68 protein-coding genes and 1 pseudogene (2 of these 69 running past the window's edge) are annotated in these 52,947 nt (G+C 67.4%); 14 read left to right on the plus strand and 55 right to left on the minus strand.

What is annotated here, in order from left to right:
* On the minus strand, positions 1-673 hold the start of the coding sequence (locus O3139_RS11805) for a pre-peptidase C-terminal domain-containing protein (RefSeq protein ID WP_269514267.1). It extends 1,694 nt beyond the left edge of the window; only the first 673 of its 2,367 coding nucleotides appear in the window; its start codon is at positions 671-673; its stop codon lies beyond the left edge, outside the window.
* Between the two features lie 193 nt (positions 674-866).
* On the opposite strand from O3139_RS11805, the gene O3139_RS11810 reads away from it, so the two are divergent.
* A complete protein-coding gene (locus O3139_RS11810; RefSeq protein ID WP_269514268.1) occupies positions 867-2,984 on the plus strand; it encodes a DEAD/DEAH box helicase in 2,118 nt (705 codons plus the stop codon).
* A 37-nt stretch (positions 2,985-3,021) separates the two neighbouring features.
* Here O3139_RS11810 and O3139_RS11815 read toward each other — a convergent pair whose 3' ends face one another.
* The 4 genes from O3139_RS11815 to crcB form a co-directional block, all read right to left on the minus strand.
* Complete coding sequence (locus O3139_RS11815) at positions 3,022-3,780, minus strand: ATP12 family chaperone protein (RefSeq protein ID WP_269514269.1); 759 nt, start codon at positions 3,778-3,780, stop codon at positions 3,022-3,024.
* Complete coding sequence (locus O3139_RS11820; RefSeq protein ID WP_269514270.1) at positions 3,777-4,454, minus strand: HAD-IA family hydrolase; 678 nt, start codon at positions 4,452-4,454, stop codon at positions 3,777-3,779. Before O3139_RS11820 ends, O3139_RS11815 begins: the two co-directional genes overlap by 4 nt.
* A gap of 136 nt (positions 4,455-4,590) precedes the next feature.
* Positions 4,591-5,643: an RluA family pseudouridine synthase gene (locus O3139_RS11825; protein ID WP_269514271.1), complete on the minus strand. Its 1,053-nt coding sequence runs from the start codon at positions 5,641-5,643 to the stop codon at positions 4,591-4,593.
* Positions 5,640-6,050 carry a fluoride efflux transporter CrcB gene (gene crcB, locus O3139_RS11830; protein WP_269514272.1) on the minus strand — a complete coding sequence of 137 codons (411 nt, stop codon included), beginning with the start codon at positions 6,048-6,050 and terminating at the stop codon, positions 5,640-5,642. The genes O3139_RS11825 and crcB overlap by 4 nt, the downstream gene beginning before the upstream one ends.
* Before the next feature lie 48 nt (positions 6,051-6,098).
* Between crcB and O3139_RS11835 the strand changes: the two genes are divergently transcribed.
* Both O3139_RS11835 and O3139_RS11840 read left to right on the plus strand, forming a co-directional pair.
* Positions 6,099-6,533, plus strand: coding sequence for a DUF2214 family protein (locus tag O3139_RS11835; RefSeq protein ID WP_269514273.1), 435 nt, complete (start codon positions 6,099-6,101; stop codon positions 6,531-6,533).
* Between the two features lie 162 nt (positions 6,534-6,695).
* Positions 6,696-7,874: a hypothetical protein gene (locus O3139_RS11840; RefSeq protein ID WP_269514274.1), complete on the plus strand. Its 1,179-nt coding sequence runs from the start codon at positions 6,696-6,698 to the stop codon at positions 7,872-7,874.
* On the opposite strand, the gene O3139_RS11845 is transcribed toward O3139_RS11840, so the two are convergent.
* The 4 genes from O3139_RS11845 to O3139_RS11860 all read right to left on the minus strand — a co-directional run bounded on the left by O3139_RS11845 (position 7,858) and on the right by O3139_RS11860 (position 11,001).
* Complete coding sequence (locus tag O3139_RS11845) at positions 7,858-8,358, minus strand: CC0125/CC1285 family lipoprotein (RefSeq protein WP_269514275.1); 501 nt, start codon at positions 8,356-8,358, stop codon at positions 7,858-7,860. The two genes, O3139_RS11840 and O3139_RS11845, sit on opposite strands and share 17 nt — an antisense overlap.
* A gap of 55 nt (positions 8,359-8,413) precedes the next feature.
* The gene (locus O3139_RS11850; protein ID WP_269514276.1) at positions 8,414-9,163 is read right to left on the minus strand and encodes an RluA family pseudouridine synthase; all 750 of its coding nucleotides are present in this window, start codon (positions 9,161-9,163) and stop codon (positions 8,414-8,416) included.
* 9 nt (positions 9,164-9,172) lie between these two features.
* Positions 9,173-9,616 (minus strand): hypothetical protein, encoded by a 444-nt coding sequence (locus O3139_RS11855; protein WP_269514277.1) that lies wholly within the window; start codon positions 9,614-9,616, stop codon positions 9,173-9,175.
* A gap of 80 nt (positions 9,617-9,696) precedes the next feature.
* Complete coding sequence (locus O3139_RS11860; RefSeq protein ID WP_269514278.1) at positions 9,697-11,001, minus strand: replication-associated recombination protein A; 1,305 nt, start codon at positions 10,999-11,001, stop codon at positions 9,697-9,699.
* 67 nt (positions 11,002-11,068) lie between these two features.
* On the opposite strand from O3139_RS11860, the gene O3139_RS11865 reads away from it, so the two are divergent.
* Together O3139_RS11865 and O3139_RS11870 are read left to right on the plus strand one after the other, a co-directional pair.
* Positions 11,069-11,488, plus strand: a complete 420-nt coding sequence (locus O3139_RS11865) for a VOC family protein (protein WP_269514279.1) — start codon at positions 11,069-11,071, stop codon at positions 11,486-11,488.
* A gap of 1 nt (position 11,489) precedes the next feature.
* Positions 11,490-11,912 (plus strand): VOC family protein, encoded by a 423-nt coding sequence (locus tag O3139_RS11870; RefSeq protein WP_269514280.1) that lies wholly within the window; start codon positions 11,490-11,492, stop codon positions 11,910-11,912.
* Here the strand turns inward: O3139_RS11870 and O3139_RS11875 are convergent.
* Together O3139_RS11875 and O3139_RS11880 are read right to left on the minus strand one after the other, a co-directional pair.
* Positions 11,909-13,306 carry a Do family serine endopeptidase gene (locus tag O3139_RS11875; protein WP_269514281.1) on the minus strand — a complete coding sequence of 466 codons (1,398 nt, stop codon included), beginning with the start codon at positions 13,304-13,306 and terminating at the stop codon, positions 11,909-11,911. The two genes, O3139_RS11870 and O3139_RS11875, sit on opposite strands and share 4 nt — an antisense overlap.
* Positions 13,307-13,447: 141 nt before the next feature.
* Positions 13,448-13,870, minus strand: a complete 423-nt coding sequence (locus O3139_RS11880) for a DUF805 domain-containing protein (RefSeq protein WP_269514282.1) — start codon at positions 13,868-13,870, stop codon at positions 13,448-13,450.
* A 134-nt stretch (positions 13,871-14,004) separates the two neighbouring features.
* Here O3139_RS11880 and O3139_RS11885 point away from each other — a divergent pair, with 134 nt between their 5' ends.
* From O3139_RS11885 to O3139_RS11895, 3 genes are all read left to right on the plus strand, one after another.
* A complete protein-coding gene (locus O3139_RS11885) occupies positions 14,005-14,628 on the plus strand; it encodes a hypothetical protein (protein ID WP_269514283.1) in 624 nt (207 codons plus the stop codon).
* Between the two features lie 75 nt (positions 14,629-14,703).
* On the plus strand, positions 14,704-15,612 hold the full coding sequence (locus O3139_RS11890) for an ABC transporter ATP-binding protein (RefSeq protein WP_269514284.1): 909 nt from the start codon (positions 14,704-14,706) through the stop codon (positions 15,610-15,612).
* Positions 15,609-16,478: an ABC transporter permease subunit gene (locus O3139_RS11895; RefSeq protein WP_269514285.1), complete on the plus strand. Its 870-nt coding sequence runs from the start codon at positions 15,609-15,611 to the stop codon at positions 16,476-16,478. Before O3139_RS11890 ends, O3139_RS11895 begins: the two co-directional genes overlap by 4 nt.
* A 4-nt stretch (positions 16,479-16,482) precedes the next feature.
* Here the strand turns inward: O3139_RS11895 and O3139_RS11900 are convergent, their stop codons facing one another.
* Entirely contained in the window at positions 16,483-17,136 is a 654-nt protein-coding gene (locus tag O3139_RS11900) for a glutathione S-transferase family protein (RefSeq protein WP_269514286.1), read from the minus strand.
* Between the two features lie 168 nt (positions 17,137-17,304).
* Between O3139_RS11900 and O3139_RS11905 the strand changes: the two genes are divergently transcribed.
* On the plus strand, positions 17,305-18,318 hold the full coding sequence (locus tag O3139_RS11905) for a hypothetical protein (RefSeq protein WP_269514287.1): 1,014 nt from the start codon (positions 17,305-17,307) through the stop codon (positions 18,316-18,318).
* 51 nt (positions 18,319-18,369) lie between these two features.
* Here O3139_RS11905 and O3139_RS11910 read toward each other — a convergent pair whose 3' ends face one another.
* The 32 genes and pseudogenes from O3139_RS11910 to O3139_RS12065 all read right to left on the minus strand — a co-directional run bounded on the left by O3139_RS11910 (position 18,370) and on the right by O3139_RS12065 (position 35,974).
* Complete coding sequence (locus O3139_RS11910) at positions 18,370-18,855, minus strand: GNAT family N-acetyltransferase (protein WP_269514288.1); 486 nt, start codon at positions 18,853-18,855, stop codon at positions 18,370-18,372.
* Between the two features lie 87 nt (positions 18,856-18,942).
* Positions 18,943-19,359 (minus strand): 50S ribosomal protein L17, encoded by a 417-nt coding sequence (gene rplQ / locus O3139_RS11915; protein WP_269514289.1) that lies wholly within the window; start codon positions 19,357-19,359, stop codon positions 18,943-18,945.
* Positions 19,360-19,451: 92 nt separating this feature from the next.
* The gene (locus tag O3139_RS11920) at positions 19,452-20,471 is read right to left on the minus strand and encodes a DNA-directed RNA polymerase subunit alpha (protein WP_269514290.1); all 1,020 of its coding nucleotides are present in this window, start codon (positions 20,469-20,471) and stop codon (positions 19,452-19,454) included.
* An 86-nt stretch (positions 20,472-20,557) separates the two neighbouring features.
* Positions 20,558-20,947 (minus strand): 30S ribosomal protein S11, encoded by a 390-nt coding sequence (gene rpsK / locus O3139_RS11925; protein WP_013268944.1) that lies wholly within the window; start codon positions 20,945-20,947, stop codon positions 20,558-20,560.
* A 9-nt stretch (positions 20,948-20,956) separates the two neighbouring features.
* Positions 20,957-21,325: a 30S ribosomal protein S13 gene (rpsM, locus tag O3139_RS11930; RefSeq protein ID WP_077357905.1), complete on the minus strand. Its 369-nt coding sequence runs from the start codon at positions 21,323-21,325 to the stop codon at positions 20,957-20,959.
* Positions 21,326-21,435: 110 nt separating this feature from the next.
* A complete protein-coding gene (locus tag O3139_RS11935; protein ID WP_269514291.1) occupies positions 21,436-21,786 on the minus strand; it encodes a type II toxin-antitoxin system PemK/MazF family toxin in 351 nt (116 codons plus the stop codon).
* Complete coding sequence (locus tag O3139_RS11940) at positions 21,779-22,003, minus strand: hypothetical protein (protein WP_269514292.1); 225 nt, start codon at positions 22,001-22,003, stop codon at positions 21,779-21,781. The genes O3139_RS11935 and O3139_RS11940 overlap by 8 nt, the downstream gene beginning before the upstream one ends.
* A 35-nt stretch (positions 22,004-22,038) precedes the next feature.
* A complete protein-coding gene (locus O3139_RS11945; protein ID WP_269514293.1) occupies positions 22,039-22,707 on the minus strand; it encodes an energy transducer TonB in 669 nt (222 codons plus the stop codon).
* Positions 22,708-22,889: 182 nt separating this feature from the next.
* Positions 22,890-23,456 (minus strand): adenylate kinase, encoded by a 567-nt coding sequence (locus O3139_RS11950; RefSeq protein WP_269514294.1) that lies wholly within the window; start codon positions 23,454-23,456, stop codon positions 22,890-22,892.
* A gap of 31 nt (positions 23,457-23,487) precedes the next feature.
* Complete coding sequence (gene secY, locus O3139_RS11955) at positions 23,488-24,867, minus strand: preprotein translocase subunit SecY (protein WP_269514295.1); 1,380 nt, start codon at positions 24,865-24,867, stop codon at positions 23,488-23,490.
* A 248-nt stretch (positions 24,868-25,115) separates the two neighbouring features.
* A pseudogene (gene rplO / locus O3139_RS11960) lies at positions 25,116-25,571 on the minus strand (50S ribosomal protein L15); the annotation flags it as partial.
* Between the two features lie 162 nt (positions 25,572-25,733).
* On the minus strand, positions 25,734-25,928 hold the full coding sequence (gene rpmD / locus O3139_RS11965) for a 50S ribosomal protein L30 (protein ID WP_209322812.1): 195 nt from the start codon (positions 25,926-25,928) through the stop codon (positions 25,734-25,736).
* A gap of 2 nt (positions 25,929-25,930) precedes the next feature.
* Positions 25,931-26,557, minus strand: coding sequence for a 30S ribosomal protein S5 (rpsE, locus tag O3139_RS11970; protein ID WP_269514297.1), 627 nt, complete (start codon positions 26,555-26,557; stop codon positions 25,931-25,933).
* Positions 26,558-26,567: 10 nt separating this feature from the next.
* Positions 26,568-26,930, minus strand: a complete 363-nt coding sequence (gene rplR / locus O3139_RS11975) for a 50S ribosomal protein L18 (protein ID WP_209322810.1) — start codon at positions 26,928-26,930, stop codon at positions 26,568-26,570.
* 3 nt (positions 26,931-26,933) lie between these two features.
* Positions 26,934-27,467, minus strand: a complete 534-nt coding sequence (rplF, locus tag O3139_RS11980) for a 50S ribosomal protein L6 (protein WP_209322809.1) — start codon at positions 27,465-27,467, stop codon at positions 26,934-26,936.
* Between the two features lies 1 nt (position 27,468).
* Complete coding sequence (gene rpsH, locus O3139_RS11985; RefSeq protein WP_013268934.1) at positions 27,469-27,867, minus strand: 30S ribosomal protein S8; 399 nt, start codon at positions 27,865-27,867, stop codon at positions 27,469-27,471.
* Positions 27,868-27,881: 14 nt separating this feature from the next.
* Entirely contained in the window at positions 27,882-28,187 is a 306-nt protein-coding gene (gene rpsN, locus O3139_RS11990; RefSeq protein WP_209322808.1) for a 30S ribosomal protein S14, read from the minus strand.
* 19 nt (positions 28,188-28,206) lie between these two features.
* Positions 28,207-28,767, minus strand: a complete 561-nt coding sequence (gene rplE, locus O3139_RS11995) for a 50S ribosomal protein L5 (RefSeq protein WP_209322807.1) — start codon at positions 28,765-28,767, stop codon at positions 28,207-28,209.
* Positions 28,767-29,075, minus strand: coding sequence for a 50S ribosomal protein L24 (gene rplX / locus O3139_RS12000; RefSeq protein ID WP_013268931.1), 309 nt, complete (start codon positions 29,073-29,075; stop codon positions 28,767-28,769). The genes rplE and rplX overlap by 1 nt, the downstream gene beginning before the upstream one ends.
* Positions 29,076-29,077: 2 nt before the next feature.
* On the minus strand, positions 29,078-29,446 hold the full coding sequence (rplN, locus tag O3139_RS12005) for a 50S ribosomal protein L14 (RefSeq protein ID WP_077354965.1): 369 nt from the start codon (positions 29,444-29,446) through the stop codon (positions 29,078-29,080).
* Between the two features lie 19 nt (positions 29,447-29,465).
* Positions 29,466-29,717: a 30S ribosomal protein S17 gene (gene rpsQ / locus O3139_RS12010; protein ID WP_013268929.1), complete on the minus strand. Its 252-nt coding sequence runs from the start codon at positions 29,715-29,717 to the stop codon at positions 29,466-29,468.
* Positions 29,718-29,726: 9 nt separating this feature from the next.
* Entirely contained in the window at positions 29,727-29,924 is a 198-nt protein-coding gene (gene rpmC / locus O3139_RS12015) for a 50S ribosomal protein L29 (RefSeq protein WP_209322806.1), read from the minus strand.
* Positions 29,924-30,364 (minus strand): 50S ribosomal protein L16, encoded by a 441-nt coding sequence (gene rplP / locus O3139_RS12020; RefSeq protein WP_013268927.1) that lies wholly within the window; start codon positions 30,362-30,364, stop codon positions 29,924-29,926. Before rplP ends, rpmC begins: the two co-directional genes overlap by 1 nt.
* A gap of 3 nt (positions 30,365-30,367) precedes the next feature.
* The gene (gene rpsC, locus O3139_RS12025) at positions 30,368-31,117 is read right to left on the minus strand and encodes a 30S ribosomal protein S3 (RefSeq protein ID WP_209322805.1); all 750 of its coding nucleotides are present in this window, start codon (positions 31,115-31,117) and stop codon (positions 30,368-30,370) included.
* Positions 31,117-31,497, minus strand: coding sequence for a 50S ribosomal protein L22 (gene rplV, locus O3139_RS12030; protein WP_013268925.1), 381 nt, complete (start codon positions 31,495-31,497; stop codon positions 31,117-31,119). The genes rpsC and rplV overlap by 1 nt, the downstream gene beginning before the upstream one ends.
* Position 31,498: 1 nt before the next feature.
* On the minus strand, positions 31,499-31,777 hold the full coding sequence (gene rpsS / locus O3139_RS12035; protein ID WP_013268924.1) for a 30S ribosomal protein S19: 279 nt from the start codon (positions 31,775-31,777) through the stop codon (positions 31,499-31,501).
* Positions 31,778-31,779: 2 nt separating this feature from the next.
* The gene (gene rplB, locus O3139_RS12040) at positions 31,780-32,613 is read right to left on the minus strand and encodes a 50S ribosomal protein L2 (protein WP_013268923.1); all 834 of its coding nucleotides are present in this window, start codon (positions 32,611-32,613) and stop codon (positions 31,780-31,782) included.
* 4 nt (positions 32,614-32,617) lie between these two features.
* Positions 32,618-32,920 carry a 50S ribosomal protein L23 gene (locus O3139_RS12045; protein WP_013268922.1) on the minus strand — a complete coding sequence of 101 codons (303 nt, stop codon included), beginning with the start codon at positions 32,918-32,920 and terminating at the stop codon, positions 32,618-32,620.
* Positions 32,920-33,588, minus strand: coding sequence for a 50S ribosomal protein L4 (gene rplD / locus O3139_RS12050; protein ID WP_269514298.1), 669 nt, complete (start codon positions 33,586-33,588; stop codon positions 32,920-32,922). Before rplD ends, O3139_RS12045 begins: the two co-directional genes overlap by 1 nt.
* Positions 33,588-34,340, minus strand: coding sequence for a 50S ribosomal protein L3 (gene rplC, locus O3139_RS12055; RefSeq protein WP_269514299.1), 753 nt, complete (start codon positions 34,338-34,340; stop codon positions 33,588-33,590). The genes rplD and rplC overlap by 1 nt, the downstream gene beginning before the upstream one ends.
* 22 nt (positions 34,341-34,362) lie before the next feature.
* On the minus strand, positions 34,363-34,668 hold the full coding sequence (rpsJ, locus tag O3139_RS12060) for a 30S ribosomal protein S10 (RefSeq protein WP_003164367.1): 306 nt from the start codon (positions 34,666-34,668) through the stop codon (positions 34,363-34,365).
* A gap of 361 nt (positions 34,669-35,029) precedes the next feature.
* Positions 35,030-35,974: a GIN domain-containing protein gene (locus O3139_RS12065; RefSeq protein ID WP_269514300.1), complete on the minus strand. Its 945-nt coding sequence runs from the start codon at positions 35,972-35,974 to the stop codon at positions 35,030-35,032.
* 185 nt (positions 35,975-36,159) lie between these two features.
* On the opposite strand from O3139_RS12065, the gene O3139_RS12070 reads away from it, so the two are divergent.
* The 4 genes from O3139_RS12070 to O3139_RS12085 all read left to right on the plus strand — a co-directional run bounded on the left by O3139_RS12070 (position 36,160) and on the right by O3139_RS12085 (position 40,358).
* Entirely contained in the window at positions 36,160-36,525 is a 366-nt protein-coding gene (locus O3139_RS12070; protein ID WP_269514301.1) for a YciI family protein, read from the plus strand.
* Positions 36,526-36,534: 9 nt separating this feature from the next.
* Positions 36,535-37,767, plus strand: a complete 1,233-nt coding sequence (locus O3139_RS12075) for an RNA polymerase sigma factor (protein ID WP_269514302.1) — start codon at positions 36,535-36,537, stop codon at positions 37,765-37,767.
* Between the two features lie 33 nt (positions 37,768-37,800).
* Entirely contained in the window at positions 37,801-38,322 is a 522-nt protein-coding gene (locus tag O3139_RS12080; RefSeq protein WP_269514303.1) for an FKBP-type peptidyl-prolyl cis-trans isomerase, read from the plus strand.
* A gap of 98 nt (positions 38,323-38,420) precedes the next feature.
* Positions 38,421-40,358, plus strand: coding sequence for a M61 family metallopeptidase (locus O3139_RS12085; RefSeq protein ID WP_269514304.1), 1,938 nt, complete (start codon positions 38,421-38,423; stop codon positions 40,356-40,358).
* Between the two features lie 25 nt (positions 40,359-40,383).
* On the opposite strand, the gene O3139_RS12090 is transcribed toward O3139_RS12085, so the two are convergent.
* Positions 40,384-41,178 carry an aminotransferase class IV gene (locus O3139_RS12090; RefSeq protein ID WP_269514305.1) on the minus strand — a complete coding sequence of 265 codons (795 nt, stop codon included), beginning with the start codon at positions 41,176-41,178 and terminating at the stop codon, positions 40,384-40,386.
* 177 nt (positions 41,179-41,355) lie between these two features.
* Positions 41,356-44,133, minus strand: coding sequence for a DNA gyrase subunit A (gene gyrA / locus O3139_RS12095; RefSeq protein ID WP_420022319.1), 2,778 nt, complete (start codon positions 44,131-44,133; stop codon positions 41,356-41,358).
* A gap of 132 nt (positions 44,134-44,265) precedes the next feature.
* Between gyrA and O3139_RS12100 the strand changes: the two genes are divergently transcribed.
* On the plus strand, positions 44,266-44,835 hold the full coding sequence (locus O3139_RS12100; protein WP_269514306.1) for a superoxide dismutase family protein: 570 nt from the start codon (positions 44,266-44,268) through the stop codon (positions 44,833-44,835).
* Positions 44,836-44,844: 9 nt separating this feature from the next.
* On the opposite strand, the gene O3139_RS12105 is transcribed toward O3139_RS12100, so the two are convergent.
* The 9 genes from O3139_RS12105 to O3139_RS12145 all read right to left on the minus strand — a co-directional run.
* Complete coding sequence (locus O3139_RS12105) at positions 44,845-45,753, minus strand: DMT family transporter (RefSeq protein ID WP_269514307.1); 909 nt, start codon at positions 45,751-45,753, stop codon at positions 44,845-44,847.
* Positions 45,754-45,815: 62 nt separating this feature from the next.
* Entirely contained in the window at positions 45,816-46,286 is a 471-nt protein-coding gene (locus O3139_RS12110; protein ID WP_269514308.1) for a DUF2269 family protein, read from the minus strand.
* A 7-nt stretch (positions 46,287-46,293) separates the two neighbouring features.
* The gene (locus O3139_RS12115) at positions 46,294-47,592 is read right to left on the minus strand and encodes an SDR family oxidoreductase (RefSeq protein ID WP_269514309.1); all 1,299 of its coding nucleotides are present in this window, start codon (positions 47,590-47,592) and stop codon (positions 46,294-46,296) included.
* Complete coding sequence (locus tag O3139_RS12120; protein ID WP_269514310.1) at positions 47,589-48,041, minus strand: thiol-disulfide oxidoreductase DCC family protein; 453 nt, start codon at positions 48,039-48,041, stop codon at positions 47,589-47,591. The genes O3139_RS12115 and O3139_RS12120 overlap by 4 nt, the downstream gene beginning before the upstream one ends.
* Positions 48,042-48,049: 8 nt before the next feature.
* On the minus strand, positions 48,050-48,538 hold the full coding sequence (ssb, locus tag O3139_RS12125) for a single-stranded DNA-binding protein (RefSeq protein WP_269514311.1): 489 nt from the start codon (positions 48,536-48,538) through the stop codon (positions 48,050-48,052).
* A 77-nt stretch (positions 48,539-48,615) separates the two neighbouring features.
* Positions 48,616-49,047 (minus strand): hypothetical protein, encoded by a 432-nt coding sequence (locus O3139_RS12130; protein WP_269514313.1) that lies wholly within the window; start codon positions 49,045-49,047, stop codon positions 48,616-48,618.
* A complete protein-coding gene (locus tag O3139_RS12135) occupies positions 49,047-49,748 on the minus strand; it encodes a hypothetical protein (protein WP_269514314.1) in 702 nt (233 codons plus the stop codon). The genes O3139_RS12130 and O3139_RS12135 overlap by 1 nt, the downstream gene beginning before the upstream one ends.
* Positions 49,749-49,834: 86 nt before the next feature.
* Entirely contained in the window at positions 49,835-52,654 is a 2,820-nt protein-coding gene (locus tag O3139_RS12140; RefSeq protein ID WP_269514315.1) for a transcriptional regulator, read from the minus strand.
* A gap of 241 nt (positions 52,655-52,895) precedes the next feature.
* A protein-coding gene (locus tag O3139_RS12145) for a flagellin (protein WP_269514316.1) crosses the window boundary here: on the minus strand, positions 52,896-52,947 show its final stretch. 779 nt of this gene lie beyond the right edge of the window; 52 of the gene's 831 nt are visible here — the last part of the coding sequence; the start codon falls outside the window, past its right edge; it ends in the stop codon at positions 52,896-52,898.

The following is a 52,947-nucleotide window of genomic DNA, read 5'->3' on the forward strand; positions in this document are numbered from 1 at the left end:
TGCGGGTGCCGCGCTGGCCGGTGTCGTCGTCATTGTCCTCGGACAGGCCGCCCGGTCCGCGCAGGATCAGATAGGGATCGAAGTCGCTGGCGTTCAGGCTGACGGAATAGGTCTGGCCCCGCCGCACCGGGAAGCTCCAGATATCGGCGAACTCTCCGGTCGACAGGGTCCGGTCGCCGGACGCCAGGACACCGCTGGCCGGGCGATCGGGCGACAGGGTGCCCCCGCCCGCGTCTCCGCCCATGTTGCCGCCACGCGGACCATTGCCGCCTGCGCCCAGGCTGAGCGAATACCGTCCGCTCTCGCCCGGCTCATAGCTGGTCGCCGTGATCCGGTAGGTCCCGTCGACCGGCAGCCGCACGTCCAGCATGGAGTTGGTGCCGTCGTCGCCGCCGTCGTCGTTGTCTTCCTCGAAGTCGCCCGGCCCCCGCACCATCAGATAGGTGTCGAAGTCGTCCGAACGCATCGTCACCGACAGCGGCTGACCCGCCCGGCCCTGCACCTCATAGATGTCGATGAACTCGCCGGAATCCAGCTGGTCGTCCCCGCGCCCCAGTTCGCCCTGGGTCTGCCCGCCCGGCCGCAGCTGTGTCTGGGCCCAGACCGGACCGGTCAGCAATGACCCGCCCGCCAGGGTGACCGAAAGGACCGTCGAAAACAGCAGCTTGCGCATAGAGATTCCCCCGAACAACGGCGGCACACTGCCCGTCACAGGCTGCGCTGTCATCCCGTCGCGTACCCGGGGTCAGATTTCGACATCATTTGGCCACCACCACCATTCGGCCTTGATCGGGGAGCATAGGCCCCGCCCTCCCAAAACGACCTGCAGCCTCGCCAATCCGGGCGAAGCGCCCTACGGAAACCCCATGCCCTTTCCCGCCAGTCATCCCGCGCTCGACCGCGCTCTCTCCGAACGCGGCTATGCCGAGCCGACGCCGGTCCAGGCCGCCGTGCTGGAAGCCGCCCTGTCGGACGACGGCGGCGTCGAGGCCGGGGCTGGCCGCGACCTGCTCGTCTCGGCCCAGACGGGATCGGGCAAGACCGTCGCCTTCGGCCTGGCGCTGGCCCCCACCCTGCTGGGCGAGGCCGAGCGGTTCACCGACTTCGGTGCCCCCCTGGCCCTGGTCATCGCCCCCACCCGCGAACTGGCGCAGCAGGTCGCCAGCGAACTGACCTGGCTGTACGCCCAGACCGGGGCCCGGATCGTCGCCTGCGTCGGCGGCATGGACCCCAAGGTCGAGCGTCGCGCGCTGGAGCGGGGGGCCCACATCGTCGTCGGCACGCCCGGCCGCCTGCGCGACCATCTGGAACGCGGCGCGCTGGACCTGTCCGAAGCCCGCGCCGTCGTGCTGGACGAGGCCGACGAGATGCTCGACATGGGCTTCCAGGAAGACCTGACCTTCATCCTCGAGGCCGCCCCGCCGACCCGCCGCACCTTGATGTTCAGCGCCACCCTGGCCCGCGACATCGTCCAGCTGGCCCGGACCTATCAGCGCGACGCCGTCCGCATCGACACCGTGTCGGGCACCAAGTCCCACGCCGACATCGAGTACAAGGCCATCCGCTGCGCGCCCAACGAGATCGAACTCGCGGTCGTCAATGTGCTGCGCTATTTCGAGGCCCCCGGCGCCCTGGTGTTCGCCAACACGCGCGAGCGGGTGAAGCACCTGACCGCCAGCCTTCGCGAACGCGGCTTCTCCGTCGTCGGCCTGTCCGGCGAACTGACCCAGAGCGCGCGGTCCGAGGCCTTGCAGGCCCTGCGTGACGGCCATGCCCGGGTCTGCGTCGCCACCGACGTCGCCGCGCGCGGTCTCGACCTGCCCGACCTGGGTCTGGTCATCCATGCCGAGATCCCGGTCAACAAGGCCGGCCTGCTGCACCGCTCAGGCCGGACGGGTCGCGCCGGCAAGAAGGGCGTCTCCGTCCTGCTGGTCAGCTATACCCGCCGGCGCAAGGTCGAGCTGATGCTGCAGTCGGCGGCCATCGTCGCCGAATGGTCGGGTCCGCCGTCGGCCGGGATGATCCTGGAGAAGGACCGCGAACGCCTGCTCGCCGACCCCGCCCTGACCGCCCCGGTCGAGGATGCCGAGGCGCTGGAGCTGGGCCGCCTGCTGCTGGAGCGCACCACACCCGAACAGGTCGCAGCCTCCCTGATCCGCCTGTACCGCCAGAAGCTGCCCGCGCCCGAGGACGTCTATGACGACGACCGCATGAAGCGTCAGCAGGAGACCGGCCGGAACGAGCGCGGCCAGACCGACGCGCCGTTCCAGGACTTCGCCCGGGGCGGCGACATGGCCTGGTTCCGCATCAACATCGGCCGCGACAAGAACGCCGATCCGAAATGGCTGTTACCGACCATCTGCCGCATCGGCCATGTCACCAAGCGCGACATCGGCTCGATCAAGATCTTCGACCGCGAGACCAAGTTCGAGATCACCAGGGAGGCCGAGGCCCGGTTCAAGGCCGCCGTCGCGGCCTCGACCGAGGACGGCGTGACCGTTCAGGACGCCGTCGCGCCCGGACCGAAGGAACGCCCCGCCAGCCGCTGGGACAAGACGCCGGTCGGCGGCGACCGCCCCGAACGTCCCGAGCGCAAGCCCTGGGCCAACAAGACCGAAGGCGACCGCGCGCCCCGAGACAGCGCGCCTCGTGGCGACAAGCCGCCCTTCGAGAAGAAACCCTGGGTCAAGCGCGACAAGCCCGAGGCCGTCGAACGCACCCCCTGGGCCGGCAAGGTCGAGACCGGCGACGCACCGGCGAAGAAGCCCTGGGTGAAACGCACGGCCGACGCCCCGACGCCCGAAGGCAAGAAACCCTGGGTCAACCGCGACGCCGCGCCTTCAGCGCCGGGCGAAAAGCCCTGGAAGGGCAAACCCAAGGGCGGCGACCGCCCCTGGGCCACCCGGGACGCCCGCGGCAAGCCCGCCGCAAAGCCCGCTGGCGACAAGAAACCGTTCAAGAACAAGAAGAAGCCGAACGGCTAAAGTAGTCCCTTCTCCCCTTGCGGGAGAAGGATGCAGGTCACAAAGCCTGAAACCATTTTTCCAGCAACGCCGCCTCCGCGCGGCGGGCCTCGGTGCGTTCGGCGTTGTCGGCGTCGACGCCCCACTGGCGTTCCTGAAACGCCTCGTCCAGGCGGCTCAGTTCGAACGCTGCCGCGCCGTCCAGCGCGCCGCGCTGCACCGCCAGCCCCAGGATCGCACTGCCGAACAGCGGCACGGCCGTGGCCAGCCCGGTCAGGGCGAAGTCATCCAGCGCCAGCGCCAGCGCGCGCACGCGGTCGAGGCTCTCCGGCGGCTGCGGCCGATGGATGATGCCTTGCGTCGCCTCGACATGGACGCCCAGGTCTGCCGCCGCCCAGACGCGCCACGGGGCCCACCGTTGCGTCTGCTCGACGACCAGAGGGGTCGGGTGTTCGGCCAGGTAGCACAGCAGGTCCGACCCGACATAGGACGCGATCTCGTCGGCCACCGGCTCGCGCGTCCGGCTGACCCGGTCGATGGCGGTGGCCGCCAGTCGGGTCGCGGGCATGGTGCCCGGTTCGATGAACTCGCCCTGGGCGGCCCATTCATCGGCGACCAGCCGCGCCGCCGCCTCGGTCGGCAGAACGAAGCGGGCGTGCGCGGGCGTCTTTGGGGCGCGCCCGTCCAGCAGCACGACATGGCCGCCCTCGTCCGGCTCGACCGAGGCGTTCGTCCAGAACCGCTTCAGCCGTTCCTCGGATTCGCGAAACCCCTTCCTGGCGGCGACGCGGGGGTCCAGCGGCGGGATGTGGCTCATGCGAAGGCTCTCGAGGCGAAACGGTCCAGCGCGACCTCCAGGTCGGCGAAGTCGGTGGCGACATGCGGCGCACCCGCCGCGATCTGTTCCTCCGGCGTGTGAAAGCCCCAGCCCACGCCCTGCGGCCGGACCCCGGCATTCAGCGCCATGGCGATATCGTGGGCCGTGTCGCCGATCATGATCGTCGCGGCCGCATCCGCCCCCGCCGCCGCCATCGCCGCCCGCAGCATCGCCGGGTCCGGCTTGCCCGGCCCGTCCTCGGCACAGTGCGACGACACGAACAGCTCGCCCCAGCCTTCCCGCGCCAGGTTTCGCGCCACACCCCTCCGGCTCTGCCCCGTCGCCAGCGACAATCGCCAGCCGTCGCGGTGCAGACCGCGCAACAGGTCCATCGCGCCGTCGTAGAGCGGCTCGTGGAAGTCCGGGTCGCTGTTCATGCGCAGGAAGACGCTCTTGAAGGCCTCAACGAAGCGCATGAGGTCGCGGTCATTCAAACCCGGCTCCAGGACCCTCAGTCCCTCTACCAGACTGAGGCCCACGATCTGGCGTACGCGATCGTATTCGGGTTCAGGCAAGCCGAGCGCATGAGACGCTTCAACAGCCGCCTGCAGGATCGACGCCCGGCTGTCGACCAGCGTCCCGTCGATGTCGAAGACGGCAAGGGGTCGCTTCATCGAAATCCTCCCCCGTCGGGGGAGGTGGCGCGGCGCGCCTTCGCGCCGCGACGGAGGGGGCCTGATCCGAAGCCGGTGTCCGAGGCTGGCCCCCTCCACCGCTCCGCGGTCCCCCCCCTACGGGTGAGGATCACGCTCATCGCTGCCGCCTCACACCTGCGAACGGATCGTGGTCCGCCTCGCCCTCGTCGAAGCCGAAATGCTGGAAACCGGCCCGCAGCTCGGCGCTGATCGGGGCTTCGACCACCAGGGTGCCGCCCGAGGGATGATCCAGCTCGATCCGCCGCGCATGCAGCTGCAGCTTCAGCGGCCCGCTCAGCTGGCCCGAGGCCTCGTCCCCATATTTCGGATCACCCAGAATGGGATGGCCGATCGCCTTCATGTGAGCTCTCAACTGATGCGTCCGCCCGGTAAAGGGCCGCAGCGCCATCCACGAGGCCCGCTGCGCCGCATGGCTGATGACGGCATAGGCGGTCTCGGCCGGCTCGGCCCCGTTTTCCTTCGGATCGGCGGGCCGCATGATCTCATAGTCGTTGATGCCCGACTTCTTCAGATGCACGCTGATCTGGCCGTCGGCGGGCTTGGGCAGCCCCATGACGATGGCCCAGTAGGTCTTCTTGGCCTGACGCCGCGCGAAGGCCCCTGCGAGCCGCTTGGCCGCCTCCGGGCCCTTGCCCAGCAGCAGGACGCCCGAGGTGTCCCGGTCCAGCCGGTGCACCAGCCGGGGCCGCTCCATCCCCTCGCCCCAGGCCGACAGCAGCCGGTCGACGTGGCGGGTCGTCTTGGTCCCGCCCTGCACGGCCAGGCCCCACGGCTTGTTCAGGGCGATGACCAGATCGTCCTCATAGATGACCATGGATTTGGCAAAGGCGATGTCGGCCGGCGTCAGGGCCATATGCTCGCCCGGTGCGCGCACGATCGGCTCGGGGATCGGTGGCACCCGAACGGCCGCCCCGGCCGTCAGCCGCCCCTCGGGCTTGATCCGGGCCCCGTCGACCCGGATCTGGCCGCCGCGCGCCATCTTCTGCACCTGGATGTTCGACAGATGCGGCCAGCGCCTGCGGAACCAGCGGTCCAGCCGGATGCCGTCCTCGGCCTCGGCGACATACAGGATCTGCGGCTCGCGCGCCCCGACCGGCCCCCTGGGTTGCGGCGCTTCGGGCGCGGTCTCCTTCGGGTCGTAGCTCACGCCGCCACCCCGAAGGCCCGACGCGCCACCATCAGCCCGGCGAACACCGCCGCGATCGCCAGCACCACCGACAGGCCGACATAGGCCGCCGCCAGTCCGTAATCCCGGCGCTCGATCATCGACACCGTCTCCAGCGAAAAGGCGCTGAAGGTCGTGAACCCGCCGAGGAGGCCGACAGCGGCGAAGACCCGGAGGTTCTCGAAGGGAGCTTGATCGAAATGGCCGGCGCTCCTGGCCCGTATCCACCCGACCAGCAGACCCATGGCCAGACCGCCCACGACATTGACCGTCAGCGTCCCCCACGGCCAGGCGCCGGCCGGAAACAACCGCCCGGCCAGAAGCCCCACGCCATAGCGCGCCATGGAGCCCAGGGCCCCGCCGATGGCGACCAGCAGAAATCGTGTCATGATCCGGGGCTTATAACGCGCAATCGCCGAAAGCACAGGGAGGCGTGCATGCTCGATCTGGTCCTGGCCATCGTCCACCATCTGCTGGTGTTCGGACTGGCGATCATGCTGGCGATGGAGCTGGCATATCTGCGCGCCGATCCGGTCCCGATCGCCCGCCTGTCGCGGCTGGACGCCGGCTATGGCGCGGTGGCCGCCCTGATCGTCGTCATCGGCGTCTGCCGTGTGATCTGGGGGGCCAAGGGCTGGGTGGCGTATCAGGCCAATCCCTTCTTCTGGGCCAAGATCGCCACCTTCGTCGTCATCGGCCTGCTGTCCATCGCCCCCACGATCCAGTTCGTCAGATGGAGCCGCGCGCTCCGGGCCGACCCCGGCTTCCGCCCGCCCCCGACCGAGGTCTCCCGCGCCGCCCTGTGGGTCCGGATCGAGGTGCTGCTCCTGCTCCCGCTCGTCGCCTTCGCAGCAGCCATGGCACGCTACTGATCCTGACTCTTCGGGGCAGGGGAACCTGACCAAAACGTCACTTGCCGCCCGGTGCGGTTAACGGCGATACCCAAGCTTCGCGTTGCGAGAGAACGCCGTCGGTTACGGGCCAGGGTCTGTCATACTGGCCGAAAGTACGTCTGAAGGTTCGAAACGTCCGCCATGTCGCACGACGATCACGCGCATCCGGCTCCGTCGGTGGAGCCCATCCCGCACAGCCCGGCAACGCCGGTGCCCGTGGCCCCGCCCCCCGGCGCTGCCGATGCGCCCAGCCGCGTCGAGCCGCCTGCACGCCCGCCCGAGCGTCCGACACCGGCCGTGTCCGACGACGGCATCCTGCGCCCGATCCAGGAGAGCGACTATTTCACCCTGGATCCCGCGGCCATCGCGGCGATCTCGGCCAATATCGATCAGTATTTCAACCAGGCGCTGGATATCTTTCCGTTCTGGGAGACCGAGAACAAGCCGGACCGTTTCCATGTCCTGTTCAGCCGCCAGATCGAGGAGCGTTTCCCGGTCGAGGCGGACATCCGCGGCCGGATCTACGGCTATGGCCGCCGCGTGTTCAACGCCCTGCGCGTTCACGTCCTCACCAAGCGCCTGACGCAGGGTCTGGCCCTGGTCGCCTTCGCCGCCATGGCGATCCTTGGCCCCGGCCTGTTCGCCGAATGGACGGGGGGTCAGCCCCAGGGGCTGGGCCTCGCCATACTGGGTATGCTGGTCGCCCTCGGCCTCTTCTTCGGCGTGTCGTCGATCCTGTTCGTCCAGTACCGCTTCCGGCTGGAGAACGATTCCTACGAGCTCTCGCGCGAGATCGTCCAGCGCACGCGTGAGCTGCAGAACCTGTTCACCAATGCCCGCGCCCTGTCCGACCAGGCCGAGACCCAGTTCGCGACCGACGGCAAGGGCTGGGGCCAGCGGGCCCTGTTCCTGACCCGGCTGGTGCTGTGGATCGCCGCGCGCATGGAGTATCTCGAGAAATACGCCCAGATGGAGCTGTGGCGCGTGCGCCGCGAACGCTACTGGATGCGCTGGGTCGGCCGGATCTCGACCCCGCTCGTCCTGCTGGTCTGGGCGGCCGTCTTCGCCTTCTGGCCCGCGCCGCCCGTCAACGAAGCCGGCTTCCGCGCGCTGCAGGTCCTGGCCCTCGTCATGGCCCTGATCGTCTCGTGGCTGTCCTACTACCGCTGGCAGACGCCGACGGCGGCGGTGAAGGACAAGCTGGGGGTCGACGGCTGGGTCCGCTACGCCTCGCTGGACGTCGACAACACGGTCGGCGACCAGGTCCGGCGCGACAAGGAACGTCTGGTCGAATACCGCGCCCTTACCCGCGGCCGCTGAGCGAGGACCGGACGTCGCGCGCATCATAGGCCTCGACGCCGTCCGGCCTGGCCCCGCGCCCCAGCCGGACCTCCAGAACGGTCGAGGTCGGTGACGGCCCCTGAAAATTCAGCCCCACGCCGACGCCGGTGCTGGTGCCCGAATAGCGGTATCCGCCGTATCGTCCCGCGCTTGATCCGACTCCGACCGAGACGCTGGGCCGGAACCCGCCGGCGCTGTCCGGCCGCCCGTCGATGTAGCGCTGAGTGACCACGAACCAGTCATAGCCCTGCTCGATCGTCAGGTCGGCGGCGCGCAGCAGCGCCCTGTCCGCCACCGGCCCCGGGGCACCCACACCATTGTAGGTCACCCGATAGCGGTCGCTCTCGATCCGCTGTTCCGAATACCCCTGCCCGCCCGGCCCACCCTGCGGGCCATAGGGTGCCAGACTGGCGCAGGCCGTCAGGGACAGGGCGGCGACGGCGATGACGACAGATCGGATCATGGACGCATTCCTTTTCCCCTAAGCGCGGAAACAAGCGCGAGCGTTCCCTGCCGCCCTAATCCTCCCCCTGGGGGTGAGGATTGAGCCCCATCGCCTCCGCCAGCGCCCTGAAATCCTCCGGCGGTTCCGCCGTCACCGTCCGCTCGCCGCCCTCCGGATGCGGAAATCTCAGCGACGCCGCGTGCAGCATCAGCCGGGGTGCGCCCCGTCCCGCCGCCGTCAACGCCCCGCCATAGCGGACGTCCCCGACCAGCGGCCTGCCGATGTGCGCCATATGCACCCGCAGCTGATGCATCCGCCCGGTGAAGGGCTGCAGCTCGACCAGAGCCCCCTCCGCGCTGGCCGCCAGCGTCCGGTACCGGCTCCGCGACCCTTGCGCCCCCTTGGTGTCGAAGGCCGCCACCCGCATATAGCTCTCGCGCCCGATCTCCTCGCGCACCAGCGGCACATTGACGTCGCCCCGGGCCGGTTCCGGCGCGGCCGAGACCAGCGCCAGATAGGTCTTGGTCAGCCGGTGGGCCTGGATCGCCTTGCCCAGAAAGCTCGCCGCCGGCTTGGTCCTCGCCGCCATGATGACGCCCGAGGTGTCACGGTCCAGCCGGTGCACCAATTCCGGCCGCTTGCCGTTCGACCGCGCGAAGGCCCACAGCAGGTCGTCCAGCGTATGCGCCTGGATCCGCCCGCCCTGGCTCGACAGCCCGGCCGGTTTGGCGAAGGCGATGACCGAGGCATCCTCGTGGATCACCCACGACCGAACGGCCGCGATCTCGTCTTCGGTCAGGGATACGGGGGTTCTGAGGGTCACCCCCGCCGGTTAGCGGAGAAAGCCGCGCTTCGCCATCATCCGCGAATACCAGACCAGGAAGACGCACCCCGTCAGGATCACCGCATTCATGACCCACGCCGTGTCGCCCATCACGGCCGCGCCGTTCGACAGGCCATAGCTGTAGATCAGGCTGACCAGAAACGCCGCCAGCGACGCCACGAAGACCGGAAACGCCAGCCGCTTGCGTGCCAGCAGCAGGATCGAGCCGAGCAGGGCCCCCCAGACCCCGACGGCCCACACGCCCGTCATCCAGACCGGCATGGCATGCATATAGGCGATCTGCGGATCGGTCATGCCGATGCCGCGCAGATAGGCGTCCCCGCCCGTCTGGGTCATCGTATAGTCGAAGGGCCCGTAGCTGTTCCACAACAGCCCGACCACGCCGACGACCCAGTAGTGCCAGGGCGTGCGCCCCGACCGCGTATCGCTCATGATGCTGACCATCGTCCCCTCCCAAGACAGTTAGGCGACCGACGATACGCCTCTGCGCATCGCGGGCAACCTTCGCCGGATCAACTTGCGTTGGATTTCGCCGCCCGCATCGCCGACCAGCGTTCCAGCCGCGCCTTGACCTTCTCCTCGTGGCCCTCGCCCTTCGGTTTGTAGAAGACCCGCCGTTCCATCTCGTCGGGAAAGAAGTTCGCCCCCGAGAAGCCCTCCTCGGTGTCCGGGTCGTACTGGTAGCCCTTGCCGTAGCCGAGCTGTTTCATCAGCTTCGTCGGCGCGTTGCGAATATGGGCGGGCGGCATCAGCGAGCCCGTCTCCGCCGCCGCCCGCTTCGCCGCCTTGAAGGCTTCATACACCCCGACCGACTTGGGCGCGGTCGCCAGATGCACCACCGCCTGGGCCAGGGCCAGCTCGCCCTCCGGCGACCCCAGGAAGTCGTAGGTGTCCTTCGCCGCATTGGCGACCAGCAGCGACAGGGGGTCGGCCTCGCCGATATCCTCGACCGCCATCCGCACGATCCGGCGCGCCAGATACAGCGGGTCCTCGCCCCCGTTCAGCATCCGCGCCAGCCAGTACAGCGCCGCGTCCGGGTCCGACCCGCGAACCGATTTATGCAATGCGGATATAAGGTTATAGTGTTCTTCTCTACTCTTGTCATAGGCCGGAGCCCGCCGCTGCAGCGTCGCGGCCAGCGCCTGCACGTCCAGTGGCTCGGGCGGCATGGCGAACAGGGTCTCGGCCATGGTCAGCAAGTATCGCCCGTCTCCGTCGGCCAGGGCCAGCAGCGCCTGACGCGCCTCGGGCGTCAGCGGCAGGAGCACTCCCTCCTCCGCCTCGGCCCGAATCAACAGTTGATTCAGCGCTGCATCGTCCAGCCGCTTCAGCACGAACACCTGGCTGCGCGACAGCAGGGCCCCGTTCAGTTCGAACGACGGATTCTCCGTCGTCGCTCCGACCAGGGTCACCACCCCCTCCTCCACGAAGGGCAGGAATCCGTCCTGCTGGGCCCGGTTGAAGCGATGGATCTCGTCCACGAACAGCAGGGTCGACTGGCCCGCCGCGCGTCTGACCCGGGCCTGTTCGAACGCCTTCTTCAGGTCTGCGACGCCCGAGAAGACGGCCGAGATCTGCTGGTACTGATAGCCTGCCGCCCGGGCCAGCAGGCGGGCGATCGTCGTCTTGCCCGTCCCCGGTGGCCCCCACAGGATCATGGAGCCCAGCCGCCCGGCCTCGATCATCCGCCGGATCGGTCCGCCTTCGCCCAGCAGATGATCCTGCCCCACCACCTCGTCCAGCGACGCGGGCCGCAGCCGGTCGGCCAGCGGCGCGTCGGGGGGATGGATGCCGGAGGCTTCGAACAGGTCGGTCATGCGGGTTGACAGATAGGCGCTGCCCGTCCCCTTTTCACCTCCGGAATTCGACCCAACGAGGCGCGTCATGGAACAGGTGGAGGCCCCCCGGCCGCTGACCGGCATCACCCCCTACCTCAGCATCGCCTCGCGCGGGGCCGATGCGGCCGCCGAATTCTATCGCGCCGCCTTCGGGGCGGTGGAGGTCCGCCGCATGGTCGCCGACGACGGCGAACGCCTGCTGCACGTCCACCTGCACATCAATGGCGGCAGCGTCATGCTGTCGGACGAGTTTCCCGAATACGGCGGCGAGGTCGATGTGGAGCCGAAGTCGGTCACCCTGCACCTCTATGTCGACGACGCCGACGAATGGTGGAACCGCGCCATCACCGCCGGTGCCGTGCCCGTCCACCCCCTGGCCGACCAGTTCTGGGGCGACCGCTACGGCGTGCTCAAGGACCCCTTCGGCCACAGCTGGTCGATCGGCTCGCCGATCCGGAGCCCCTGACGTGTCGGCGCCCTACGTCCCGCCTGATCCGCCGGTCGTGCCCTATCTGGTCGTCCATGATGGCCCGACGGCCCTCGATTGGTATGTCCGTGCCTTCGCCGCGACGGTCATCCTGCGTTACGATGAACCGGATGGCCGCCTGGGCCACGCGGCACTCTCCATCAATGGCGGCACGATCTATCTGGCCGACGAGTTCCCGGAGCTCCACGACCGGATCGGAACCCGGTCGCCACACCACCTGAACGGCAGCAGCTGCAACATCGCTCTGGCCGTCGACGACGTCGATGCCTGGATGGCCCGCGCCGCAAAGGAAGGAGCCATCACCGTCCGCCCGGCCACGGACGACTTCTACGGCCGCCATGGCAAGATGAGCGACCCTTTCGGACACGTCTGGTCCTTTCTGGGGCCGAAGACGGGCCTTTAGCGCACCCGCCCCGACATCACCCGGCCCTGCCGCAACAGGGACACTTCCGACCCCCGCGTGGCCTCCCGGATCGCCGACAGATCGCGCACGGGCCGCCCGTCGATCCGGGTCACCACATCGCCCGGCAGGAAGCCGTTGGCGCGATAGGCATAGCTGTTGCGCGCCACATCGGTGACGATCGCTCCGCTGGCGAAGGGATCACCCCCCAGCCGGTCGGCCAGCGCCGGGTTCAGGGCCGCGACCTGGGCCCCTGCGAACGGTCCCTGTTCGATCGTCTGGCCATTGCCCTTGGCATCGCCCGGCAGGGTCTGGACCCGCGCGTTCAACGTCCGGGACTGCCCCTCGCGCAGGACCGTCACGGCCACGCTGTCGTTGGGGCTCTTCGTCCCGATGCGGAAGTTCAGCCCGCCCTGGTCGTTGATCTCGGCGCCGTCGATGGCGGTGATGACGTCGCCTTCGCGCAGGCCCGCCCGCGCGCCCGGCCCGTTGGCATAGACGTCGGTGACGATCAGCCCCTGCGGCCGGGCCAGGCCCAGCGAGCGGGCGATGTCCGCCGTCACGCTGTCGCCCTTCACCCCCAGCCACGGCCGCACCACCGCCGTCGCGCCGCCCAGCGCGCTGTCCACCACCCGCCGCACCATCGAGGCCGGCACGGCGAACCCGACGCCCGAGGACGACCCCGACCGCGAGAAGATCGCCGTATTGATGCCGATCACATCGCCGTCCATGTCCACCAGCGGCCCGCCGGAGTTGCCGGGATTGATCGCCGCATCCGTCTGGATGAAGGACCCCGAATCCGAAATGCCGGTCTCGGTCCGGTTCAGGGCCGAGATGATGCCGTTGGTCACCGTCTGACCGACCCCGAACGGATTGCCGATGGCCAGAACCAGGTCGCCGACCTGCTGTTCCTCGCGGTCGTCGATGGCCAGGACAGGAAGCTGTTCGGTCACCCCCGTCAGCCTCAGCACGGCGATGTCGGACCGTTCGTCGGCCAGGATCACCTCGGCCGGAAACTCGCGCCGGTCGTTCAGGACGACGCGGATCTGCTGGGCCCCTTCGATGACGTGGTTGTTGGTGACCACAATGCCGTCCGAGCGCACGATGACGCCCGAGCCCGCCGATTCCGCCACCCGCTCGCGCGGCATGCCGCCGCCGAACATCTGGAAGAAGGGGTCGGCCTGCACCCGCTGCACCGACCGCGCCGAAATGTTCACCACCGCCGGGGCCGCCTCGCGCACGACGGGCGAGAAGCTCTGCTTCATGGTCGAGACGTCGGTCGGCGGCGTCCGGTTGGTCGGCTCGGCGAACACGCCGTCCTGGGCCTTGGTTGAGTTGGCGTTGCCGCACGCGGCCAGCGCCAGCGCCGCCGTGATCGCGAGGGTCGAAGTCTTCATGGCGTTCCAGAGTTCAGTCATCCCGGTCGCGCATATCTGTACCGATTTCGGGCGGCTTCAAGGCGCGGGCGATGCCGAAGCTCCGGGCCTGGAATCCGTTTCTTGGGTCAAGCGCCACTCAGTCGGCACGCGCCCGTGCTGCTAGTCCGCAATCGCCAAGGATCTGTCCGGGGTTTCAGTGCGTCGCGGTGCCGCGCGTATTGCAGACGGCAGAAACGACAGCACGATCATCGAGAGGACGACGGCATTGGAAAAGACAAACAGCAATGTCCACCATGGAGATTGGCCGGCGTCTCTGAGGCGACGAATGGTGAAGGCCACGAAGCCCCAAACAAGCGTAAGCCCAAGCCCAAGGGAGATCACCATATCCCAGAGCCTGTCGGGGACTTGAACGACCTCATCGAGGGCACGGCCCAGGACGAGCCATGGCGATGACATCATCTGCGTCACAGGTGCACCCGACTGGATTTCGGCCAAGCCAAACACCACCACAGCGAAGCCTATGGTGAATAAGCCGTATGAGCCTTTGTCGGCCCTTCCCGAGATGCTGAAAAACTCTGCCACGCCTGCCTCCTCCATCCTTCAGCATGGGCGGACCGCCCTGCCTTGGCAACCGATGGGGCTTCATCGATCGAGATCTTCGGGCATCAGGCTGGCCTGCGACCGATCCTGACGCAGGCCCCCCCTACCCTGCGCCCATGACCGCCCCCTACCGCATCCGATCCGAAGACACCTGGGACCAGGCCCGCGAGGCCTATCTGGCGGGTGAACCGGCCGAGAGCGTCTGCGCCCGCCTCGACCTGGGCGTTCGCACCTTTCGCGCCCGCGCCGCCGAAAAGCACTGGCGACGTGTCGATCAGCCCGATCCCGAACCGTTCGAATACGACGATGACGCGGACACCGAGGTCGACGAGGCCGAACTGCGCCGCATGGCCCGCGCCCGCATGGCCCAGGCCGCCCGGCGCGGCTTCGTCAGCGAGGCCCTGCGCTGGGCCCGTTTCGCCGATGCGGTCGCCCGTCAGGCCGAGGCTGACGACCGCCGCGCCCGCCAGCAGGCCCGCGAACAGAGCCGCGACGATCTCGACCAGAACCGTCGCGCCAACGACCTGCTGCGCAAGGCGACCGCCAGTGCCCGCACCCTGGAGCATGAGGCGCGCACCCTGATGGCCACAGACCGCGCCCTGACGGCCCGGCGCGAACTGCACAATCTGCACGATGTGCACGCGAATTCGGCCGACCTGTCGCCCGCCAGCGCCGAACCGGCCCCCCTGAACCGCGCCGACCGCCGCCGGCAGCTCAAGCACGGTCGAAAACGACGATGACGGCACCCCTCCACCTGTCCGAAGCTTAATCTCTGACGACTTGCCCACCGCCCCTGACCGGGCGAAGGTCCGGTCATGACCGCCGTGATCGAAACCCGCGCCCTGACCAAGACCTACGGGACCGTGCGCGCCCTGGACGGGCTCAGCCTGACCATCCCGCGCGGCGGGGTCTATGGCGTGCTGGGGCCCAATGGGGCGGGCAAGTCGACCCTGTTCCGCATCCTGCTGGGCCTGATCCGTCCGACCGAGGGCGAGGCCATCGTCATGGGCGGCAAAGTGGGCGACGTCGCCGCCAGCCGCCGCATGGGCTCGATGATCGAGACGCCGCGCTTCCCGCCCTTCATGACCGCCCGCCAGGTTCTGGAATGGCTGTCCCTCGCCCACGGCCTGACCCCCGACGCCGCCCGCGTGTCCGGCTGGCTGGAACGGGTCGGCCTGACCGAGGCGGCGGACCGCAAGGTGCGCGGCTTCTCCGTCGGCATGCTGCAACGCCTGGGCGTCGCCGCCGCCCTGATCACCGAACCCGAACTGGTCATCCTCGATGAGCCCACCAGCGGCATGGATCCCCCCGGCATCCAGGAGATGCGCGCCCTGATCCGCTCCCTGTCGGAGACGGACGGGATCACCGTCATCCTGGCCAGCCACCAGCTGCTGGAGGTCCAGCGCGTCTGCGACCGCGTCGCCATCCTGAACCGGGGCACCCTGGTCCGCGAGGGCTCGGTCACCGACCTGACCTCGGCCGGCGAACGCCTGCGCCTGTCCCTGACCCCCATGGCGCCGGCCATGGCCATCCTCGGCGACCGGGGCACGGTCGAGGGCGACGCCCTCCTGGCCACCCTCCCCCGCGCCGAGGCCCCCGCCCTGATCCGCGCCCTGGTCGAGGCCGGGATCGACATCGAGGAGGCCCGCTGGATCGGGGCCGATCTGGAAAGCGTCTTCATGACCGAAACCGGTTCCGTCCAGCATGTGGAGGCGATCCGATGAGCGTGATCCTGTTGCCCGACGTCCTGCGCTCCGAGGCCTACCGGCTCGTCCGCAATCGCATGGCCGTGTTCTGGAGCGTCTTCTTCGTGCCGCTGCTGTTCGTGCTCGGCGGCCTGATCTATCACGCGGCCAACAAGGGCAAGGCCGCCGAACTCGCCGCCGCGACCCGTCTGCCGGCTGACCTCTCGGCCACGGCCCCCGTCAATCTGCTGGACGGACTGGGCGTCGGCGTCGGCGGCCTGGCCAATGGAGCCATTCTCGTCTTCATGCTGATCGGGGCCGCCACCCTCTATGCCGGCGACTACCGCTGGGAGACCTGGCGTCTGACCAGCGCCCGCAACAGCCGGGTCAACCTGCTGCTGGGCAAGGTCGCGGTGTTCAAGCTGACGGCGCTGGCCACCATGGCGACCTTCCTGATCGCGGGCCTGATCTTCAGCCTCAGCGAGGCCCTGATCTATGGCAAGTCCCTCACCGTCGACCCGGAAGGGTTCGAGGCCGGGCAGTTCGTGCTTCTGGTCCTGCTCGCCTGGGTGCGGATCGTCCAGTACGCCATGATCGCCCTGCTGACCGCCGTGGTCACCCGTTCGCTACTGGCCAGCCTCTTCGTGCCGGTCGTCATCGGCTTCGCCCAGTCGCTGCTGGGCGGTCCCGGGCTGCCCCTGCTGGGCTGGGAGCCGACCGGGTGGCAGGCGCAACTTCTGCTCCCCGGCCTTGCCTATGACACCCTGAAGGCCGTGATCGCCGGCGCGCCGGGACAGCCCGACGGCCTGGCGCTGAAGGCCATCGTCAGCCTGACCCTCTGGACCCTCGCCCCCCTCGCCGCCGCCATCGCCTGGTTCAGCCGTCAGGACCTGTCGAAGGAGTAGGCGGTCAATCCTCGTCCGGCGCGCCCAGCGGGAAATAGCCCCGGTACGGCCGGGCCTCGTCCAGGGCCCGGGCATAGCTGGGTCGGGACAGCAGGCGGCGGCGATAGGCCCACAGGTGGTTCAGGTCCTTCGGGATCGGATGGGTCCAGTGGGCATAGAGCAGGCCCGGCGCCGCCCCGCAGTCGGCCAGGGTGAAGACCTCGCCCGCCGCCCAGGTCCGGCCCGACATCACCCCGTCCAGCCAGGCATAGGCCGTCTCCAGCCTTGCCTTCGCTTCCGTCACGATCAGGGGGTCGCGGTCCGCCTCAGGCCGCAGGGCGTTGTAGATGATCCGCTGCTGATTGGCCTGCAGGTGGTTGTCGAACACCCGGTCCATGAACCGCGTTTCCAGCGCCAGGTCCGGATCGGTCGGGATCATCGGCGTCGCGGGGTCGATCTGGTCCAGCCGCTCGATGATGATCGACGCCTCGGCGAAGTGGCGCGCGCCCTCCTTCAGCACCGGAAACTGCCCGAACGGCCAGGCCGCCTTCAGCTCCGTCATCGCCCCCTCGTCCTCCAGCATCCGCTGGGTGAAGGGCAGGTCTTTCTCGTAAAACGCCACGATCGCCTTCTGGCAGTAGGACGAGAACGGGTGGCTGTAGAGGATCAGGTCGGTCATGGCCTGATGTCGTCGTTGCCGTCGCCTCAGGTCAAGGGAAACGACGCATCCTCGGCTCGCATGGAACCGGAACCGGCCGTCTCGCAACCGTCACACTAGCGTCATACGCCGATGTCAAGCTTTGCTGTTCCTGGGAGGAAGGGCAAAATGACGCGTGGTCTTCGGCTTGTGGCTTCGATCCTGTCTCTCGCCCTGATCCCGGCAGGGGTCGCAAACGCCCAGACCGTCCAAGCGGCCTTCGCGAAGGGCGGACGCGTCAGTGTCGTCTACGACGGCGGAATGAGCGGCACACTTACGGTTCAGGACCGCCGGAACGGTGCACAGCTCCAGCTGGGTGGCATAAACCTGAATCTCGCTGGCAGTCGGCAGATACCGATATCCGGCGGCTATCACGCCGAAGTCGTCTACGACGGTTCGACCGTGCGCGGGACGGACGCGCTGACCAGCAACTCTGACGTCTTCACGGGCGGTACCTCGACCTTCTACGGAACCCGATCGGGCGAAGTCTGCGACATCGTCGATAACTTCGGCCATCAGTTCCGCGCCACCTGCTCGCTGACCAGGTTTGAATACGAACAGGACGATTCCGGCCCCGGGAGCAGAACGGTGATGCGTCTGGCGGCCGTCGCCACCTCGGCTGTCGATCTGGTCGAACAGGACCGGATCAACCAGCAGGCGCAGCTGGCAGCCCAGCGGCAACGGGAAGCCGAGCAGGCGATGGCGGCGCAGGAAGAGGCGGCGTTCCAGGCGATGCTCGCCTCGCGACCGGCAGCGAGTCGCAGCCAGACAACGGCCCTGGAACAGGCCATCGCCCAGGACTCGCAATCGTGGTTGTTCAATCGGTTTGATCCCGGGTCGGTCAACAGCGTCGTCGTGATGCCCGCGTCAAACGACGGCCTGGTGACGGTCAGGGGGAACTACTCCTTCAACGGCGGTGCCCCGGGCTGGGTTGAGGCCAGGCTTCAGGCAGGCGTCGTGCAGTGCGTCGTCTACTGGGATTTCCAGGATTCATGCAGGCCCGTGATGTCTGCCCCGGCTCCCCGTGATCAAGCGTCGGGCGAAACTTCCACGGCCTACCAAAGCCAGCGCGAAGCCGAGCAGGAGTTCTACAGAAGACAGACCGAGGAAGAGATCGCCAACACCTACAATCGCAGGAACAACATCTACAACTCGCCGGAGTAGGCGCGGATCCTCCGTCTTGCCGGGCGAGCGGATCGCCTTGAACTCAAGGCCTCAAGACAGCCGTTTCTCCATCCAGACATTGCAGCGGACATAGGGTGTCGGCTGGGGTGGCAGGTCCATGAAGCCGAACCGGCGATAGAGCGCGATGGCATGGGCCTGGGCCACATTGGTCTCCAGATACAGGCGCGGCGCCCCCACCGACCGCGCATGGGCTTCGCAGGCGTCCAGCAGCTTTCGCCCCAGGCCCAGCCCCTGTGCGTCCGGTGCCACCGCCATCTTGCCGACCTCACGGCCGCCGTCCGGCATGACCATCAGCGAACAGCACCCGACCGCCTGCCATTCACCCCGGCGTAGGCCGGGGTCCCGCTCCGCCATGAAGATGGCCCCGCCCTTCGACAGGACCGCCCCCTCCGGATCGTCCAGCACCAACCGGTCCTTGGCCTCCAGCGCATAGCCCCCGGCCAGGATCCAGTGCTCGTTCAGAGCGACCCAGGCAGCAGCATGGTCAGGGCGGTAGGGGACGATATCGATCTGCATGGTGCCACCCTGCCCGACGCCCGGGCAAAGAAAAAGGGCGACCCGGTCACCCGGATCGCCCTCAAATCCTGACGCGGTCGCCGAAGCCTATTCGTCGTCGCCTTCGTAGACGGCGACCGGGCCCGAGTCCTGGCCCTTGGCCGAGGTGTCGCGGTCGACGAACTCGATCACGGCCATCGGGGCATTGTCGCCGTGACGGTAGCCGGCCTTCATGATGCGGATGTAGCCGCCATGACGGTCCGCATAGCGCGGGCCGATCGTCTCGAACAGCTTGCCGACCTGGGTCACGTCACGAACGTGGCTGATGGCCTGACGACGGGCGTGCAGATCGCCCTTCTTGCCGAGCGTGACCAGCTTTTCGACGAAGGGACGCAGTTCCTTGGCCTTGGGCAGGGTCGTGGTGATCTGCTCGTGCTTGATCAGCGACGCAGCCATGTTCGCGAACATGGCGGTGCGATGGCTGGCCGTGCGGCCGAGTTTGCGGTGGGCGGCGCCGTGGCGCATCGGGGTCTCTCCTAGTGGCGAGTGCCGAGTGACGAGTGGCGAGAAAAGCGCAGGATCCCCTCGCCACTCGCCCCTAACCACTCACCACTTAACTAAATTTGGTCGTCGAACTTCTTGGCCAGGTCTTCGATGTTTTCCGGGGGCCAGTTCGGCACGTCCATGCCGAGCGACAGACCCATGGAGGTCAGCACTTCCTTGATCTCGTTCAGCGACTTGCGGCCGAAGTTCGGGGTGCGAAGCATCTCGCCCTCGGTCTTCTGGATCAGGTCGCCGATGTAGACGATGTTGTCGTTCTTCAGGCAGTTGGCCGAACGGACCGACAGTTCCAGCTCGTCGACCTTCTTCAGCAGGGCCGGGTTGAACGGCAGGTCGGGCTTGCCGTCCGCCTGTTCCACGGCCTTCTTCGGCTCGTCGAAGGTGATGAAGATCTGCAGCTGGTCCTGCAGGATGCGCGAGGCATAGGCCACGGCGTCCACAGGCGACACGGCACCGTTGGTTTCGACTTCCAGCACCAGCTTGTCATAGTCCAGCGACTGGCCCTGACGGGTCGGCTCGACGCGATAGGCGACGCGCTTGACCGGCGAATACAGGGCGTCGACGGCGATCAGGCCGATCGGGGCGTCTTCGGGACGGTTGAACTCGGACGCGACATAGCCCTTGCCGTTCTGGACGGTCAGCTCCATGCGGATCGAGGCGCCGTCATCCAGGGTGCAGATGACGTGGTTGGGGTTCAGCACCTCGATGTCGGCGGGGACGTCGATCTGGCCGGCGGTCACGGGACCGGGGCCGGTGGCGCGCAGGGTCATACGCTTGGGGCCCTCGGCGTGCATGCGCAGCGCCAGTTGCTTGATGTTCAGGACGATGTCGACGACATCTTCCCGCACGCCTTCCAGCGACGAGAATTCGTGCACGACGCCATCGATCTGGATGGCCGTCACGGCCGCGCCTTGCAGCGACGACAGCAGCACGCGGCGCAGGGCGTTGCCGAGCGTCACACCGAAACCGCGTTCGAGGGGCTCGGCCACCAGGCGGGCCTTGCGCTGGGCATCGGAGCCCAGTTCGATCTGCGGCTTCTCGGGACGGATCAGCTCTTGCCAGTTACGTTCGATCATAGGTGTCCCTAACGAGTGTCGCCGGCTCCTCTCACCTCGTCAGGGAGGCGGAACCGGCGGAGAAATAGAGCAGGCGGCGGGGTAGCTTAGACGCGGCGACGCTTGGGCGGACGGCAGCCGTTGTGCGGCATCGGCGTGACGTCGCGGATGGTCGTAATGGTCAGGCCAACCGACTGCAGCGCGCGCAGGGCCGACTCACGACCGGAACCAGGACCCGAGACGTTGACCTCCAGCGTCTTCACGCCGTGTTCCTGGGCCTTCTTGCCGGCGTCTTCGGCGGCCATCTGGGCGGCGTAGGGGGTCGACTTGCGCGAACCCTTGAAGCCCATGTGACCCGCCGACGACCACGAGATCGCGTTGCCCTGGGCATCGGTGATCGTGATCATGGTGTTGTTGAAAGACGCATTCACATGGGCGACGCCCGAGGTGATGTTCTTGCGCTCGCGTTTCTTTACGCGACCCGGTTCCTTGGCCATGTGTCTGTCTTACTTCTTCTTGCCGGCGATCGGCTTGGCGGGACCCTTGCGGGTGCGGGCGTTGGTGTGGGTGCGCTGACCGCGGACCGGCAGGCCCTTGCGGTGACGCAGGCCGCGGTAGCAGGCCAGGTCCATCAGACGCTTGATGTTCATCGACGTCTCGCGGCGCAGGTCGCCCTCGACGGTGTGATCCTTGTCGATCGTCTCGCGGATCTGCAGGACTTCGGCGTCCGTCAGCTGGTTCACGCGGCGCGAGGCCTCGATGCCCACCTTGCCGGTGATGTCCTTGGCAGCGGCCGGGCCGATGCCATGGATGTACTGAAGCGCGATTTCGACGCGCTTGTTGGTCGGAATGTTGACGCCAGCGATACGGGCCACGAAGATCTCCAGGTACGCGCAAACCGGACGCAACAAACGCTCCGGTCAACAGACCAGGAGCGTGGCGCCCTTCGCGGGAAGCGCGCCTTATACAGGCGATTCAGATTGCGTCAACGGGTGATGGCCGGGGTCAGGCCCAGCAGGGTAATCAGGGCTCTATCCACCGCCGCCAGTTCCTCTGACGATATCCGACCGAGGCGGCGACCAAGCCGCAGCTTGGAGGCGGTGAAGATCTGGTCCGCCATGGCCTTGCCGCGCTTGCCCCCCACATTGACCCATGCCTCGGCAGGATAGAGGCGTTCCGTGTTGCTTGTGACCGGAATGACCTGAACCCGGTTCAGCACGCGGTTCGCCGTGTTGTTGCTGATCACGACGGCCGGGCGGGTCTTCCGGATTTCCCCTCCGATGCTTGGGTCGAAATCCACCCACCAGACTTCACCTCGCCGGGGATAGTCAGTCATCGACGATGACGTCTCCGATCAGTCCTTCACACCATTCATCAGCCTCGCGCTCGCGCTCCCGATCGGCCGCCATGTCCCGATACCCACTTTCCAGCGACGCTTCGTCGACGAACGGGCGAACGAGATCGTTGACGAACCGGCTGATCCGCCCGGGTCCGATCTGCGCCTGCAGTCCGGCATAGACGTCGTCATCCACAGTGATGGTCAACTTTTTCATTCGGCCATCATACGTGTGATCACACGTATCAGCAATCACTGACGACCGAACAGGACCACGACCGTCACCCGGAATCCCTCGACCGGCCGCCCTGCAGCCGTCGTCGGCGGGCGGAAGCGGAAATGGGTCTCCGCCACACGGATCGCCGCCTCGCCAAGGCCCAGCCCCTGCGGACTTTCGGACACCACGCGGCAACCCTCCAGCCGCGTGTCGGACCGGATCACGCAGTTGACCGACGCCCGACCCGGCACCCGCCTGCGGCGCGCCTCCGGTGGCACCAGGGCCAGGATTTCCCCATTGGAGGCCCCGCGCAGGATGAGGGGGCCAGAGCCCGCTCCCGGCCCATCGCCCTCCCCCTCTCCGTCGCCCGTTCCGTTGCCTTGGCCACCCTGGCCCGAACCCGGTGTCGGGGCCGGCTGATCCGAGGCCCCGACAATCACGGCGGGAGCGGGCGCGGGCCTGGAGGGCGCGGGCAGCTCGGGGCGCGGCACGGGACGGGGCGAGACATGCACGACGGAAGGTGCCGCCGGTGCGCCGCCCCCGGCCACTGGGGCGGGCGGCTCGGGCGGAGGGGGTGGTGGAGGACTGGGGATCGGTTCGACCAGCTGCACCTCGATCGGCGTCCGGACCACGACCGGCGGCCGCGAGTGCCCCAGACCGCTCAGGGCGAACAGCACCGCATGCAGCGAGACGACGGCGAGCAAGACGCCGCCCTGACGCCAGCGTCTCGCGGATTTGGGCGTAGCGGGAATGATCGTGCTCCGGTCGCGGCGCCTGCCGCAAGGCCTGGCCGACCAAACGCTACGGCCGACCGAAACGATCCATAGCAGAGCGATGACGACGGTGCATGACCGCAGGGCTCATGGCCCCTTCAGGTCCATCCGGCTCAGGCGCGAGCCAGCGCCCCGGAGATGGCGGTGGCCACGGCCTCGATCGAGCCCATGCCGTCCACCTCGGTCAGCAGACCCCTGTCGCCATAGTAGGGCAGCAGCGGCGCGGTATTGCGGTTGTAGGCGTCCAGCCGGACCTTGAAGCTCTCGGGATTGTCGTCCGGGCGGCCCTGCTCGGCGAACCGTTTCGAGACCCGCTCCAGCAGGGCATCATCGTCGACCTTCAGCCGCACCACGGCGTCGATCTTCTTGCCCAGCTTGACCAGCATGGCGTCCAGCGCCTCGGCCTGGGCAATGGTGCGGGGGAAGCCGTCGAAGATGGCCCCACCGGCCTCCTCGGCTTCCTTCAGCCGGGCGGCGATCAGGGCGATGACGATGTCGTCGGCGATCAGGCCGCCCCTCGACATGATCTCCTGGCACTGCCTGCCCAGCTCGGAGCCGGAAGCGATCGCCTCGCGCAGCATGTCTCCGGTGGACAGCTGGACCATGCCGCGCTGTTCGACCAGCCGCTTGGCCTGGGTGCCCTTGCCGGCCGCGGGGGGCCCGAACAGGATCAGGTTCATGCTCGGTGCCCCTCCCCGGGCCTTGTCTGGGTCAGCGTCTCGAAGGCGCGGGCGCGCCGCGACCGCCACGGCCGCGCAGCTTGGCCTTCTTGATGAGGCCTTCGTACTGGTGCGCCAGCAACTGGGACTGGATCTGCGCCACCGTATCCATCGTCACCGACACCACGATCAGCACCGAGGTACCGCCGAAATAAAGGCCCCGGCCGAAGTTGGCAGAGATGATCTCCGGCAGCAGGCAGACCGCGGTGATATAGGCGGCGCCGATCACGGTCAGGCGGGTCAGGACATAGTCCAGATATTCCGCCGTCCGCTTGCCCGGACGGATCCCCGGCAGGAAGCCACCGTATTTGCGCAGGTTCTCGGCCGTGTCCTCGGGGTTGAAGGTGATCGAGGTGTAGAAGAAACAGAAGAAGACGATCAGCAGGCCGTACAGCACCATGAACAGCGGCTGGCCGTGCGTCAGCTGGGCCGCCACGGTGGGCAGCCATTCCAGCCAGGCCGGCAGGTTGGCGGTCGCGGCGAAGTTCGCCACGGTCGACGGCAGCAGCAGCAGGGACGAGGCGAAGATCGGCGGGATGACCCCGGCGGTGTTGACCTTCAGCGGCAGGAACGAGCGCTCGCCCCCCGCCATCCGGTTGCCTTCCTGGCGCTTGGGATACTGGATCAGCAGACGACGCTGGGCCCGCTCCATGAAGACGATGAAGACCACCACGGCCACGACCATCACCAGGATGAACAGCAGGGCGAAGGCCGACAGCTGACCCTGCTGGGCCAGACCCAGCAGACGCCCGATCGTGCCCGGCAGGACCGCGACGATACCGGCGAAGATGATCAGGGAGATACCGTTGCCGACGCCGCGCGCCGTCACCTGCTCGCCCAGCCACATCAGGAACATGGTGCCGCCGGTCAGCGAAACGACCGTCGTGGCGATGAAGAACAGTCCGGGGTTGTCGACCAGGCTGGGCTGGGCGTTCAGTCCGGCGGCGATGCCGAACGACTGCGCCAGGGCCAGGACCACGGTCAGATAGCGGGTGTACTGGTTCAGCTGCTTGCGGCCGCTTTCCCCGCCTTCCTTCTTCAGCTTCTCCCACGGCGGATACACGCTGCCCATCAGCTGGACGATGATCGAGGCCGAGATGTAGGGCGTCACGTTCAGGGCGAACACGGCCATCCGCTCGACCGCCCCGCCCGAGAACATGTTGAACATGTCCAGGATGCCGCGCTGGCCGTCCGGATTGTTGAAGAACTGCAGGAAGGCTTCGGAGTTGATCCCCGGGATCGGCACATAGGTGCCGATGCGATAAACCAGCAGTGCGCCCAGCGTGAACAGCAGACGTTTGTGCAGCTCGGTCGCTTTCGCGAACGAGCCCATGTTCATGTTGGCGGCGAGTTGTTCGGCGGCCGAAGCCATGTGTCGTTACCCCGACTGATCAGTACGCGGCCAATCGAAACGAATCCGGGGCCAACGTCCAGATAGGCGAAGGGCGGCCGCTTAGCGAGACCGCCCCCCGTGCTTTATTGTTACGCCTTCGAGGCGGAGCGGGTCGTGCGAGCCGAAATCTTGTTGGCATCGCCACGCGGAGCCTTGGGTGCGGGCACCTTGCCCTTGGCGGCATTGCGCTTCTCGACGCGCGCGGCGGCCTTGGCTTCGGCTTCGATCCGCTGCTCGACGACCGAGCCGCCGGCGGCCTCGATGGCCTTCTTCGCACCGGCCGTGGCCGACCAGACGACCAGCTTCAGGGCCGACTTCAGCTCACCGGTGCCCAGCAGACGCACGCCGTCCCTGGTGCGACGGATCACCCCGGCGGCCACCAGGGCCTCGCCGTTCAGTTCGGACTTGGCGTCCAGCTTGCCCGCATCCACGGCATCCTGCAGGCGCCACAGGTTCACTTCGGCCAGCTTCAGGGCGTTGGGATTGTTGAAGCCGCGCTTGGGCATCCGCATGTACAGCGGCATCTGCCCGCCTTCGAAGCCGCCGATGGCGACGCCCGAACGGGACTTCTGGCCCTTGACGCCGCGACCGGCGGTCTTGCCCTTGCCCGAACCCGGGCCGCGGCCGACCCGCATGCGCTTCTTGTGCGCGCCTTCGTTGTCGCGGATTTCGTTCAGTTTCATGTGCCTGATCCTTTCGGGTTCTAGCGCTCGCTGGTTGGGCGAACTCGGCTGTTTGACGAAAGTGGCGAGTGGCGAGTGACGAGTGACGAGGAGAGCAGCGGCCTTGATCCCGGATGCTTTTCACTCGTCACTCGCCACTCGGCACTCGCCACTCCCGAAGGCTTACTTCTCGACGATCTCGGTCAGGTGGGCGACCTTGGCGATCATCCCGCGGACCGAGGGGGTGTCTTCCAGCGTGGACTCGCGGCCCATACGGTTCAGACCCAGGCCCACCAGGGTGGCGCGCTGGTCGTTCTTGCGGCGGATCGGTGAACCGGTCTGCCTGACGGTGACCGTCTTGGCGTCAGTCTTGGCCATTCTCAGGACTCCACGGCTTCGGGCGCGGCTTCCACAGCCGAGGCACCGTCGTTGCGGCGGCCCATCAGGTCGGCGACCTTCTTGCCACGCTTGGAGGCGACCTGACGCGGCGAGGACTGGACCTTCAGCGCCTCGAACGTCGCGCGGATCATGTTGTAGGGGTTGGACGAACCCGTCGACTTGGCCACCACGTCGGCGACGCCGAGGGTTTCCAGGACGGCGCGCATCGGTCCACCCGCGATCACGCCGGTGCCGGGAGGGGCAGCGCGCATCATGATCTTGCCGGCGCCCCAACGGCCGTTGCCGTCGTGGTGCAGGGTGCGGTTTTCGCGCAGCGGCACGCGGATCATCGTCTTCTTGGCTTCTTCGGTCGCCTTGCGGATGGCTTCCGGCACTTCGCGTGCCTTGCCGTGACCGAAGCCCACGCGACCCTTGCCGTCACCGACGACCATCAGGGCTGCGAAGGAGAAGCGACGGCCGCCTTTGACGGTGGCCGCGACGCGGTTGATGTGCACCAGCTTCTCGACGATGTCCGAATCCGGACCGTCGACGGCGGGGGCGTTGCGGTTGTCGCGACGGTTGCGGTCGTTGCCGCCTTGTCCGCCGCCACGTTGGGGTGCTTGGGCCATCTGTCGGTCCTTAGAAGTTCAGGCCGGCTTCACGCGCGGCATCCGCCAGCGCCTTCACCCGTCCGTGATAGATGTAGCCACCGCGATCGAAGACCACGTCCTTGATGCCCTTCTCGATGGCCCGCTCGGCGACCAGCTTGCCGATGGCGGCAGCGGCCTCCTTGTTGGACCCCTTCGAGGTACCGGCCTTGGCGCCTTCCAGCGACGAGGCGGCGGCGACCGTAATGCCCTGGGTATCGTCGATGATCTGGGCCGAGATGTTCTTGTCCGAACGGTGCACGGACAGGCGCAGGCGACCGTTGCCCATCGCCTTGAGGCGACGGCGGTTGCGCTCGGTCCGCTTGGCGGCTTTTTGCTTGAGGGTCGATGCCATGGCTTACTTCTTCTTGCCTTCCTTGCGACGCACCTTCTCGCCGGCATACCGGACGCCCTTGCCCTTGTAGGGCTCGGGGGGCCGCAGCTTGCGGATGTTGGCCGCCAGTTCGCCGACGACCTGCTTGTCGGGGCCGGAGATCTTGATCTCGGTCTGCTTGGGCACCGCGAAGGTCACGCCGGCCGGAGCCTTGATGTCCACTTCGTGCGAGAAGCCCAGTTGCAGCGACAGATCGTTGCCCTTCATCGCGGCGCGATAGCCCACGCCGACCAGTTCGAGCGTGCGCTCGAAGCCGTCGGTGACGCCGACGACCATGTTGTCGACCAGGGTCCGCGACAGACCCCACATCGCGCGGGCGCGCTGGGTGTCGGCACGGATGGCCAGGTTCAGTTCGCCGTCGGTCTGGGTCAGCTCGACCTCTTCGGCCAGGGTCCAGGACCGCTCGGCCTTGGGGCCTTTCACGGTGATGGTCTGGCCGTCGATGGTGACGGTGACGCCTTTCGGCACGGTGATGGGACGTTTTCCGATACGGGACATCTTAGTAGACCCTGCAGAGGACTTCGCCGCCGACGTTGGCGTCGCGAGCGGCGGCGTCGGACATGACGCCCTTCGAAGTCGAAAGGATCGAGATGCCCAGGCCGTTCTTGATCGGCTTCAGGTCGGAAATCGCGGAGTAGACGCGGCGGCCCGGCTTGGACACGCGTGCGATCTCGGCGATGACCGGCTGGCCGTCGAAATACTTGAGCTCGATCTCGAACTGCGGGAATTCACCGGGGTTCTGAACCAGCGAATAGCCGCGGATGTAGCCTTCGTCCTGCAGCACGTCGAGGACGCGCTGGCGCAGGCGGGAGGCCGGGGTGAGCACCTTGGAACGCTTGCGCATGGCCGCGTTCTTCATGCGAGCGATCATGTCGCTCAGGGGATCGTTGATCATCATGTCTGTCGCTCCCCTTACCAGCTGGACTTCGTCAGGCCCGGGATCTGGCCCAGGTTGCCGAGTTCGCGCAGCGCGATCCGGCTCATCTTCAGCTTGCGATAGAAGGCGCGCGGACGGCCCGTCACTTCGCAGCGGTTGCGGATCCGGACGGCCGCCGAGTTGCGCGGCAGCTCGGCCAGCTTCAGGCGGGCGTCGAAACGCTCTTCCAGAGGCAGGCTCTCGTCGTTGGCGGTCGCCTTCAGGGCGGCACGCTTGTCGGCGTATTTGGCGACGAGGGCTTTCACCATCTCGTTGCGGTTCACGGCGCTTTTCTTAGCCATTGTGCTTTTCCCTTCCCGCTCAGTTCTTCACGAACGGGAACTTGAACTCGGTCAGAAGCGCGCGCGCCTCGTCGTCGGTCCGAGCCGTGGTGCAGACGATGATGTCCATGCCCCACATCTGATCGATCTGGTCGTAGTTGATCTCCGGGAACACGATGTGCTCCTTCAGACCCATGGCGTAGTTGCCGCGGCCGTCGAACGACGTGGGCTTCAGGCCCCGGAAGTCCTTGACGCGCGGCAGGGCGATCGTGATCAGACGGTCGAGGAACTCGTACATCTGGTCGCCGCGCAGGGTGACCTTGCCGCCGATGACCATGCCCTCGCGCAGCTTGAAGCCGGCGATCGACGTGCGAGCCTTGGTCGGGACCGCCTTCTGGCCGGCGATCTGCGTCAGATCCTTGAGGGCGGCGTTCGCCTTCTTGGAGTCCGCGACCGCTTCGCCGATGCCCATGTTCAGGACGATCTTGTCCAGCTTGGGCGTCTGCATCGGGTTGGTGTAGCCGAACTTCTCGGTCAGCACGCCCTTGATGCGGCTGTTGTAGTCGTCTTTCAGACGCGGCGTGTATTTGGTGTCGGCCATCAGATGACGTCTCCCGTGGTCTTGGCGAAGCGCACCTTCTTGTCGCCTTCCATGCGGAAGCCGACGCGGCTGGCCTTGCCGTTGGCGTCGGCGATCGCGACGTTCGACAGGTGAAGCGAGGCTTCCTTGTTCTTGATGCCGCCCTGGGGGTCACCCTGGGACGGACGGGTGTGGCGCTGGACCATGTTGATCCCGGTCACCATCACGCGGTTCTCGGTCGGCAGGACCTTGGCGACTTCGCCCGTGCGGCCCTTGTCTTTTCCGGCCAGGACGACGACGCGGTCGCCCTTCTTGATCTTGGCGGCCATGGTTACAGGACCTCCGGGGCCAGCGAGATGATCTTCATGTGGTTCTTGGCGCGCAGTTCGCGGGGAACCGGGCCGAAGATCCGCGTGCCGACAGGCTCGTTCTGCTTGTTGACGATGACGGCGGCCGACTTGTCGAAGCGGATGACAGAGCCGTCCTTGCGCTGGATGTCCTTGGCGGTGCGCACGACGATGGCGCGAACCACTTCACCCTTTTTGACGCGGCCGCGAGGAATGGCTTCCTTGACCGAGGCGACGATCGTGTCACCCACCGAGGCGTAGCGACGCTTGGCGCCGCCGAGCACCTTGATGCACATGACCCGGCGAGCGCCCGAATTGTCGGCCACCTCCAGGTTAGTTTGCATCTGGATCATATGATCAGATCCTTTTCGATTACGACGCCGAGGCCGGAGTGTCCTTCGAGAGGACCTCCCAGCGCTTCAGCTTGGATTTCGGGGCGCACTCACGGATGCGGGCGACGTCGCCTTCCTTGAAGGCGTTCGCTTCATCGTGGGCGTGATACTTCTTGGACAAGCGCACGATCTTTTTCATGACCGGGTGCAGCAGCGTGCGTTGGACGACGACGACGACGGTCTTGTCGCCCTTGTCGGACACGACCACGCCTTCGAGAATACGTTTGGGCATGGGGTTTCCTTACGAAGCCGAACGCTTCTCACGCAGAAGCGTGGAGATGCGAGCGATGTCTTTGCGGACTTCACCGACGCGGTGAGTCTTTTCCATCTGACCGGTGGCGGCCTGGAAGCGCAGGTTGAACTGCTCCTTCTTGAGCGACAGCAGCTGGTCGCCCAGCTGGTCGGTCGTCTGGGAGCGAAGGTCGGCGATCTTGGTCATCAGGCAACGTGCTCCACGTGCGAGACGCCGGCGTCGAGGCGGGTGACCACCTTGGTGCGGACCGGCAGCTTGGCGGCGCCCAGACGCAGGGCCTCGCGGGCTACGTCGTCGGCGACGCCGTCGATTTCAAACAGGATCCGGCCCGGGTGGCAGCGCGCCGCCCAGTGATCCACCGCGCCCTTGCCCTTGCCCATGCGGACTTCGGCCGGCTTGCCCGAGACGGGAACGTCCGGGAATACGCGGATCCAGACACGACCCTGACGCTTCATCTGGCGGGTGATCGCGCGGCGGGCCGCCTCGATCTGACGCGCGGTAATGCGTTCCGGCTCCAGCGTCTTCAGGCCATAGGAGCCGAAGTTCAGCGAGAAGCCACCCTTGGCAGCGCCGTGGATGCGGCCCTTGAAGGCCTTGCGGTACTTGGTTTTCTTCGGTTGCAGCATCTCTTAGCCCTCACGGCCACGGCGACCGCCGCGGTCATCGCGGCGCGGGCCGCGTTCACGGCCTTCGTTGGACGACGGACCGGCGGCTTCCTGGGCCCAGCGCTTGTCCTGGGCCATCGGGTCGTGCTCGAGCACTTCGCCTTTGAACACCCAGACCTTCACGCCGATGATGCCGTAGGTCGTCTTGGCCTCGATGAAGCCGTAGTCGATGTCGGCGCGCAGGGTATGCAACGGCACGCGGCCTTCGCGATACCATTCCATCCGCGCGATTTCGGCGCCGCCCAGGCGACCCGACACATTGATGCGGACGCCCTTGGCACCCAGGCGCATGGCCGACTGCATGGCGCGCTTCATGGCGCGGCGGAAGGCGATCCGGCGTTCCAGCTGCTGCGCGATGTTCTCGGCGATCAGCTGGGCGTCGGTCTCGGGCTTGCGGACTTCGACGATGTTCAGGTGAACCTCGCCTTCGGTGCGCGCCGAGATGTCCTTGCGGAGCTTCTCGATGTCGGCGCCCTTCTTGCCGATCACGACACCCGGACGGGCGGCATAGATCGTCACGCGGCACTTCTTGTGCGGACGCTCGATGATGATGCGGCTGACGCCGGCGGCGTTCAGACGCTCCTTCAGCCAGGTGCGCAGCGCCAGATCCTGGTGCAGCAGCCGGGCGTAGGACGGGCCGTCGGCGAACCAGCGGCTGTCCCAGGTACGGTTCACGCCGAGGCGGAAACCGATCGGATTGATTTTCTGACCCATCAGGCGGCCTCGCCGGCTTCACGGACCACGATGGTGATCTCGCTGAACGGTTTCAGGATGCGGGACGAACGGCCACGAGCACGGCTCGCGAAACGCTTCATCACCAGGTTCTTGCCCACGAAGGCCTCGGCAACGACCAGGCTGTCGATGTCCAGGTTGTGGTTGTTCTCGGCGTTCGACACGGCGCTGTAGAGCACCTTGCGGACGTCGTCGGAGATGCGCTTGCGGCTGAATTCCAGCTCGTTCAGGGCCTTCTGGACCGGCAGGCCACGGATGGACTGGGCAACCAGGTTCAGCTTCTGCGGGCTGATGCGGACGTTCGTCAGCTTGGCGCGCGCTTCGGTTTCGCCGACGCGGCGGGTGTTGTTGGTCTTGGGCATGTTACTTCCGCTTCGCCTTCTTGTCCGCGGCGTGGCCGGGGAACGAACGGGTGGGCGAGAACTCGCCCAGCTTCATGCCGACCATGTCCTCGTTCACGTGCACGGGGACGTGCTTGTGACCGTTGTGGACACCGAACGTCAGACCGACGAACTGCGGCAGGATGGTGGAGCGGCGCGACCAGGTCTTGATCACGTCCTTGCGGCCCGACGTCGAGACGGCGTCGGCCTTCTTGAGCAGATACCCGTCGACGAACGGGCCTTTCCAGGAGGAGCGAGCCATCTTTAGCGAGCCTTCTTGAGGTGGCGGCTACGGATGATGAAGCGATCCGTCGCCTTGTTCTTGCGGGTACGCGTGCCCTTGGTGTCCTTGCCCCACGGCGTGACCGGGGTCCGGCCGCCGGAGGTCTTGCCTTCACCACCACCGTGCGGGTGGTCGACCGGGTTCATGGCGACGCCGCGAACGTGCGGACGGAAGCCCATGTGGCGAACGCGACCGGCCTTGCCGAGGTTCTGGTTCATGTGGTCGGCGTTCGAAACGGCGCCCACCGTAGCCATGCAGCCGTCCAGCACCATGCGCAGCTCGCCCGAGCCGAGGCGGATCTGGGCGTAACCCTGATCGCGACCCACCAGCTGGGCATAGGCACCGGCCGAACGGGCCAGCTGGGCGCCCTTGCCCGGCTTCATCTCCACGCAGTGGATGATGGTGCCGACGGGGATCGAGCGCAGCGGCATGGCGTTGCCCGGCTTCACGTCCGTCTTTTCGCCGGCCACGATCGTGTCACCCGCCTTCAGGCGTTGCGGCGCGACGATGTAGGCCTTTTCGCCGTCCTCATAGGTGATGAGGGCGATGAAGGCGGTGCGGTTGGGGTCGTACTCCAGCCGCTCGACGGTCGCCGTCTGGAACTTGCGGCGCTTGAAGTCGATCTTGCGATACAGGCGCTTGGCGCCACCGCCGCGGAAGCGGACGGCGATGCGACCGCCCTGACCGCGTCCGCCCGACTTGGTCAGGCCTTCGGTCAGCGACTTCTCGGGACGGCCCTTGAAGAGCTCCGAACGGTCGATCAGCACCAGGGCGCGACGGCCCGGCGACGTCGGATTGTATGTTTTCAAGGCCATCTGATCAGAGCCCCGTGGTGACGTCGATCGACTGGCCTTCGGCCAGCGTCACGATCGCTTTTTTGATGTCGACCCGACGGCCCATGATGCCGCGGAAGCGTTTGGTCTTGCCCTTCTGGACCAGGGTGTTGACCTTCAGGACGTTGACCTTGAACAGGCTTTCGACCGCGGCTGCGATCTCGTCCTTGGTCGAGGTGCCCGCGACGCGGAACACGACCTTGTTCTGCTCCGACAGGATCGTCGCCTTCTCGGTGATGATCGGCGACAGGATGGTGTCGTAGTGTTTGGCGGTTGGAGCGGCGGCCATTACGCGGCTTCCTTCTCGGCTTGCTCGCGACGCGAGGGCTTGTAGTCGGCGTAGGTGGCCTCGATGGCCTCCACGGCGGACTTCGTCAGCACCAGCGTGTCAGCGCGCAGGATGTCATAAACGTTCAGGCCAGCATTCGGCAGGACATGGATCTGCGGGATGTTGCGCGACGCCAGGGCGAAGTTCGCATCCACTTCCGGACCCGCGATGATCAGCGTCCGGGTCCAGCCCAGCTTGCCGAAGGTCTCGCGCAGGGCGGAGGTCTTGGCTTCCTTGACCGTCAGGGCGTCGACGATGACCAGGTCACCGGTCTTGGCCTTGGACGACAGGGCGTGACGCAGGGCCAGGGCACGGACCTTCTTGGGAAGGTCGAAGCCGTGATCGCGAACGATCGGGCCAAAGGCACGCGAGCCGCCGACGAACTGCGGGGCACGGCGCGAACCGTGACGTGCGCCGCCGGTGCCCTTTTGCTTGTACATCTTCTTGCCGGTGCGAGAGTTCTCGTTCCGGGTCTGGACCTTGTGGGTGCCGGCACGGCGCTTGGCCAGCTGCCAGTTGACGTAGCGCGCCAGCAGATCGCCGCGGATGTCGGTGATGCCGAAGACGACATCCGACAGTGCGACGTCACCAGCGGCCTTGCCGTCGAGTTTGATGACAGGGAGTTTCATTACGCTTCACCGCCTTCGACGGTTTCGACCGCGGCCGGCTCTTCAGCGGGCGTTTCGGCCGGAGCGGCTGCAGCGCCGCCCTTGGTCTTGAACGAGCCGGGGAACGGCAGGTCGGCGTGCGGCTTCTTGTGCGCGTCGCGGACTTTGACCCAGCTGCCTTCGTGGCCCGGGACAGCGCCCTTGACCAGGATCAGGCCGCGCTCGGCGTCCACGCGGACGATGGTCAGGTTCTGGGTGGTGATGGTCTCGACACCCAGGTGTCCGGCCATCTTCTTGCCCTTGAAGGTCTTGCCGGGGTCCTGACGGTTACCCGTCGAGCCCAGCGAGCGGTGCGACACGGACACGCCGTGGGTCGCACGCAGACCACCGAAGTTCCAGCGCTTCATGCCGCCCTGGAAGCCCTTGCCGATCGTCTCGCCCTGGATGTCGACCTTCTGGCCGGCGACGAAGTGGTCGGCCGACAGGGTCGCACCGACGTCGATCAGCGCATCGTTCGAAACATGGAATTCCATGACGACGTGCTTGGGCTCGACCTCTGCATTCGCAAACGTCGTGCGTTGAGCCTTGTTGGTGTTCTTTGCCTTCTTGGTCCCGGCACCCAGCTGCAGGGCGACGTAGCCGTCCCGCTCCTGAGTGCGTTGACCGACGACCTGACAGTCGTCGAGCTGGAGCACAGTGACCGGAACGTGCGCGCCGTCTTCGGCGAACACGCGGGTCATGCCCAGCTTCTTGGCGATCACGCCCGTGCGCATATCGGATCCCGCCTTTGTTTCTTTAAATCTTGATCTCGACGTCCACGCCGGCGGACAGGTCGAGCTTCATGAGCGCGTCCACGGTCTGCGGGGTGGGGTCGACGATGTCGAGGACACGCTTGTGCGTGCGGATTTCAAACTGCTCGCGCGACTTCTTGTCGACGTGCGGCGAGCGGTTCACGGTGAACTTTTCGATCAGGGTCGGCAGCGGGATCGGACCACGAACGGTCGCGCCCGTGCGCTTGGCTGTGTTGACGATTTCGCGCGTCGAAAAGTCGAGGACGCGGTGATCGAAGGCCTTGAGCCTGATGCGGATGCTTTGATCCATATCGGTCGTATTTCCCAAGCAGGCGAACCTGCGTCCCTGTGAACCATTTCAAAGACCGGAGGCCTTCAGGCACGAGTGCCTTCAGAGTACGCACGTCCGCAAAAACGATCGGCCCACGCAGTCTCCCGCGAAGGCCGTTGAAGTCCTGGATCGCTACAAAGAACGGGCCGGGTCGTTCCTGCGAACCGCGTCTGCAACCCGAGAGCTGCACAGCCGGTCCAACAAGAGTTGGCGCTTATGACGAGTGAGTCCGGTTTCGTCAAGCGCGCCGAAGGGCTTCTAACCGGTTTCTGTGGGAAAGACGGCCCGGGGGGTTCCACGCTCCCGGGCCGTCTCCCTACGGCGTTCTGACCGGGGGAGATCAGTGGCCGATATGAACCCGTCCGCCGCCCATGATGGACTGGGAGACCGAACCGGTGACCCGGCCGACGGTCACGTCGCCGCTGCCGACGAGGCTGGCGTCCAGGCTGGCGACCGTCCCGGTGACCGTGACATTGCCCGATCCGGCGATGGAGGCTTCCAGCGGGCCGGCGTCGCCCTGGATCACGATGTCGCCAGAGCCGCCGATGGCGGCCTCGACCGAGCGGGGAGTTCCGCCCCCGACGCGCACGTCGCCGGTGCCGCCGATGGCCGCCTCTACCGCGCCCGTTGCCCGGGTGACAACGATCGTACCCGATCCGCCGATCGAGGCATCCAGGTCGCCGGTCGCCCCGGCGGTCACCCGGCCCGAGCCCCCGATGGCGGCCTCCAGGCTTCCGGACGTCCCGGCGCGAATGTTGCCCGACCCGCCGACCGACAGATCGGCATGGCCCGAGGTGTTGGCCACGGTCCAGTCGCCGCACCCGCCGGCCCCCAGCGCGATCGAGGTCGCGCCCCGGCCGATGGCCCCGAAGATGGCCGAGTCTTCCGTCGAGACATCCACGGTCCGGGGCGTGCGCACCACGATCAGGGGCGCGCCCGACAGATCGACCCGACCCCTGTTGCGAACCTCGACCGAGGCCCCCTCACCCGGCTGACGCGCCGTCTCCGGGCCGCTGCGGCAGTTGCGGATCGGGTTGCGCCCCAGACCACCGTCGATGCGGACCTCATTGCCGGAACGGGTCACGGTCGGCAGGGGCAGCCCGCCCGAACCGGGCTCGATCTCGACGGCGACATCGGTGCGATCCTCGACGATCACCACCATCCGGGCGGCGGCGCGACGCACGCGGACCTCGGGGCCGTCGGCGCCGGATGCGGGGACAGCGGCGGCGAAGGTCGCGGCGACGGCGGCGACGATGGCGAAGGCGGCGGTAATGGACCTGGTCATGGTGGGCTCCTCCCTGATGCTGGGGCGAAGGTGACCCCCAGACCGGGGGAAGTCATTTTAACTCGACGTCATGACCTCGAATTAATCCTCGGCATGGTGTCGATCCGGCCGACCCTCGCGCGTCTGTCTGTTGTCGTGCAGGATCGGAGCGTCCGATCAGGCGACCCAAACCGGAGGCTGACCCCATGCAATATGCCCTGCTGATCCACGAACCCCACGCCGAGGCCTATCCCGACGGCGACAGCGGCCAGGCCTGGCTCGACATCATCGCCGCGCACACCGCCTACGGCCAGGAGATGGGCGCCGCCGGCGTCATCGTCGGCGGGGCGGGCCTGAAGAGCCCCGACACCGCCACTACCGTCCGCGTGACACCCCAGGGCCGCACCGTCCACGACGGCCCGTTCGCCGAGACGCGCGAGCAGCTGGGTGGCCTCTATATGATCGACGTGCCGGACCTCGACGCCGCCATCGAATGGGCGAAGAAGCTGCCGATCGCAAAGACCGGTTCGATCGAGATCCGCCCCATGCTGCCCCCCCCGCCGCAGGGCTGATCGATCCCGGTGAGCCGTCTCCTCGACCAGACGTTCCGGGACGCGGGCGGCCGGGTGGTCTCTGCCCTCGCCGCCGCCTTCCGCGATCTCGATCTGGCCGAGGAGGCCTTCGCCGAAGCCTGCGCCCGTGCACTTGAGCGCTGGGGAGAAACCCCACCGGCCGACCCCGCCGCCTGGCTCTATGCCGTCGCCCGTCGCCGGGTGCTGGACCGCTATCGACGGCGCGCGACGGCGGCAGCCTACAGACCCGACGACGCCGCACCCGAACCCACCCCCGAGGATCACGTCATGGCGCTCGATGAGCCCATTCCCGACGAGCGGGTGCGGCTGATCTTCGTCTGCTGCCATCCGGCGGTCAGCCCGGATGCGCGCGCGGCCCTGACCCTGCGCACCGTCTGCGGCCTGTCCACGGCCGAGGTCGCCGCCGCCTTCCTGACGCCGGAGCCGACCCTGGCCCAGCGCCTGGTCCGCGCCAAGAGGAAGATCGCGGAGGCGGGCGTGCCCTTTGATGTCCCCTCCCCGGACCGCTGGCCGGAGCGGATGGATGCGGTCCTGTCGACGCTGGAGGTAGCCTATGCCCAGGCCCACGCCGACTCCGCCGGGGCCGGCCCCCACGCCGACTTCGCCGCCGAGATGCTGAACCTGACCGCCCTGCTGGCCCGTCTCGCCCCCGACGATGCAGAGGCTCAGGGCCTGGCCGCCACGGTGCGCTACTCGGAGGCCCGCCGCCCCGCCCGCCTCAGCCCCGACGGGGCCATGGTTCCCCTGACCGAGCAGAATACGGCCGACTGGGATGCGACGCTGATCGCCGAGGCCGGTCGCTTCGTCGCCCGATCGGCCGCCGCGTCCCACGCCCGGCGCGCCGTGCCCGGCCCGCGCGCACTTCAGGCGGCGATCCACGGTGCCCACGCCGACCGCGCGACGACCGGGCGCACCGACTGGGCTGCCATCCTGGGGCTCTACAACCTCCTGCTGCTCCAGCGTGACGACCCGGTGATCCGCACCAACCGCGCCGTGGCTCTGGCCGAGGTCGAGGGCCCGGCGGTCGCGCTCGACGCCCTGCTCGGCATCGAGGTGCAAGGCTGGCTGCCTCTCCATGCGGCCCGCGCGGACATGTTCGCCCGCCTGGGCCGGGACAAGGAGGCGCGTCAGGACTATGACGTCGCCCTCACGCTGGGGCCGTCCCCGGCCGAGACGCTGTTTCTCAGGGCCCGGCGCGATCGTCTCGATGCGGCTGCCTAGCGACGGGGATGCGACGCTGCTAAGCCTCCCGGCATGAAGCTGATCGCCCTTGCCCTCGTCACCCCCCTTTCTCTGGCAACCCTGGCGCTCGCCGCCTGTGCCACAGCGCCCGTCCCGACGCCCGACCCGTCCGTCCATTCCACCCCGGCCGAATACGAGGCCGGTCAGGCCGCCTATCTGGCCTGGAACGGCCAGCGTCGAGGCTGGACGACCACCGCATCGGGCCTTCAGTATCGACGCGAGGGCCGCGCCCATCCCGAAGGTCGCCAGCCCACTGCGACCGACACGGTCAAGGTTCACTATGAAGGCACCTTCATCGACGGGCGAAAGTTCGACAGCTCCTATGACCGGGGCGAGCCAGCCGAGTTCCCGCTGAATCGCGTCATCCGCGGCTGGACCGAGGGTGTGGCCCTGATGCACGTCGGCGAGACCTTCTATTTCGCCATCCCCGCATCGCTGGGCTACGGCGACCGCTGGGTCGGCGGGGACGAACTGCCGCCCAACTCGACCCTGCTGTTCAAGGTCGATCTGCTGGACGTCACGCCGGCATCGTGATCCGTCCCGGCGGCAACGCTTGACGCGGTGACCGGACAGGCGTGATCTCGCGCCGCCAAGCGAAGGGAGCGTCCCGACGCCCTTGCCGGAAATCCTTCATGAAGCGTCTCGCTCTCTCGGTGTGCCTTGCGACCCTCGTGCTCGCCTCGACCCCCGCCCTGGCCCAGGTCGATGCCTACGCCGGCCATCCGCAGACGCCGCAGGCCATCCCGGCCGTCGTCGATCAGGCCTGGCCCGGCGTCGTGCGGCTGGAGGTCGATGCGACCGATCTGAACCGCCGCATCTATCAGGTGCGTGAGACCATCCCGGTCGAGGGTGCCGGGCCGCTGACCCTGTTCTTCCCCGAATGGCTGCCGGGCGAACACGGTCCGACCGGGCCGATCACCCAGCTGGGCGGCCTGATCTTCACCGCCAACGGCCAGCGGGTCGAATGGGTGCGGGATACGCTCAACCCCTTCGCCTTCCACATCGAGGTTCCGGCCGGCGCGACCGAGGTCGTCGCCACCTTCCAGCACCTGTCGCCCACGACCGAAAGCCAGGGTCGGGTCACCATGACCGCCGAGATGCTGAACGTGCAGTGGGAGAAGATGCTGCTGTATCCGGCCGGGCGCTTCCACCGGAACATCACGGCCCAGGCCACCCTGACCCTGCCCGATGGCTGGAAGTTCGGCACCGCCCTGGAGACCGGGACCACCGCCGGCGCCGTCACCACCTTCAAGCCCGTGCCGCTGGACGTGCTGATCGACAGCCCCCTGTTCGCCGGAGAACATTTCCGCCAGATCGATCTGGATCCGGGCGGCCGCTCGCCCGTGCGGCTGAACCTCGTGGCCGACGCCGAGGAAAACCTGGCCGCGACGGACGAGCAGATCACGATCCTGCGCAATCTGGTGCAGCAGGCCGACCGGCTGCATGGCGCGCGTCACTATGATCACTATGATTTCCTGGTGGCTATCACCGATCGTCTGGGCGGGATCGGGCTGGAGCATCACCGGTCATCGGAGAACAGCGTCGATCCCGGCTTCTTCACCGACTGGGAATCCCGGCTCGGCGACCGCGATCTGCTGCCGCACGAATACGATCACTCCTGGGACGGCAAATATCGTCGCCCGATGGGTCAGATGGTCCCGAACTACAACACGCCGATGCAGGACTCGCTGCTGTGGGTCTACGAGGGACAGAACCAGTTCTGGGGCAAGGTGCTGGCCGCCCGGTCAGGCCTGCATTCCCGCCAGCAGGCGCTGGACGCCCTGGCCCTCGACGCGGCGACCTATGACAACACCGTCGGGCGCGAATGGCGCGCGATGCAGGACACGACCAACGACCCGATCATCCAGCAGCGCCGTCCGATCGGCTGGCGCGCCTGGCAGCGCAGCGAGGACTACTATGTCGAGGGTCAGCTGATCTGGCTGGACGCGGACACCCTGATCCGCGAGCGCACCAATGGCCGCAAGTCGCTGGATGACTTCGCGCGCACCTTCTACGGTATGAACGACGGAGCCTTCGACGAGAACCCCTACACCTTCGACGACGTGGTCGCGGCGCTGAACGGCGTGGTCGAATACGACTGGGCGACCTTCCTGCGGACCCGCCTGGACGGCCACGGCCCCGGCGCGCCGCTGGATGGTCTGGAGCGCGGCGGGTACCGACTCGTCTATACCGATACGCCCAGCGACTATCAGAAGACGCTGTACTCGGAATACGGCCGCAACGACTTCAGCTATTCGCTCGGCTTCCAGACCAGCGCGACCAACCAGATCGGGGGCGTCATGTGGAACGGCCTGGCCTTCCAGCAGGGACTGGCCCGCGGGATGCAGATCATCGCCATCAACGGCGAGGAGGCCTCGGCCTCGCGTCTGGCCGAGGCCGTGACCGCCGCCAAAGGCACGGACCGGAAGATCGAGCTGATCGTCAAGGACGGCACCCATTTCCGCACCGTGACCTTCGACTATCACGACGGCCTGAAATATCCGCACCTGGAGCGGATCGAGGGCACGCCGGACCGGCTGGGCGACCTGTTCACGCCGCGCCGTCGTTAGGCCCGGCGACAGTCCGGTCGGGCCGTCAGATCGGCTCGACCGGGTTCGTCGCCCAGGCGGCACGAAGGCGCTCGACCCGGTTCGGGTTCGCGGCGAACGTCTGGTCGCCGATGGCGGTCACCGGGCAGGCCGGGGTCGCGCTGTTGCAGATGAAGGCGGCGTCGAAGCCCGCGAGATCCGCGACGTTCACGGTCGCGGTGCGCTGGTCCAGACCGACCTCGGAAAGGCCCTGCGCGATGAGGGCCTGGGCCACGCCCGCCAGCATCGGAGCCCGGGGCCAGACCACGGTGTCGCCCGTGACGAAGCCGATGTTCCAGCTGCTGCCTTCCGAAACCACGCCGTCCGGATCCGCGAACAGGGCGTCGTCGAAACCGTCCGTGCGGGCGGATCGGCGGGCCCGGATCAGACCCATGCTGGCCGTGTGTTTGATGTGCGGTTCCTCGCGCCCATAGGTCTGGACCTGCAGCCGCAGACCGTCGGCCAGGGGCGGCGGTGGCGGTGAAACCGACGTCATCACCCTGGGCACGCCGGTCCATGACGGCATCCGGGGCCAGATGTCCGGTGAGAACAGACTGAGACGCACCCAGGCCGCGTCCCGTCCCGCCAGCGCCGCCCGCAGCCCCTCGCGCAACCGGGCCTCGCCCACCGCCGCGCCGAACAGCTCGACCGAAGAGGCCTCAAGCCGCGCCAGATGCAGGGTCAGGCCACGGACACCCCCCTCCTCGATCCGAAACGAGGTGTAGGCCCCGTAGTTGACCAGGGCGAGGTAGTGGAGGTCCGCCTCGGTGGCCGGAAGACCGTCGATCAGGAGGGTGGTCATCCTCCCCTCTCCCGGCGGGAGAGGGCTTGAGGCCCGCAGAGCGCAGCGATGCGACTGGGCCGAAAGGGTGAGGGGTTACGGTGCGATCCGGTGAGGGCGTAACCCCTCACCCTTTCGCGCAAGTCCGATCGCCTGTCGGCTCCCGGGCGCTCAAGCCCTCTCCCTTTGGGACAGGGTTCAGTCCTCGTCACCCTCGACCTCGGGCTCATCCCCGCCGCCTGTCTCGGCCAGCCGTTCAACCGACACGACGCGTTCGCCCTCGGCGGTGCGGAAGATGGTCACGCCCTGCGACGAGCGGCCCACGATCCGGACCTGACCCACGCGCGTGCGGATCATCTGGCCATTGGAGGTGACCAGCAGCAGGTCGTCGGTTTCCTCGACCGGGAAGGCGGCAGCCAGACGGGTGCCCGCGCGACCGCCCAGTCCATGGGCCGTCAGCCCCTGCCCGCCCCGACCGGTGCGGCGGTATTCATAGGCGGAGGATCGCTTGCCGAAGCCCGTCTCGGTGACCGTCAGAATGAACTGCTCGGCCGCACCGAGCTCGGCGATCCGCTCGACCGACAGGGCGGCGTCACCCGAGCCTTCGGCCTCGTCGTCCGCCTCGGCGACGGCGGTGTCGTCCTCGCCGTCGGTCGCCCGACGCATGGCGTTCGAATGCTTGACGTAGGCCGCCCGCTCCTCGGGCGTGGCATCGACCCGGCCGAGCACGGCCATCGAGATGACCGCATCGTCTCCTTGCAGGCGCACGCCCCGGACTCCGGTCGAATCCCGGCCCTTGAATACCCGCACGTCGTCGGCCTTGAAGCGGATGGCGCGGCCCAGGGCGGTCGTCAGCAGGACGTCGTCCTCGGCGGTGCACAGGGCCACGCCGACCATGTGATCGCCGTCTTCCAGCTTCATCGCGATCTTGCCGGCCCGGTTGACGGTGGCGAAGTCACTGAGCTTGTTGCGGCGCACATCGCCCGAGCGTGTGGCGAACATGATGTCGTAGTCGCCCCAGGTCGTCTCGTCCTCGGGCAGGGGCAGGACGTTCATGATCGAATCGCCCGGCTCGATCGGCAGCAGGTTGACGAAGGCCTTGCCGCGCGAGGTCGGAGCCCCCAGCGGCAGACGCCAGACCTTCAGTTTGTAGGCCTTGCCGTTGGTCGCGAAGAACAGCACCGGCGTGTGGGTCGAGGCGGAGAAGACGCCGACGACGGCGTCCTCGTCCTTCATCGTCATGCCGGACTTGCCCTTGCCGCCGCGATGCTGGGTCCGATAGGCGTTGAGCGCCACCCGCTTGACGTAGCCGCCGTGGGTCACGGTCACGACCATGTCCTCGCGCGGGATCAGATCCTCGTCTTCCAGCTCGAAGTCGCCTTCGCCGATGACGGTGCGGCGCGGCACGGCGAACTGGTTGCGGACGTCCAGCAGGTCCTCGCGGATGATCGCCAGGATGTTCTTGCGGTCCGACAGGATGGTCAGATGGCCCTGGATGGTGTCGGCCAGACCCCGCGCCTCGCCGAAGATGTCGTCGCGGCCGAGGCCGGTCAGGCGGCTGAGCGTCAGGCCGAGGATGGCGCGGGCCTGTTCATCGGTCAGCTTCAGGCTGTCGCCATCGATCAGGACCGAACGCGGATCGGCGATCAGCTCGACCAGGGCGATCATGTCGCCGACGGGCCAGGCCCTGGCCTGCAGCCGCTCGCGTGCCTCTGCCGGATCGGCCGACGAGCGGATGATGTGGATGACCTCGTCGATGTTGGCGACGGCGACGGCCAGACCGACCAGCACATGGCCGCGGTCGCGGGCCTTGGCCAGCTCGAACTTGACCCGGCGGACGACGACCTCTTCCCGGAACTCCAGGAAGACCTCGAGCAGTTTGCGCAGGCCCATCTGCTCGGGGCGGCCGTGGTTCAGGGCCAGCATGTTGACGCCGAACGACGACTGCATGGCGGTGTAGCGCCACAGCTGGTTCAGGATCACGTCGCCGGACGCATCCCGCTTCAGCTCGATGACGATCCGCATGCCCGCACGGTCGGATTCGTCGCGGACGTCGGAAATGCCTTCCAGACGCTTTTCGCGGACCATTTCGGCGATGCGCTCGATCAGGGTCTGTTTGTTGACCTGGAACGGCAGTTCCGTGACCACGATGGCCTCGCGGTCCTTGCGGATCGTCTCGACCGAGGCGACGCCGCGCACCACGACAGAGCCGCGGCCTTCGCGCAGGGCGTTGCGGGGCGCGGTGCGGCCCAGGATCTCGCCGCCGGTCGGGAAATCTGGACCCGGCACGATGTCCAGTATGGCGTCGTCGGTGATCTCGGGATCGTCCAGCAAGGCCACGCAGGCATCGACGATCTCGCCCAGATTATGCGGCGGGATGTTGGTCGCCATGCCCACGGCGATGCCGCCCGCGCCATTGACCAGCAGGTTCGGAATCCGCGCCGGCAGGACGACGGGTTCCAGTTCCTTTTCGTCGTAGTTCGGCTGGAAATCGACGGTGTCCTTGTCGATGTCGGTCAGCAGGGCGCTGGCGGCCGGGGCCATCCGGGCCTCGGTGTAACGCATCGAGGCCGGCATATCGCCGTCGACCGAGCCGAAATTGCCCTGGCCGTCGATCAGCATCAGCCCCATCGAGAAGGGCTGGGCCATGCGGACCAGGGCCATATAGACCGAGGCGTCGCCGTGCGGATGGAACCGGCCCAGCACGTCGCCGACCACGCGGGCGCATTTCGAATACGACCGCTCCGGCGTCATGTTCAGGTCGTGCATCGAATACAGGATGCGACGATGAACGGGTTTCAGGCCGTCGCGCGCGTCCGGCAGCGCCCGGCTGACGATCACGCTCATGGCATAGTCGAGGTAGGAGCGTTTCAGCTCGTCCTCGATGGAGATCACGGAGATGTCGCCGCCCGGATCGAAGGGCCCTCCCGATGGAACAGGCAGGGGCGCGTCATTGTCGAAGCTGTCGTCAGTCAAGGAAATCTGGCTTTAAATGGCCGGAATCGGAACGTGATCCGCTAAGGTGATTTCTAGCATCCGGGGGTCGGCGAAGCAAAGTTTCGCGGGCTTTTTCCGGGTTTCGACCCCATCCGTGAAAGGACGAAAACGATGCGTAAGGCTCTGCTCTCCCTGACCCTGCTGGCTCTGCCCCTTGGGGCCTGTGTCAGCGTCACCGCCAACGACTATGGCGACCACGTCATGGCCCGCGCCACGCCGGGCGATTTCGGCGAGGCGACTCTGGTCAACGCCGCGGGTGCCCGGGTCGGTCGCGCCGTCCTGACCCAAGGCGCGACAGGCCTTCTGATCCGTATCGAGGCGACCGGCCTGACGCCGGGCTGGCACGGGGTGCACATTCATTCTGTGGGCCAGTGTGCGCCGACCTTCACCGCAGCCGGTGCCCACGTGAATCACGGCATGCCGGCAAGGCCGCACGGCCTGCTGAACGCCGGAGGTCCCGACGACGGCGACCTGCCCAACATCTTCGCCGCCGCCGATGGGTCGGTCTCGGCCGAAATGTTCACCACCCGCGCGCGCATCGCCGACGAAGGACCGGGCGAATGGCTGTGGGACGCGGACGGCTCGGCCATCGTGATCCACGCCAACGCCGACGACCACACCTCCCAGCCGATCGGCGGCGCGGGCGATCGCGTGGTCTGCGGGGTCATGGCAGCGGGTTAGGACGACCCGTCAGGCCTTGGCGGCACCGGCGCGCAGCCCCCGCTCCGCCAGGGCCACGACCGCGACTCCGCCCATGGTCAGGGCGGAACCAGCCAGGATCTGCGGGGTCAGGACGTCGCCCAGGAAACCCCAGCCGATGGCGATGGACACCACCGGGGTGGCGAGGAAATAGGGCGTCACCCGCCCGGCCTCGCGCTTCTGCACCAGCCAGAAGACCATCGAGGTGGCGAACACCGACGACACGATCCCGGCCCAAAGCAGGCAGATCCAGATCAGCGGCGTCGCCGCCCGGACGGCCTCGACCTGGCCGTGCTCGGTGAAGGCGGAGCCGAAGGCCAGGGTCGGCAGGGCGAACAGGGCCAGCAGCCCCTGCATCTTCAGGGGCGGGATAGAGGTCGTGCGCCGGGCGATCACCGTGGTCACGGCCCAGCAGGCGCTGGCGGCCGCGACGATCAGAATGGCCGGCCAGTCATGCAGGGCGTGCGGATCGGCCGTCATCCAGACCACGCCGGCGAACGCCACGACCAGCCCCGCCAGGGCCGCCCTCGACAGCCGCTCGCCGAGCAGCAGGAAGGCGAACACGGCGGTGAACGGAATCCACAGCTGCGAGGCCACCGACACCGGGCTGACATCCTCGGCCAGCGAAAACCCCAGGTACAACAGGCCATAGTGAAGCGGCCCTCCGATCACCACGATCAGCAGCAGGCTTTTCCAGTTCGGAAACGGCGGCCGCACGAACGGGATCAGGCAGACCGAGGCGATGGCGAACCGCAGCGCACCCGTCAGGAGCGGCGGCAGGACGTCGGTCGCCACCTTGGCCGCTGCATTGTTCGCCCCCCAGATCACCACGATGGCGACGATCGCGCCGATCTCCATCAGGGTCAGCGGGCTGTGGGGCTTGTCGGGAATCACGGGCACACAAGGCCTATCGCACAGTGGGGGCACCAGGGCGCGTCACACCAGGTGACAGGGCGTTTCGGTCAGAACACCGGTCTGGCGACCATCAGGCCGTAGATGCCGATCACGGCCACAAAGGCCGGAAACCCCATGGCGAACCAGATCCGGTACAGACGGCCGTAGGTCGCGGACAGGCGTGTGCCCTGCGACGCCGCTTCCTCGGCCAGCCGTGCGAGCCGGACCTGTATCCAGACCACCGGCAACCAGAACAGACCCGTGATCGCATAAAGCCCATAGGCCGCGACCAGCCAGGGCTCGGACAGGCTGTAGCCCTGAATCTGGATCAACCACAGGCCACTCAGTGGCTGGACGACCACGGCCGTGGCGGTGAAGATCATGTCTGCAACGACCACGATACGGGCGACGGGCGCGATGGTCGATGCATCCCGGGACCGGTTGGCCCAAACCATGAAAAAGGCGATGCCCATGCCGGTTCCGAACAGGACGGCCCCCGACAGGATGTGGATCAGTTTGACGAGCCAGTAGAGGGTCATCTGCGGTTCACCGCCGGGCGTCGGTGGCGGCGACGAACAAGCACAGGGCCATCATCGGCAGAACCTTGAGCCACGGACCCAGAGGGTCGATCCAGTACTGCGGCAGACTGATCGTCCCCGCGATCAGATAGACCAGGGTGCTGAACGTCATCACCATCGCGACCCGCGCCGTCCATGGCCGCACCAGAAGCGCCAGTCCCAGCACCACGTCCAGCAGGGCCCCGAACCATGCGATTGGTCCGGCAGCATCGCCATAGCCACCCTCGGCCAGAACAGCCAGGGCCGCTCGCCAGCCGGGTCCAAAGCTGATGATGCCCGTCAGCGCCCAGAACAGACTGAGCGTGGCAACCGCCACCGGGCGGACGAACCAAAGCCGCGCATGCCACACATCCTGGACCGAGGCAGGCTCGCGCGACAGCTGGTCGGACAGGGTCAGGGGCTGGATACCGAGGGTCTGGACCCAGGTGTCGGCATCTCCCTCGACGCCATACTCCATCTGGCGCAGCGCGGTTGTTCGAAGCGGAGACGGCCAGCCGAGGCGGCCGGCGAGGTTGCCGAGGACCAGAACCGGCGCAGCCACAGCGGCCGGAATGCGCACGATCGGGGCCGGTGCGAGCCCCAGCCAGCCGCGATACAGCCGCAGAATCCCGGCCAGGGTGAGGCTTTGCGGTCCGGCGATATCGAGCGTTCGACGAAAGGGCGCGTCCGCAGCCAACCCGGCAACGACGGCAGCGCACAGATCCTGCATGGCAACGGGGCGAAACCTCTGTTCGCCGCCGATGACAGGAATCGCAAGGGGCAGCGCCGCCAGGGCGCGGATCAGTCCGGTTCCACCGAACGCCCCCCGCCCGATCACCAGCGACGGCCGCAGGATCAACCAATCCAGTGCGCTTGCCGCGAACAGGCGCTCCGTCTCGGCCTTGGATCGCGCATAGGCTGTTCCGACAGAGTCGTCGGCCCCCACGGCCGATATGTGGACGACGCGCTCCACCCCCGCGACCTCGCAGGCCGCTATCAGCGCACGCGGGCCCTCGACATGCGCGATCGCTGTACTGTCTCCCGCGCCGTCCTGAAGCACGCCGACGCAGTTGACCACGGCCGCGACGTCACGAAGGCTTTCGACCCAGTCGGACGCCCGCGTCAGATGGGCGAAGTCAGTCCGGATCCACTCATGCGCGGGGGCCCGGCGCGCCGCACGTTCCGGATCGCGCGCTCCGGCCCTGACACTCCATCCCGCCGAGGCGAGGGCCGCTGCGACATGCGCCCCGATGAAGCCATTGGCCCCGAGAACCAGCACCCGCCTCATCCCAGAATTCGTCCCGGATCCACCTCCGGCAGGAGGATGCAGACGGGCCGACGCCGCAAGAACCGGAGCCGGTTGCGCGCGACCCAGTCATAGGCTGCGTCACGAAGGCCGGGCGGAACGATGCGTAGCAGACCCGCCAGCGTATTCAGACCGCCGAGCTGTTCCGCCACCCGGATGGCAGCGTCCGACTTGAAGAGCGCTTTTCCGTTCTCGATCAGGATGAAGGTCGACAGGTCTCCGTCGTCCAGTCGGTAGTGGCGGTAGAGCGCCCGGCCCAGGGGGGATTGCGCGGCCAGCACCCGAAAGCGATCTCGACGATCCCGACGCAGGATCATGCGCGCCGACCCGGAACACATGGCACAATCGCCATCGAACACCACGACTGCCCGATCATCGGGAAACGGCGGTACGGACGGGTCCACCCGATAGCTGTAGGGCGCAGTCGCCACGACGCACCCTAAAACGGAATGTCGTCGTTCAGGTCGTAGCTTTCCCGCGGGCCGCTGGGCTTGTTCGCTCCGCCGGTGGAGAAGCCGGACGAATAGTCGTCGTCGCCGCCGCGACCCCCGCCGCCTTGCGAGGCCCCGCCCCCGTCCCGGCCGCCCAGCAGGGTCAGCTGGCCGTTGAACCGGCCGACGATGACCTCTGTCGTGTACTTCTCGACACCGTCCTTGTCGGTCCATTTCCGGGTCTGCAGCTGGCCCTCGATATAGACGGTAGTGCCTTTTTTCACATAATTTTCAACGACCTTGACGATGTTATCGTTGAAGATCGAGACCCGGTGCCATTCGGTCTTTTCCTTCTTCTCGCCCGAGGACTTGTCGCGCCAGGTCTCCGACGTGGCGATCGACATATTGGCGATCCGGTCGCCGTTCGGCATCGACCGGATTTCGGGGTCGCGCCCCAGATTGCCGACCAGGATGACCTTGTTGACGCTTCCCGCCATGAGCTTGGTTCTCTTTCTGAAATCTCGACCGCGCGGGTCTGCCCGTCGCGATCGTTAACACGTGTTCCGGTTTCGTTCTAGCCCGCCGGAGGTGTGGGCGGAGCCGCTTCCTCGATGATGCTGAGGCCGTTGGTCTCGCGCTCGATCGCCTGGGGCACCGCCAGGCGACCGTCGCCCGTGCGGGCCAGGGCGAAGAAACGGATTCCGTCCAGCGACTTGCCATAGGACACCCCGCGTCCATCGACGAAGATGAAACGGCCCTGATAGGACCCGATCACCTCACGCTTGTTGCCGCCCATGCCCAGGAACCGGGCCCGCATCTCTTCGAGACGCGCGGCGCAGTATTCGATCGCCGGCTGATCGCGGGCCACGACATTGAACTGGGGATCCTGGCCCTCGGGCGTGCCCAGGGCATAGCAGACGCCCTTGTCATACGGTGCCTTCAGCTTCTCGGCGCAGCCGGTCGCGGCGAAGGCGGAAAGAAGCAGGACGGGGACGATCGCGCGCATCAGTTCAAGCCCGGAAACTGGCAGTTCCGGTCCTGGTCGGCCAGGATGCGGAACCGGGTGTTGTCAGTGGACTGTTCGACCCGACGCGGCACCAGACGCAGCGTCAGGCTGCCGTGCTGGCCATACTGGGCGTCTCCGGGCGAAACGCAGGTGCCGGCGTAGAGCGCCTGGACGCACTGGCCCAGACTCATGTCGGTCGAGATCTGGCGCCATTCCGAACCCGTGTAGCGCAGGCAGGGTGCGCCCGACGCGCGCTGAACCTGCGGCTCGCGCTGCGGCTGGCTGCCGGGTTTCCCGGGCGGGCTCGCATCGGGCGTGTCGAGCCCGTCGTTCAGGTCCGCGACTTCCGACGTCGGCAGCTCCGGCGGCGGCGCGAACGACGCCGTCGGGGCCGCCGCCAGATTTCCGCTGGCGTCCAGGCCGACATCCAGACCGTCTGTGGCCAGTCCATTGCGCCGGGCACAGTCGGCCAGGGTCGCCATGCCGACGAACTGACCGTCGACAAAACAGCGCAGTTCGCGCGTCGGCTCCAGCGACGGGGCATCGGCCAGATCGACCTGAAGGCCGGCCGGCCTGTCCACGGGTGGAGCCTGGGTCTGATCCTTCTTGCCGCCGAAGATCAGGGCCAGCACGATCGCGGCCAGGATCGCCACGCCGGCGCCGATGGCCAGGATCACCCGATTGTCGTTGGGAAGCTGCATGGTCCGGGGCACTCGGGGCGGCGAAAGCGTCAGGGCTCAATAACCCCGCGCGCCCCCCATGCGTCAACCGCGAAGGCCGCCTGTCCTCAGGAACCGGTGAGACGCGAAAGCGCGGCCTGATAGTTTGAAATCTGGCTGGTCAGATAGGCAGGGACCGCGCCCTTGGCAGACGCGCTCGTGTCCTGCGGGGCCAGGCCGCGATAGGCGTCGCGAACCGCCTTCAGGGCGCCCTGCAGCTTTTCCCCGGCCGCCTTGATCGCATCGGCGTTCGACAGGGTCAGGTTGGAGGGCAGGCCGAGACCAAAGGTCCTGGTCTTGGTGTCCCCCGCCGCCACCCCGATGTACCCGGACGAAAGCCCGAGACCCAGCAGGGCGTCGCGCCCGGTCTCGCCCGAGGTCAGCACCGCACCGGTCTTGCCGTCCTTGGCCGTGATGGACAGCCGTTGCAGACCGCCGGTCGTGGTGGTCGTCTCGCCGTCCTTGCCGGTGGCCGCGCCTCCCTCCGAGGCGATGGTGACCTTCAGCTTGCCGGCCGAGGCCACGCTGATCTTGCGGGCCAGGGTTGCCAGGGTGTCCTTGGCGTCGATGGTGACGGCCGTGGCACGGCCTCCGTCCGCCGGGCTGATGTAAAACCGGTCGCCGACGCGCACGGAGGTCGCGGCGGTCAGCAGCTTGGAGTCCGACTGATCGATCTCGCCCTGTGGCAGCCCGAGCCGGTCCAGCACGCTCGCCCCGTTCGTGGCCACGGCCAGGGTCATCGGCTTGGCCTGATCGGCCTCGCCCGACCAGGTCCGCGTGTATTCCACCGCGCCCGTCAGGGGGTTGAGCCGGGTCAGATAGGCTTTGGTGGGGTCGGTGTCCTTGGCATCCACCGCGCGGTTGGCGATCCCGGTGACCCAGACCTTGCCATCCACCACCTTCACATCGGCAGCAGAATCCTCGCCTGCCTGGCCATACCAGGTCAGCCGATCGGTGCCCGCGGCAACCAGGTTGGTGGACAGGGCGGCGACGAAGACGTCCTTGCCGCCGGAGTTTGCCCGGGTCGTGGTCCCGGCGGAAAGGCCGCTGTCGCGACTGCTGCCGGTCAGGATAACCTTGCCGTTCGAAACCGACAGCCCGGCGATCTCGCCCGCGATCGCCCCCAGGTCCCGCGTCGAGGCCAGGGTGGGTACACCCGCTGCGTCCAGGCTGAAGCGCCGCACGACGGCCCGGCCGTTCTCGACCCCGGCGGTATAGAGGTTCGATCCGTCGACAGTCACGGCGTCCACGCCGTCGTCGGAACCGGTTCCGAACTGGGCCTGTCCGATGGTCTTGGCGACGATGCCAGCCGTTGGATAGGGCTCACCGGCCTTGAAGGCCTGGACATAGCCGTCCCAACCCCCGACGGGGCTCGAGCCTGTCATCGCTGACTTGGCCCGACCGCCGATATAGACCACGCCATTGGCTCCGAAGGCGACGCTGGTGGCCTCGTCGGCGGCGCGCGCGCCCCGGCGCTGGGTCCACTGTTCCTGTCCGTCCTTGTCGAACACGGTGACGAAGCTGTCAGCGACGGTCGCCACCTCTCCTGTCTTGCCCGCATCGGTGGTCGAGGTGTTGAGCGATCCCGTGACCGAACCGGCCACGGCGACAGTGCCGTCGGCGTCGACGGCCAGGGCAAATCCGCTGGCGGTCGACGCCGCGCCCAGCGTCCGCGTCGCGACCAGTCGCCCGGCGGTATCGTATTTCAGCAGCGCCACGTCCTGGCTGCCCTTGATCGGCTGGTTGGTGGGTCCGGATTCGACATCTGCCACCAGCCATAGTGATCCATCCGGCCCCACGGCGCTGGCCCGAACCGTCTTGACTTCGTCCGGCAGCTTTTCCTGCGACAGCCGACCGTCGACCCAGTGGGTCTCGCCGACATTGCCGCCCGTGGGCATGGCAGCAGTCCCGCCATCGCTCTGGAACTTGAGCAGTTGATTGACCAGGCTGGCGGGTACGGTTGTCTTGGTGGTCTTGACGCCATTGACCGTCGTGGTGGTGGTCTGGGCCGCCGCGCCTGCCGATTGGACGACATAGACGGCGTCGGAGGTGTCGGGCGCGGTGAAGCCGACGGTCTCGGTCGAGGTCCCCCGGATCGCCAGAGCCCATTTGTCCGGCCCGGCCGGCAGGGTGACGGGCTTCCCGTTGACGGTGATGGTCTTGGGTTCCGCCTTGATCTGGTCGCGACCGACGCGGGTCTGGAACCCGGCGGCCTGCAGCTTGCCGTTGATGAAACCGGTCACCGCATCCAGGGTGCGCGGCGTGGAACCCAGTTCGGACAGGTCGATAGCGATGCTGGTCGTCGTCGTCGACTGACCGGAGGGCACCTTGATCGTGATGCTGAACCGCGTGTCTCCGGCGAAGGCGGCCACGGGCGTATCCAGCGTACCTTCGTGGACCGGCCCGGTGATGGAGTTGGCGCTGTCCCTCGGCACGGCGGCCGTCGTCTTCGACAGGCTGGTCGAGGTGCCCTGAACCAGACGCAACGCCTCGAAATCAGCCTTCTTCAGATAGGTGCCGATTTCTTCCATCCCGGCTGCGAACCGCTTCTGAACCAGGGCAAGGTCGGTCGGAGACAGCCCCTTGGTGGTCGCCCGGTTGGCGAGGGCATTGAGGGTATCGAGGCCCTGATAGAGGGCGAAAAGCTTCTTGTAGTCGGCGGATGCGCCCTTCACATCCAGCTGGGCGGCATCTTCGTTGACGAACGCACGACCGCCCATCGCCTGGCGGACCAGAGCATCGGCCTTGGGCGCCGTCGCCTGCGCCGCCGTGCTCCACGGAGCGGTGGGCTGGGCCTTCTTGGCGACCGATTTCGTCAGGGCAGCCGACTGAGCGGGGTCGTAGCTTCCCCCGTACAGTCCAAGCAGATAGCCGCTATTCACCGCCACGCGAACCTCCTGCCTCCACTCTCGCAGAACGGGATCAACGTTCCATTAACATCCGGGTCAGGAACGAAGGTCTGCGAATCGTGTTGTGATCCTGCCAGACAGGAGCAAGACGATGATGTTTCCGAAGTCGCTTATTCAGTCCCTGCTTGCGCTTTACGGCTTCGGCGAACGCGCCAATATGCCCCGCCAGCGCCCCGCCCCTGTCGTCATTGGCCATACGAGCCGACGATTCGGTTGAGACTTACTGGAACAGCGACAGGATGATCTGCGGCGCCTGGTTGGCGATCGACAGG

It is taken from the genome of Brevundimonas subvibrioides, from assembly GCF_027271155.1.
Classification (GTDB): domain Bacteria; phylum Pseudomonadota; class Alphaproteobacteria; order Caulobacterales; family Caulobacteraceae; genus Brevundimonas; species Brevundimonas subvibrioides_D.

Bases quoted from the DNA above. Each gene is read 5' to 3' on its own strand.
- O3139_RS11910 (WP_269514288.1), bottom strand. From the start codon at position 18,855: ATGCAGATCGATATCGTCCCCTACCGCCCTGACCATGCTGCTGCCTGG.
- rplX (WP_013268931.1), bottom strand. From the start codon at position 29,075: ATGGCCGCCAAGATCAAGAAGGGCGACCGCGTCGTCGTCCTGGCCGGA.
- O3139_RS12110 (WP_269514308.1), bottom strand. From the start codon at position 46,286: ATGACCCTCTACTGGCTCGTCAAACTGATCCACATCCTGTCGGGGGCC.
- O3139_RS11895 (WP_269514285.1), top strand. From the start codon at position 15,609: ATGAGCGTGATCCTGTTGCCCGACGTCCTGCGCTCCGAGGCCTACCGG.
- rplE (WP_209322807.1), bottom strand. From the start codon at position 28,767: ATGGCCGACACCAAATACACGCCGCGTCTGAAAGACGACTACAACAGC.
- O3139_RS11855 (WP_269514277.1), bottom strand. From the start codon at position 9,616: ATGAGCGATACGCGGTCGGGGCGCACGCCCTGGCACTACTGGGTCGTC.
- O3139_RS11820 (WP_269514270.1), bottom strand. From the start codon at position 4,454: ATGAAGCGACCCCTTGCCGTCTTCGACATCGACGGGACGCTGGTCGAC.
- O3139_RS11860 (WP_269514278.1), bottom strand. From the start codon at position 11,001: ATGACCGACCTGTTCGAAGCCTCCGGCATCCATCCCCCCGACGCGCCG.
- rplV (WP_013268925.1), bottom strand. From the start codon at position 31,497: ATGCCCAAGACCAACAACACCCGCCGCGTCGGCGAAACCGAAGCGCGC.
- O3139_RS12130 (WP_269514313.1), bottom strand. From the start codon at position 49,047: ATGCGCGCGATCGTCCCCGTCCTGCTTCTTTCCGCCTTCGCCGCGACC.
- crcB (WP_269514272.1), bottom strand. From the start codon at position 6,050: ATGACACGATTTCTGCTGGTCGCCATCGGCGGGGCCCTGGGCTCCATG.
- rplD (WP_269514298.1), bottom strand. From the start codon at position 33,588: ATGAAACTCCCTGTCATCAAACTCGACGGCAAGGCCGCTGGTGACGTC.
- rpsE (WP_269514297.1), bottom strand. From the start codon at position 26,557: ATGGCCCAAGCACCCCAACGTGGCGGCGGACAAGGCGGCAACGACCGC.
- O3139_RS11815 (WP_269514269.1), bottom strand. From the start codon at position 3,780: ATGAGCCACATCCCGCCGCTGGACCCCCGCGTCGCCGCCAGGAAGGGG.
- O3139_RS12070 (WP_269514301.1), top strand. From the start codon at position 36,160: ATGCAATATGCCCTGCTGATCCACGAACCCCACGCCGAGGCCTATCCC.
- O3139_RS11865 (WP_269514279.1), top strand. From the start codon at position 11,069: ATGGAACAGGTGGAGGCCCCCCGGCCGCTGACCGGCATCACCCCCTAC.
- rpsJ (WP_003164367.1), bottom strand. From the start codon at position 34,668: ATGGATCAAAGCATCCGCATCAGGCTCAAGGCCTTCGATCACCGCGTC.
- O3139_RS11845 (WP_269514275.1), bottom strand. From the start codon at position 8,358: ATGATCCGATCTGTCGTCATCGCCGTCGCCGCCCTGTCCCTGACGGCC.
- rplC (WP_269514299.1), bottom strand. From the start codon at position 34,340: ATGCGCACGGGCGTGATCGCCAAGAAGCTGGGCATGACCCGCGTGTTC.
- O3139_RS11890 (WP_269514284.1), top strand. From the start codon at position 14,704: ATGACCGCCGTGATCGAAACCCGCGCCCTGACCAAGACCTACGGGACC.
- O3139_RS11950 (WP_269514294.1), bottom strand. From the start codon at position 23,456: ATGAACCTGATCCTGTTCGGGCCCCCCGCGGCCGGCAAGGGCACCCAG.
- O3139_RS12135 (WP_269514314.1), bottom strand. From the start codon at position 49,748: ATGCAGCTTCCCAACGACAATCGGGTGATCCTGGCCATCGGCGCCGGC.
- O3139_RS12115 (WP_269514309.1), bottom strand. From the start codon at position 47,592: ATGAGGCGGGTGCTGGTTCTCGGGGCCAATGGCTTCATCGGGGCGCAT.
- O3139_RS11885 (WP_269514283.1), top strand. From the start codon at position 14,005: ATGACCGCCCCCTACCGCATCCGATCCGAAGACACCTGGGACCAGGCC.
- secY (WP_269514295.1), bottom strand. From the start codon at position 24,867: ATGGCTTCGGCCGCCGAACAACTCGCCGCCAACATGAACATGGGCTCG.
- O3139_RS11935 (WP_269514291.1), bottom strand. From the start codon at position 21,786: ATGACTGACTATCCCCGGCGAGGTGAAGTCTGGTGGGTGGATTTCGAC.
- O3139_RS12045 (WP_013268922.1), bottom strand. From the start codon at position 32,920: ATGGCCGCCGCTCCAACCGCCAAACACTACGACACCATCCTGTCGCCG.
- O3139_RS12065 (WP_269514300.1), bottom strand. From the start codon at position 35,974: ATGACCAGGTCCATTACCGCCGCCTTCGCCATCGTCGCCGCCGTCGCC.
- rplN (WP_077354965.1), bottom strand. From the start codon at position 29,446: ATGATCCAGATGCAAACTAACCTGGAGGTGGCCGACAATTCGGGCGCT.
- O3139_RS11940 (WP_269514292.1), bottom strand. From the start codon at position 22,003: ATGAAAAAGTTGACCATCACTGTGGATGACGACGTCTATGCCGGACTG.
- rplB (WP_013268923.1), bottom strand. From the start codon at position 32,613: ATGGCCTTGAAAACATACAATCCGACGTCGCCGGGCCGTCGCGCCCTG.
- rplP (WP_013268927.1), bottom strand. From the start codon at position 30,364: ATGCTGCAACCGAAGAAAACCAAGTACCGCAAGGCCTTCAAGGGCCGC.
- O3139_RS11810 (WP_269514268.1), top strand. From the start codon at position 867: ATGCCCTTTCCCGCCAGTCATCCCGCGCTCGACCGCGCTCTCTCCGAA.
- rpsH (WP_013268934.1), bottom strand. From the start codon at position 27,867: ATGATGATCAACGATCCCCTGAGCGACATGATCGCTCGCATGAAGAAC.
- rpsC (WP_209322805.1), bottom strand. From the start codon at position 31,117: ATGGGTCAGAAAATCAATCCGATCGGTTTCCGCCTCGGCGTGAACCGT.
- O3139_RS12085 (WP_269514304.1), top strand. From the start codon at position 38,421: ATGAAGCGTCTCGCTCTCTCGGTGTGCCTTGCGACCCTCGTGCTCGCC.
- O3139_RS11900 (WP_269514286.1), bottom strand. From the start codon at position 17,136: ATGACCGACCTGATCCTCTACAGCCACCCGTTCTCGTCCTACTGCCAG.
- ssb (WP_269514311.1), bottom strand. From the start codon at position 48,538: ATGGCGGGAAGCGTCAACAAGGTCATCCTGGTCGGCAATCTGGGGCGC.
- rpmC (WP_209322806.1), bottom strand. From the start codon at position 29,924: ATGACCAAGATCGCCGACCTTCGCTCCCAGACGACCGACCAGCTGGGC.
- rplQ (WP_269514289.1), bottom strand. From the start codon at position 19,359: ATGCGCCACGGCGCCGCCCACCGCAAACTCGGCCGCACGGCCAGCCAT.
- O3139_RS12100 (WP_269514306.1), top strand. From the start codon at position 44,266: ATGCGTAAGGCTCTGCTCTCCCTGACCCTGCTGGCTCTGCCCCTTGGG.
- rpsQ (WP_013268929.1), bottom strand. From the start codon at position 29,717: ATGCCCAAACGTATTCTCGAAGGCGTGGTCGTGTCCGACAAGGGCGAC.
- O3139_RS11875 (WP_269514281.1), bottom strand. From the start codon at position 13,306: ATGAAGACTTCGACCCTCGCGATCACGGCGGCGCTGGCGCTGGCCGCG.
- rplF (WP_209322809.1), bottom strand. From the start codon at position 27,467: ATGTCCCGTATCGGAAAACGTCCCATCACCGTGCCGAAAGGCGTCACC.
- rpmD (WP_209322812.1), bottom strand. From the start codon at position 25,928: ATGGCCAAGACTGACGCCAAGACGGTCACCGTCAGGCAGACCGGTTCA.
- O3139_RS11920 (WP_269514290.1), bottom strand. From the start codon at position 20,471: ATGATCGAACGTAACTGGCAAGAGCTGATCCGTCCCGAGAAGCCGCAG.
- O3139_RS12080 (WP_269514303.1), top strand. From the start codon at position 37,801: ATGAAGCTGATCGCCCTTGCCCTCGTCACCCCCCTTTCTCTGGCAACC.
- rplR (WP_209322810.1), bottom strand. From the start codon at position 26,930: ATGGCATCGACCCTCAAGCAAAAAGCCGCCAAGCGGACCGAGCGCAAC.
- rpsN (WP_209322808.1), bottom strand. From the start codon at position 28,187: ATGGCTAAGAAAAGCGCCGTGAACCGCAACGAGATGGTGAAAGCCCTC.
- rpsK (WP_013268944.1), bottom strand. From the start codon at position 20,947: ATGGCCAAGGAACCGGGTCGCGTAAAGAAACGCGAGCGCAAGAACATC.
- O3139_RS11835 (WP_269514273.1), top strand. From the start codon at position 6,099: ATGCTCGATCTGGTCCTGGCCATCGTCCACCATCTGCTGGTGTTCGGA.
- O3139_RS12090 (WP_269514305.1), bottom strand. From the start codon at position 41,178: ATGACCACCCTCCTGATCGACGGTCTTCCGGCCACCGAGGCGGACCTC.
- rpsS (WP_013268924.1), bottom strand. From the start codon at position 31,777: ATGGCTCGCTCCTCCTGGAAAGGCCCGTTCGTCGACGGGTATCTGCTC.
- O3139_RS11840 (WP_269514274.1), top strand. From the start codon at position 6,696: ATGTCGCACGACGATCACGCGCATCCGGCTCCGTCGGTGGAGCCCATC.